Origin of the sequence: Streptomyces sp. NPDC005533 (assembly GCF_042871845.1) — a bacterium.
GTDB lineage: Bacteria > Actinomycetota > Actinomycetes > Streptomycetales > Streptomycetaceae > Streptomyces.
Window position 1 is genome coordinate 223883 of record NZ_JBIAJH010000005.1, and the last position, 57666, is coordinate 281548.

Genomic DNA, 57666 nt, shown 5'->3' on the forward strand with positions numbered 1-57666 from the left:
CGGGGTGCTGGAGCCGCCCGCTTCGGGGAGCTCCCGCAGGACCGGCCGGATCTGCTCGAACATCGGCAGGACGGCGGCCGCCGAGATCAGCGCGCCGGTCAGCTGCGTGACCGACGACAGCAGCATGGTCAGCGCGGTGCTGAAGGTCAGGAACTCGCCGGCGGACATGGCCCCGCGGGCCGGTCCGGCGAGCAGCACGAACATCACCAGCGTGCACAGCGGCAGGTAGACGGCGCCCAGGACCGTGATGACGTTCTGGATCCGGCCGGTGCGCTGGTGCAGGTCGCGGGTACGGGCGAACTCCCGTGCCCAGGCGGCGTACGCGAAGCTCTCGGCCGCGGCGACCCGCAGCTTGGGCAGCCCGCGCAGGGTCTGGAAGGCCTGGTTGTCGAGCCGGTGGCCGAGCTTGATCAGCCGGCGTTCGTAGCGCAGCTGCCACAGTCCCAGGCCGAGGAAGACGCCCGCGATGACGACCAGCATGGCGAGCGCGGCCATGGCCAGCGGCACGCTGTAGACGAGCAGCAGCACGAGGTTGATCGCGCCGACCGCGCCCGCCTGGACGCAGACCGGGCCGATGCCGGACAGCACGCGGCGCATCGCGCTGATGCCCATCGCCGCGCCGGCCAGTCCGCCGGTGGAGCGCCCGGCGAAGAACGTCGTCGGCAGCCGCAGCAGCCGGTCCCACACGGCCGGCTGCACGGTGGCCTCGATGCGGCCCTCCATGCGCAGGAGGGAGGTGTTCTGCAGCAGCATGAACACTGCCGAGACGACGCCGGTCGCCAGCAGTGCCAGCCCGGTCTGCACGATGAGGCCGTTCTCGGCCTGCGGGACGTACCGGCCGAGGACCTGTCCGGTGGCGATGGGCACCAGGGCGCCGAGGACCACCGCGACCAGCCCGCCGAGGAGGAGGCTGCGCAGCTCGGGGAAGGTGCCGCGCACGCTGAAGCGGAGCAGGGCCGGCAGGCCCACCGGCCCGTCGGGCAGGGGGCGGTAGAACATGACGCCGTGCGGTTCGAAGGCCGCCTCGTTGGTCTTCGAGACGCGCTCGCGGGTTCCGGTGGCCGGGTCGACCGCCTCGTAGCGACCGCGCCGCCACAGGAGGGCGACGGGCGCGCCGTCCTTCTCCCGCCGGCCCACCAGCGGACCGCTGTTCTCCCGCCACCAGCGCCCGCTGAGCCGGACCGCGCGGGTGCGGATCCGTGAGGCGAGTGCGATGCGTTCGACGGGATCGAGGTGCCCGGACACGGCGCCGGCCGCGCCCGGCTCGGACAGGGTGATGCGGGCCGCGGCGGCGACCGTGCGGCACACGGCGAAGGTCGCGTCGGCGCTCCTGCTGCGGTGGGGGTGCCGGCCGGAGCGGACGATGGACGCCAGCAGCGTGTGGTCCGCCTGCGTGCGCGCGGCCCGGCCCGCCTCGATGCCGGCGGCCGTGCGGTCCTCGTGCGTGCGCTCGAGCTGTTCGATCCGGCTGTCGAGGGCGTACAGCAGCCGGTGCTGCTGGTCGACCATGCCCTGCCACATCGCCGCGTCGACGAGGAGGGTGCCCACCGCCTCCGCCTCGTACACGGCCCCGTACTGGACGCTGCCCGGGGTGATCTGCATCCACAGGATGTCGTCGTCGGCCCCGCCCTGTCCGGTGGTGGCGCTGCCGTCGAGCGGGGCCTGGTAGAGCACGCGCAGCCCGCGGCCGACGCCACGCGCGAAGGCGTCCTCCAGCGGGCTCAGCCGTCCTCCGTCGGCGGCCCCGTACGGCACCTGGTCGGCGTACCACGCGCCGCCGTCGAACTGACCGGTGTGGAACCGACCCGCCTGGGACTGGTCGCCGTGGAACGGGTCGCCGTACTCCGGGCGGTACAGCTCCCGCAGTTCGATGCGGCGCAGCCAACACCCCTCCAGGGGGCGGCCGACCAACGTGTGGTCGGGCCCCTCCGCCGGGCCCAGCAGCAGCGTGCCCGGCGACAGCCGGCCCAGGAAGTGCCAGTGACCGGCCTGCGCCGCGTCGACGGCGAACAGGTCCAGCTCGCCCTGTACGACGAGCCACAGGACGAGCGGGCCCTCCAGGGCCAGGCTGCGCAGTCCCGTGCAGTCGACGGGCGAGCCCAGTGCGCCGAGCGCGGCGACCACCGGGTCCGGGGGCCCGCCCGAGGGCCCCGCGCCCGCGAAACCCACGGCGGCGTGGTGTGCGTACGTCACCTCAGTGCTCCTTGACCAGTGCGGCGTACGGGCCCCGGGCGGCGAGCAGCCGCTCGTGCCGGCCGCGTTCCACGACCGTGCCGCGGTCGAGTACGAGGATCTCGTCGCTGTCGCGCACGGTGCTCAGCCGGTGCGCGATGACCACGCAGGCGCAGCCACGACGGCGCAGGTTGTCGATGATGACCTGCTCGGTCACCGCGTCCAGGGCGCTGGTCACCTCGTCGAGGACCATGACGCTGGGGCGGCGCACCAGCGCCCGTGCGATCTCCAGCCGTTGGCGCTGACCGCCGGAGAAGTTGCGGCCGTCCTGTTCCACGCGGCTGTGGATGCCGCCGGGGCGGCGGGCGACCACGTCGTGCACGGCGGCGTCCTCGAGGGCGGCGATGACGTCCTCGTCCGCGATGGTGGGGTCCCACAGGGTCACGTTGTCGCGGACGGTGCCCTCGAAGAGGAAGACGTCCTGGTCGACGAAGGAGACGGAGGCGGCCAGCGCGCCGCGCGGGATGTCCGCCAGCCGCATCCCGTCGATGCGGACGGTCCCCTCCCAGGGGGTGTAGAGGCCGGAGATCAGCCGGGAGACGGTGGACTTGCCGCTGCCGGAGCCGCCGACGAGCGCGACCTGCTGACCGGGGCCGACCGAGAGCGAGAAGCCCTTGAGCAGCGGGGCGTCCAGCGGGCTGTAGCCGAAGGTGACGTGGTCCAGTTCCACATGGCCCTTGAGGCGGCGGGTGCCGCCGGCGGGCTCGCGCCGCGCGTGGACGGGCGCGACGGGGAAGTTCTCGACGTCCTTGAGCCGGGCGACGTCGGCCGCGAAGTCCTGGATCCGGCCGGCGACGCCGCCCAGCCGGGCGATCGGCGCGGTGAAGCTGGTCACCAGGGCCTGGAAGGCGACGAGCAGGCCCACGGTGAGGTGTCCCTCGGCCGCCCGCAGGCCGCCGATCATCAGGATCAGCGCGCTGTTGAACGCCGCCAGCGTGGGCGCGACGATCGCCAGCCACGCGCTGGGCACGCCGAGCCGCTGCTGCACGTCGAGGGTGACGGCGTGCTGGCCGGCCCAACGGCGGAAGAAGCCGTTCTCGGTGCCCGTCGCCTTCATCGTCTCGATGAGTTGGAGACCGCTGTAGGAGGTGTTCGTCAGCCGGGCGCTCTCGGCGCGCAGTTTCTGGGTGCCGGTGGCCCTCAGCCCGATCACGACGCGCATCGCCACGACGTTGAGCAGGGCCACGGCCACGCCGACGAGGGTGAGTTGGGGATCGTACGTCCACAGCAGCACCGCGTAGAGGACGACCACGACGGCGTCCACGGCGGCGGCGGCCAGGTCCCGGGCGAGGGTCTCGGCGACCGCGTCGTTGGAGCGCAGGCGCTGGACCAGGTCGGCCGGGTTGCGCTGGGAGTAGAAGGTGACGGGGAGCCGGAGCAGGTGCCGGAAGAAGCGGGCGCTGCCGAGGGTGGAGGAGATGATGCGCCCGCGCAGCAGGTTGGCCTGTTGCAGCGCGGTGAGCGTCGCGGTGAGGACGAGGGCGGCGGCCATCGCGGCGAACAGCACCCCCAGCAGGGAGCTCTGCTCACCGATGAGGAACATGTCGATGTAGGTGCGGCTCAGCGCCGGCACCGACGCCCCGACGGCGACCAGGAGCAGGCTGGAGAGCACGGCGGCGGCCATGGTGCCGGAAGTGCCGCGCAGGCGGGCCGGCATGGCGCCCAGGACGCCCGGTTTGCGGCCGCCGCGACGGAAGCCCTCGCCGGGCTCGAACGTGAGGACGACGCCGGTGAAGCTGGTGTCGAACTCGTCCATGGGGACGAACCGGCGGCCCTTGCCGGGGTCGTTGACGTACACGCCGCGGCGGCCGAGCCGGCGGCCCGTGCCGTCGTAGACGACGTAGTGGTTGAACTCCCAGAAGAGCACGGCCGGGGCGCTGACCTCGGCGAGCGCGGCCAGGTCCATCTGCATGCCCTTGGCCGTCAGCCCGTACCCGCGTGCGGCCTTGAGGAGGTTGCTGGCGCGGGAGCCGTCGCGGGAGACGCCGCAGGCGATGCGCAGCTCTTCGAGGGGGACGAAGCGGCCGTAGTGGCCGAGCACCATGGCCAGGGCGGCGGCGCCGCACTCGACCGCCTCCATCTGCAGCACGGTGGGCGTGCGTACGGGGCGGGGCGTCCTGCCCCTGGGGGCCGTAGGGGCGGTCCTGCGGCGGCTGCCGCCCTTGGGGTCGGGGCGGTGGCGCCGGCGACCGGGGGGAGGGAGCTGCGGCGGTGCTCCGGTGCGCGGCGCGGTCACGGCAGCAGCCAGTCGACGGGGCGGCGGGCGGCGAGGTGGACGGCGCCGGTGAGCGGGGTCCGCGAGTCGAGGGCGTACGGGGGCCCGCCCGGGGAGGACCACCGGTAGCCGGACCGGGTGGAGGGCGAGCGTTCGAGCCGTACGAGCACGGCGACCGGGTTGCCGTGCTCGGCGAACTGTTCGGCGAGCGCGCTGTCGCCGAGGAAGCCGCCGATCTGCGCCTGCGTCTGGGGCGCGCGGCCCACCGCCTGGACGCGGCCGCGCAGGGTGCCGAACTGCTGTCGCGGGACGGACTGGACGCTCAGGTCGACGGCGGCGCCCACGGGGATCGCCGAACCGTTGTCGCCCGGCACGTACAGGACGGCCACCAGGGGGTCCTCCGGATTCTTCACGCGTTCCACGGTGGCCACGTCCGCACCTGTGGCGACGACCGAGCCGACCTTGGCCACCAGCGCCGTCAGCCGGCCGCCGGTCACCACGCGCACGGGGCGGTCGCCCTGTTCCGTACGGACGTTGAGGAGGGGCGCGCCGGCGTCGAGCAGCTGGCCCTCCTCGGCGAGGACTGCGGTCACCTGCCCGGCGACCGGGGTCTGCAGCACGTAACTGCCCTCGGCCCGGGTGAGGATGCCGGGTGCGCTCAGCTTGGAGGAGACGGTGCCGGTGAAGGCCCAGAATCCGGCGGCGGCCATGACGACGACCGTGACGGCCAGGACCAGCCGTCCCTGCGGGCGCGCGAAACGGACGGGCAAATCGAGTTCTTCGGGCGATTGCAGCTTGGAAAGAGCCTTTTGGCGAAACTGCACGGACCATTCCTTCCACTGCATTCGCGTCGTTCGGGTACGTGGGCAGCCGGGAACCCCGGAGCCGTGGGGGGCGCTCCGGGGTTCCTGGGGATATCCGGATCAGAGACCGGCGCGCCCGGCGTTCACCGAAACGCCGGTGAGGCCCGTGACGAGACCGGGGACGTGGGACACGATGCCCGTCGCGGCCTGGACGGTGTGGAGGGAGCCCACGACGCCCACGACGCCACTGACATCGCTGGTCACGGCGCCGGCCAGGCCGCCGGAGACGCTGATGATGCCGCCGGAGACGGCGTCCAGCTCGGTGTCGGCGATCTCACGGGTCTCGATGTCGTTACGCATGACGCGCACCTTTCATTGGGGGGAGGAATTCACAGCTGCGGCGGCTGGGCGAGCGAAACTCGACCGCCTTTCCCGGCTGCCGCAATGCGCAGATGTAAGCACGCGAACCTGTCGGCCAGCCAATCCCGTTGACCCCCCGTCACGGGCGGATGATCACCTCTGGTGACGGACGTGCAGCTTGATTCACCGAATGGTGACGGCTTCTTCACAAGATCGAGTAACAGATATGGGCCGCCCCCTGCCGACACGGAACCAACCGGGACAAGCTCCCACCGAACGCCAGGGGAATTTCCCTCATCTCGTGGAGCCGCGGGGGTCGACGGAAGCGCTCGCGAACACCATGTGGAGGTTTCCGTGAGGCGCGTGACGTGACGGAGCCGTCACACCCGGTGCACCGGGCGCAGCCCTCGGGCAGGGCAAGCTGTGCGGTCCTGTGCGGTGACGCCGTCGACGACCGCGGCCGAGGCGTTCGCCCTCACGCTCGCGGACCGGCGATGGGCTGCTCCGTCCAGATCGTCTTCCCGGTGCCGGTGAACCGGCAGCCCCAGCGGTCGGTGAGCTGGGCGACGAGGAACAGGCCGCGGCCTCCCTCGTCGGTCTCCCGTGCCCGGCGCAGGCGCGGCTGCGTGCTGCTCGGGTCGGACACCTCGCAGACGAGTACCCGGTCGCGGATCAGCCGGAGCCCGACCGGGCCGCCCGCGTAGCGGATCGCGTTGGTGACGAGCTCGCTGACGACGAGCTCGGTCACGAAGCCCAGTTCGTCCAGCTCCCAGCCGGAGAGCCGGCCCACCACCAGTTCACGGGCGTGCCCGACGAGGGACAGGTCGGCTTCGAACTCCCACTCGGCGACCCGGTCCGGCGGCAGGGCGCGGGTGCGGGCGAGCAGCAGGGCCACGTCGTCGGCGGGCTCCTGGGACAGCACCTTGTCGAACACGCCCTGGCTGACCTCGCCCAGGGGCCGGCCCGATCCGGCGCCGACGAGCGAGCTCCGCAGCCTCTCCATCCCTTCCTCGATGTCGCCGCCGCGGCGCGCCACGAGGCCGTCCGTGAAGAACGCGAGTGTGCTGTCGGGCCGTACGCCGAACTCCGTCACCTCGAAGGGCATTCCGCCGACGCCGAGCGGCGGTCCGGGCACCATGTCCAGGAAGTGCGGCTCCTCCCCCGGGGGCAGCACGGCCGGCGGCGGATGACCGGCGGTGGCGGCGACGCACCGGCTCGTCACCGGGTCGTAGACGGCGTACAGGCACGTCGCTCCGAGCACCGCCGGTTCGGTGCGGGATTCGCCGGTCGTCTGCTCGCTGGAGAAGCCGAGCACCAGGTCGTCCAGGTGGGTGAGCAGCTCGCCGGGATCCAGGTCGAGGTCGGCCAGGGTCTGCACCGCGGTCCGCAGTCGGGCCATGGCCGCGGTGGCCTCCAGTCCGTGGCCGACGACGTCCCCGACGACGAACGCCACGCGCAGCGAGGGCAGCGGGATGACGTCGAACCAGTCCCCGCCGACTCCGGCGCCGCCGCCCGCCGGCTGGTAGATCCCCGACGTGTCCGCGGCCGCCGTGTTCAGGACGGACTGCGGCAGCAGGCTTCGCTGCAGGGCCACCACCGCCCGGTGTTCCTTCGTGTAGCGGCGCGCGTTGTCCACGCCGAGTGCGGCCCTGGAGGCGACGTCCTGGAGGAGGGCGGCGTCCTCCTCGCCGAAGGCGGAGGGCAGTTGGCTGCGCCAGACGGTGACGCAGCCGAGGATCAGACCGCGTGCGTACAGGGGCACCGCGACGGTGGAGTGCGCCCCGCTGGGGACGAACAGGCGCAGGGTGTCGGTGTCCACGCCGAGTGCGGAGCGCAGTACGTCGACGTCGGACACGAGCACGGGCCGTCCCGCCATGAGCGGGCGCATCACCTCGGTGTCCGGTACGGGAGGGAGCGCCTCGCCGACCGGGAGGAGGTCCTCCGCGCAGACACCCGGGCTCTGCGCGGCGGCGGTCCGGCGCAGGCGGACCTCACCGCTGGTGTCGAGCCGCAGCGGTTCGTCTCCCACCAGGACCGGCTCGGCGAGGTCCACGGTGGCCAGGTCCGCGAAGTCGGGGACGAGCAGGTTCACGAGGACCTGGGCCATGTCCGTGACGTCCAGGGACGCCCCGATGCTCTCGGCGGCGGTGAGGGACAGTCTCCTGCGGCGTCGTTCCGAGTCGGGCGCGACCGCCTCCACGGCGGTCTCCGCCGGGGTGACCAGGACGAGCCACTGGGCTTCGGCGTCGCGCTCGCCCGGAGTGCGGGCCGCGAGTCGGACGACCGTGCAGACCAGGGGCACCTTCGTGCCCACGTGCTCGCCTGCGGGCAGGGTCACCAGGCGGCGGGCCGGTCCCGCCTCCGCCCCGGCACTGGGCAGCATCCCCAGCAGGGGGGCGCAGGTCTGACCCGGCGGGCAGTCCAGCAGCTTCGCAGCCCACTCGGAACGGGCGACGACCACGCCCGCGTCGTCCAGTACGACCGCTGCCGTCTCGGTCACGGGCACCGAGGCCGACCTCGGGCCACGATGCTCCGGTTCACGCATGTCGCCTCCACGCACCGCAATCTTCAGTATCGACCCCGGGACGGGCACCGGCGACCCGCGGAGAGGGTGTCGCGCCCCCATGTCGGACGCCAGGGACAGGAGACATCCGGAGCGGGAGCCGGGGCCACGCGCGGCCGGGTGGTGGGGGCGGCAGGCCGGTGGGATGCGGGGGCGGCCTGCCGCCGGGTGGTTACGGGACCGGCTGCTGCTGGGTCACGCAGTGGATGCCGCCGCCGCCGGCGCCGAGGCGGTCGATGTCGAGCCGTTCCACGACGCGGCCGGGGAAGAGGCGGGTCAGCGTGGCGCGCGCCGCGGAGTCGGCCTGGGTGTCGCCGAACTGACCGCTGATCACGGCGCCGTTGCACACGTAGTAGTTGGCGTAGGAGGCGAGGAAGTCCGGGTTGGTGGAGCGGATCCTGTCGTAGTCGGGGCCCTGGAGCTTCTCGACGGTCATCCGGGCGCCGCCCGCGGTCGTGGCCGCGGACAGGACCTGGTACTGCCTGCGGGCGTCCCTGGCGTAGACGTCGTCGTCCGAGGCCTGCGGCATCTGGACGAGTGCCTTCCCCGGGGCGAGGAAGCGGGAGGTCGCGTCGACGTGGTCGTCGTACCGACGCCCACGTGGACAGCCTCGTCCGCTTCACCGCGCCGGGTGTGGTCCTGCCGGACCGCGCGCACCCGACCACCCCGCCGGACTCCTGGTCCTGCTCCGCCGACCAGGCCAAGTCCGTCCTGTCGAAGGCGACGGACGCACGCGGCCGGAGCTTCGAGGTCGTCGACCTGCCGCAGCCCGACCCGGACAGGATCACGGGCCGGGGCGACGACTTCGTGTCGACGTACGCGAACTTCTACATCGCCAACGACGCCGTCTTCATGCCCGAGTTCGGGGACCGCAAGGCCGACGACCAGGCGCGGGGCATCCTGCGGGAGCACTTCCCGAAGCGGGACGTCGTACCGGTCGCGATCGACACGATCGCGTCGGGTGGCGGCGGCATCCACTGCTCGACCCACGACCAGCCCGGCAGGCCGGCGGCCTGACCCCCCGGGCCTCGGCCGCGCCACCGCCGGGCTCCGCCCGCGCCTCATCGCCGGCGAGGCCAAACGGTGCGGCTCAAAGCCCGGGACTCCGCCCCGCACCCCGCGCCTCAAACGCCGGCGAGGCTGAATTTGTGCGGCCCAGCCGGAGGGTACGGCGAGGCCGGATGGTGCGGCACAGCTGGAAGGTGCGGCACAGCTGGAAGGTGCGGCACAGCTGGAAGGTGCGGCACAGCTGGAGGGTGCGGCACAAAGATCGGGGCTCCGCCCCCGGCCCCGCGCCTCAAACGCCGGCGAGGCTGAATTGGTGCGGCCCAGCCGGATGGTGGGGCACAGCTGGAGGGTGCGGCTCAAAGATCGGGGCTCCGCCCCGGACCCCGCGCCTCAAACGCCGGCGAGGCTGAATTGGTGCGGCGTAGCTGAATGGGTGCGGTCAGGCTGGACGGGTGTGGCCGGGCTGGATGGGTGTGGCCGGGCTGGGTGGTGTGTCGGTACCGGGTAGCAGGCGGGTCGGTTGGGGTGGGGGTGGGTGTGTGTCGGGGTGATCCCCGCAGGGTGCCAAACGCACTTCCGCCCAGCTCTCCGACACCCCGACACGTTTGGCGCCCGAGGAGACGCCCCGGCGCGCGCCCGCCCCCACCCCAACCGGCCCAAGCGGCGCAGCCAAAGGGCGCCCGCCCCCACCCCAACCGACCCCCACCCCGCCGACCCCGCCCAAGCGGCGCAGCCAACCGGCGGGAACTCGCACGGCATCGCGTACGACTACCTCCCCGGCGGCTCCCGCGCGGACGACCACGGCGGGCGCAGCTCCGTACCCATGCCCGTACCGAGGATCTGGAGCGCCGATGACCGGTAGGCAACCCGAGGCCCGCACCGACGGCGGCCTGCGGCGCGGGGCGCCGCCACCGGCTCTGGCCGGCTTCGTCGTGCTGCTGGCGGCCCTGTTCGCCCTCTCCTACGGGGTGGGTGCGGCCGCCGGGCCGGTCGCCCCCGGCCTGCACCGCACCGGCACCGGCACCGGCACCGGCTCGGGATCCACCGGCGGCTCGCACGGTGGCGGCGGCATGAGCGGCACGCATCCGGGGAGCGGCCGATGACCGCGGACACGGCGGGCGGCACCCTGACGGCGACCGATCTGATCGTCGGCGGAATGACGTGCGCGGCCTGTGTGAACCGGGTGGAGAAGCGGCTGGCCCGGCTCGACGGGGTGAGCGCGACGGTCAACCTCGCCACCGGGAGGGCGCGGGTGAGCCATCCGCCGGCCGTCACCCCCCAGGACCTCATCGCGGCGGTGGAACGCGCCGGCTACACCGCCGAACTGCCCCCGCCGGCGGAGCCACCCGCGGAGCCCCCCGCAGAGCCGCCCGCGGACGGGGAACGCCGGGAGCGCGAACGGCTGTTGGTCACCGCCCTGCTCTGCCTGCCGGTCCTCGTGCTGTCGATGGTGCCCGCCCTGCAGTTCCGCAACTGGCAGTGGCTGTGCCTCACTCTGGCCGCACCTGTCGTCGTGTGGAGCGCCCTGCCGTTCCACCGGCGGGCGGTGCGCGGGCTGCGGCATTCGGTGGCCACCATGGACACCCTGGTCTCCCTCGGGGTCCTCGCCTCGTTCTGCTGGTCCCTGTACGCGCTGTTCCTCGGCGGCGCCGGCGTTCCGGACATGCGGATGCCGTTCACCTTCCTCCCCTCGGCGGGTGGGGAGGTCGCGCACGTCTACCTGGAAGCCGCCGTCGGAGTTCCCCTGTTCGTCCTGGCCGGCCGCCACCTGGAGGGCAGGGCCCGGCGGAGCACCGGCGCGGCCCTGCGCTCACTGGCCGGGCTCACGGTCAAGGACGTGACCGTGCGCGAGGACGGCAGGGAGCGGCTGATCCCCGTGGAACAGCTGCGCGTGGGGCAGGAGTTCCTCGTCCGGCCCGGTGAACGGGTCGCCACCGACGGTGTGGTGGTCTCCGGCAGCTCGGCTCTGGACCTGTCCCTGGTCACCGGCGAGAGCGAGCCCGTGGAGGTGGGGCCGGAGCGCAAGGTGGTGGGCGCCGCCGTCAACGCCGGTGGACTGCTGCTCGTACGGGCCACCGCGGTCGGTGCGGACACCCAGCTCGCCCGCATCACCCGCATGGTCACCGAAGCCCAGGCGGGCAAGGCCCGGGCCCAGCGGCTCGCCGACCGCGTGGCGGGGGTCTTCGTCCCCGTCGTCCTCGCTCTGGCGGTCACCGTGCTCGGTTTCTGGCTCGGCGCCGGGGCGGACCCGCAGGCCGCGGTGACCGCGGCGGTGGCGATCCTCGTCGTCGCCTGTCCGTGCGCGCTGGGGCTGGCGACGCCCACCGCGCTGCTGGCCGCGACCGGCCGGGGGGCACAGCTCGGCGTGCTGGTCAGCGGTCCGCAGGCGCTGGAGGCCCTGCGGCACGTCGACACCGTGGTCCTGGACAAGACCGGCACGCTCACCACCGGACACATGAGCGTCGTCCAGGTCACGGCGGTCAGCGGCGGCATCGGGCGCGAGGCCGTCCTGCGCCTGGCCGGGGCCGTGGAGCAGGGCTCGGAGCATCCGCTGGGCCGCGCCCTCGCCGCGTACGCGCAGCGCGCGCTGCCCGGGGGCACGCTGCCCCCGGTCACCGACTTCCGGGCGACGGCCGGGACAGGGGTCACGGGGCTCGTGGAGGGCCGGCGCATCGACCTGCTCTCGCCCGACGACGGACTGCCGAAGTCCTTGGCGCAGGCGCTGGCCGAGGCGGAGGCGTCCGTGCTGACTCCCGTCCTGGTCCGGGTGGACGGCTTCGACGAGGCCCTGATCACCCTCGGGGACGTGCTGCGGCCCGGGAGCTACCGGGCCGTGGACCGGATGCGCCGGCTGGGAGTGGAACCGGTGCTGGCCACCGGTGACCGCGATGCCACGGCCCTGGCGGTCGCCGCGCAGCTCGGCATCCACGCGGTCCACGCCCGCTGCACTCCGGAGGGGAAGGCCGAGCTGGTGGCGCGTCTGAAGGCGGAGGGCCGCCGGGTGGCGGTGATCGGTGACGGGGTGAACGACGCCGCGGCCCTGGCCCGCGCCGATCTCGGCATCGCGATGGGCAGCGGTACGGACGTGGCGATCGGCGCCGCCGATGTGACGCTGGTGCGCGGTGACATCGAGGCGGTGGCCGACGCGGTCCGGCTGGCCCGTCGCACCCTGGGGACGATCCGCGCCAACCTCGTCTGGGCGTTCGGCTACAACGTGGTCACCGTGCCCCTGGCCGCGGTCGGTTGGCTCAACCCGATGGTCGCCGCCGCCGCGATGTCCGCCAGCTCCCTGCTGGTGGTCGGCAACAGCCTGCGCCTGCGGGCCTGGCATCCCGCGCCGAAGCGCCACGGCGGCATGTCGACCCGTCCCCGCCGAAAGGGTTTTCAGCGATGACCGATCCTCTCTCCCCCACGTCCTCGGCCGCGCAGTCGCCCGCCGGCCGCCGGCTGCGCGAAGGGCTGGTCGCCGTGCTGGCACCGGTGACCGCCTGTCTCACGGCCCTGGTCGGGCTGACCGCGTGGACCACGGCGGGGGCCGCGGGCACTCCGGCCCGGATCGAGGTCGGCATCGGGCGGGTCTTCCTGCCGTACGCCGACCGGGAGCGCACGGCCGCGTTCTTCCGGATCACCAACACCGGTGGCTCCGGGGACCAGTTGGTCTCCGTGACCTCTCCCGTCGTCGAGTCGGTCACGCTGAGCCGGCACGGGAGCGCCGCGGGGGCGGATTCCCTGCGCATGGTCCCCTCGGCGGAGGTCCCCGCAGGCTCGACGCTGGAGATGACTCCGAGCACGCTGGACGTGATGATGACGGTCAGGGGCCGCTGGCAGGTGGGGGACGCCTTGCCCTTCGTCCTGCACTTCCGCAACAGCGGGCCCGTCCAGGCCGTGGCGTTCGTCGTGCGGCCGGGAGGCTGAGCCGCCCCGCGTCGCGGACCTCGCCGATCGCGCCGATTTCGTCCGTCCCGCCGCTTGCGGGAACCCGGAGCCCGCCCCGGCCGACTACTCCCCCGTACGGGGCGGACACCGCGCCGAAGTCATCCTGCTGCAGAGGATCGAGGGACGAGAGATGGGCGGGCTGGACGTCCACATGCGCGCAGTGGCCTGCCGGCACGGCCGGGTGGAGGCCGTCGCCGATGTGGACCTGGAGATCGCGGCCGGTGAGCGGGTGGCCCTGACCGGCACGAACGGTTCGGGCAAGACCACGCTGCTGCGGGCCGTGCTCGGCCTCCACCGGCAGGTGTCGGGCGCGATCACGGTCGGCGGGCGCGGCACCGGTTCGGCCGCGGAGTGGGCCTGGCGGCGCCGGGCCTGCGCGTGGATCCCGCAGAAGCCGGCCGCGGGGCGCTTCCCGCTGCTCGGCGCCGAGCTGCTGGCGAGCAGCGGCGCGGCGACGGACGCGGCCGAGGCCGCGGACCGGCTCGGGGTGGGTCCGCTGACCGGGCGGCCGCTGCACACCCTCTCCGGCGGGCAGTTGCAGCGCATGTACCTGGCCCGGGCGATCGGCTGCGTGGCCGCGGGGGCGCAGGTGCTCCTGGCCGACGAGCCCACCGCCGCCCTCGACTTCGACGGTCAGGAGGAGGCGGCGGACGTGCTCACCTCCTTGCCGGTGACCCTCGTCGTGGTGACGCACGACCGCGCGCTGGCGCGGCGCTGCGACCGGGTACTGGAGATGGCCGCGGGCCGGCTGCGGGAGGTCCGATGACGCTCGCCACCGCCGACCTGGGCACACTCCTGCAGCTCCTGCCCGTGCAGCGGGCGGGCATCGCCCTGCTGCTGGCCGCCGTCGGGCTGCCCGTGATCGGGGTGGTCATCGTCGGGCTCGACATCATGCCGGTCCGGTTCGCGATGATGCACGTCGCCCTGCTCGGCATCGCGGTCGGCCTGCTCACCGGCCTCGACCCCATGCTGTGCGCGCTGGTGGCCTGCGCCCTGGCCGGTGCGGGCGTCGCCCCGCTCGCCCGCACCCCGGACGGGCTGTCCGGGGCGATGGGGCTGCTGATGAGCCTGGCCATCGCGGCGGCGCTGCTGCTGCTCGCCGTGTCGGGCGTCAACGCCTCCGGCGCGTTCGCCCTGCTCTGGGGGTCGATCCTGTCGGTGGGCACCGCCGACCTCGTGGTCCTCGGCGTGCTCGCGGTCGTGGTCCCCGGCCTGTTCTGGTGGCGGCGCCGCGAGATCGGCCTGCTCCTCCACGACCGCGAACTCGCCCAGTGCTCGGGCGTTCCCGTACGGGCGTTGACGGCGGTCCTCCTGGTCCTCGTCGCCGTCGCCGTCGCGGGCGCCATCAAACTCACCGGCGCCCTGCTGGTCGACGCGCTGACGCTGCTGCCGGCGCTCGCGGCCCGCCGCCTCGGCGGCTCGCTGCGGTCGATCACCCTCTGGGCGGTCGGCATCGGCATCGTCGTCAACCTGACGGGGTTCCTGCTGGCCCTGTGGCTGGACTGGCCTCCCGGCCCGGTCCTCGTCCTGACGGCGGGGGCACTCGTCCTCGCCGTGCACTTCATACCCGAACGGAGAATCAGCACATGGCGCGCACCCGCGGCCGTATCCCTTCCCTCCTCGCACTGAGCGCGGCGGTCCTCCTCACGGCCGGCTGCGGAGAAGACGGCGGCGCCGGCACCGGTGCGGCCGGCGACAACCCGGCGCCGGCCGGCGCCCCCGCCGCGAAGGACAAGCCCGTGGTGGTCGTGACCACCAGCTGGGAAGGCGCCTTCGCCCGGGCCGCCGGCGCCCAGGACGTCAAGGTCATCGTCCCGCAGTCCGTGCACCACGCCCCCGACTACGATCCGAAGCCCTCGGACCTCGCCGCCGTCGCCAAGGCCGACTTCGTGCTCTACGCGCCCTTCGAACCGTACGCGGCGAAGATCAAGGAGGCCGCCGGCTCCAAGGCGAAGCTGGTCGAGGTCAACCTGGACAACGACCCCGACAAGGTCAAGGCCGAGGTCGACAAGCTGGGCGCCCTCTTCGGCACGGCGGACGCCGCCGCGCAGTGGAAGACCGGCTTCGACACCGAGTACGCGAAGCTGAACAAGGACGTGCAGGCGGCCTGGCCGGGCGGCAAGAGCCCCTCCGTCGTCTCCCAGGTCTTCACCGCCTGGGCCGCGAAGCTCGCCGGGGCCACGTCCGTGGGCACGTTCGGGCCGGAGGCCGTCACCCCGGCGCAGCTCGCGGACCTGTCCGCGAAGAAGCCGGCGCTCGTCCTGGACAACGCGCACATGTCCACGGGCACGGTCCTGCCCGACTCCGGCGCCAAGCAGGTCAAGATCGTCAACTACCCGGGTGAGGACCTCGACCTCCTGCCGGTCTACCGCAACGCGGCGGCCGAGCTGAGGAAGGCCATGGGCGCCTCCTGACCCGGCGCGGCACGGCGTGAACCGGGCACGGGAGGGCACGCGTGGAGCGCGTGCCCTCCCGTGCTGCGGTGTGCGGGGCCCGGCGGCGGGGCGCCGCCGGGCCCCGCCCTGTCATCCCGCCTGGGCGAGGGGGACGCTTGCGGTCCCCGGCAGCGGGTGTACGTCGACCAGGCACGCGCGCAGGGCGGCCCGGTCGGGCTTGCCCGCCGGGGTCAGCGGGAGTTCGGCGACGATCAGGAGCCGCTCGGGGAACTTCCGCTGTTCGAGCCCGCGCTCCGCGAGGTGGGCGCCGATGTCCTCCAGGGAGGGCGCCTGCGCGGTGCGGGGTACGACGCAGGCCGCCAGCCGCTCCCCCATGACCGGGTCCGGAACGCCGACGCACACCACGTCGCGCACCAGCGGGTGGGCGGCCAGCTGGCGTTCGACCTCGGCGGGGCTGATGTTGGCGCCGCCCCGGATGACGATGTCCTTGAGCCGTCCGACGACGTGCAGGGTGCCGTCCTCGTCGAGGAAGCCGAGGTCTCCGGTGCGGACCCAGCCGTCGGGGGTGCGGTAGCGGGCGTCGAGGTCCGGGGAGGCGACGTAGCACAGCGGGGTCATCGGGCCGCGCGCGATGATCTCCCCGACCCGGCCGTCCGGCAGCGGCTCGTGCGTCTCGGTGTCGGCGATGCGGATGTCGGCGACCCGGGGGTCGGGGCGGCCGGCCACGACTCCCCGGCCGTCCGCGGGCGGGGTGTCGTGGTCCAGGCCGGTGTGGCAGTTGACGCCGTCGGCCGAGCCGTAGAGGTTGACGACCGGGCAGCCGAAGGCGCGGGCGGCCTCGTTGGCCGTGCGCTCGTCGAGCGCGGAGCCGCCGAGGACGAGGGCGGTGGGGGCGGGCAGCGGGTGGTCGTCGCCTTCGAGCCGGTCCCCTTCGAGCCGGTCCAGCATCATCCGCACCATGGTCGGTACGCCGAGGACGTGCGTGGGCGCGTGCTCGCGCATCGCCGCGAGAGCCGCTTCCGGGGTGAAGTGGTCGAGGAGGACGAGCGTGCCGCCGTGCCGGGCCAGGGTGACGGCCGTCCCGTTGGAGCCGAACGCGGAGCCGAGCGGTACCAGGAACAGGCAGCGCGGCGCGGTCCCGTCGGGCATCAGCGAGGCGAGGAAGTTGCCGCGACCGCCGGCGAGGGCGTTGTGCGAGTAGGCGATCATCTTCGGCTCGGACTCGGAACCGGAGGAGACGAGGATGCGGGCCGCGCCGTCCGGGTCGGGCCGGGCCGGTACGAAGGCGCTCGCGTCGGAACGCAGCAGGGCGGAGAAGGCGAGGGTTCCCTCGGGGGCGGGCCCGGTTCCGGCGGCGATCACGTGCCGGAGCGCGGGGAGGGCCGGCGCCAGGCCGTGCAGGTCGGCGGCGTGCCGGCTGCCGCGGTGCTCGGTCGCGGCGATGACGGCGACGGCTTCGGCGCGGCGCAGCAGGCATTCCGCTTCCAGGCTGCCGCGGCCGACGGGGAAGGGCAGGGCCACCGCGCCGAGGGCGGCCAGGGCGAGGTCCGCGATGACGGCGTTGCGGTTGTTCGGGAGCTGGACGCCGACCACGTCGCCGGGTCGTATGCCGAGGTCCCGCAGGCCGCCGGCCAGACATCGCACCTTGCGGTCGAGCGCGGTGTAACAGAGGGGGCCCTTGGCGTCGATGACGGCGGTGGCGTGCAGGTCGGCGATCTGCCGGGCCCGGAACAGGCTGTAGAGGTCGAGGTCGGGGCAGGTGCCGTCGACCACCCAGGAGCGGCGGAGGCCTGCGGGCAGCAGGTCGTGCAGTGCGAGCCTGTTGGCGGTCATGTGAAGCTCCAGGGGTCGGGAACGGCAGGGGCTCCGTGCGCATCTCGGCTGATCGAGCCGGTGAAACGCTGGTCGTGGTGCAGGTCGGCCAGTTCGGTGGTGACGGCGGTGGCCGTCAGGCCGTGCTCCCGCAGCTGCTTGAGGGCGTCCGCGGTGGGCAGTTCGCGCAGGTCGTACGCTCCTGCGGCGGGGGCGGCCGCGTCGGTCGGGGCGATCCAGCCGTCGGCCGTGGGCAGGGGGCGCCGGAATCCGGCCGGCCGCCGGGGGTTCTCTCCGCGTGCCGCGCGTCGCAGGGCGGGGGCGGTGAGGGTGTCGGCGGCGCCGAGCAGGGAGGAGTCCACGCGGACGCCGTGGCCGGTGCGTTCGCGCAGAAGGAGTCCGGCGAGGACCGCCTCGGCGCCGTGCAGTCCGCCGAGGACGTCGAGCAGGGTCATCAGTGAGGGGGCCGGGGGCTCGTCCTGGGGGCGGACGGCCTCGCCGACCGCGGTGCGGGCCTGGACCATGAAGTCGGTGCCCATGGGGGCGTCGTCGAGCCGGTCGGCCCAGCCGCTGGTGTACGCGTAGACCAGCGCGGGGTTCACCGCCGCGAGGTCGTCGTGGTCCAGGCCGAGTGCGGCGGCCTTGCCCGGGGCCCAGTTGTGGAGGAAGACGTCGGCCTCCGCGGCCATCTCGCGCAGGCGGCGCCGGTCGGCGTCGGCCTTGATGTCGATCTCCACGGCCCGCTTGCCGCGGTTGAGGGCGAGCCAGCGCGCGGAGGTCCCGGAGCAGGCGGGCGGCATACCGCGCAGCGGGTCGCCGCCCGGCGGCTCGATCCGGATCACCTCGGCGCCCAGCAGGCCCAACAGGTGGGCGGCGAGCGGGGCCTGGATGCGCCGGCCGGCCTCCAGGACGGTCAGTCCGGCCAGCGGCCGGCCCGCGGCAGGCCGGTCGAGGCGCCGGGCGCCCTGCCCGCTTCCCTGCCCGCTTGCGCGCCTGCTTCCGCGCCCGGCCGCCGTCCCCGGACGGCCGGTTTCCGGCCCGAGCAGCCGGAGCGCCCAAGGGGCGGCGCCGTCGTCCTCCAGCGCCCTTTCCCCGAGCGTGCGCAGGACGCACACCTCGGCGCCGGAGAGGGCCGCGGCCCGCCGGACGCCCGTCATGGGGGTGGCCCGGGTGATCTCGTGGAGGGCTCCGGGGAAGGGGGCGCAGGCGGTGGCGTACCGGAACTGGAAGGGCCGCCAGCCTGCCCGCATCGCGTCGGCGGGCGCCTCCAGCGCACGCCAGAAAGCGGCCCAGACACCCGGGTCGAGGGTCTCCAGTTCGAAGAGGACGCCCTCGGCGGAGCGGAAGGGCGGCCCGCCGGCGGCGAGTTCGGCGGCTTCGCCCTCGTCGGCTCCGGCGGCGGCGAGGTACTGGGACACCGTCAGCAGGCCCGCCCGGTCCGCGCGGGTGGCGACCTGGGCAGCGGGGCCTCCGCGGGCCTGGCCGACGAGGCCGGCGAGCAGCCCCTGCACGGTCAGGACGGCGGTGGCCGTGGCGGCGTAGTCGGCGGCGAGTCCCCGCGGGGCGCCGTCCCGGCGGCCGTGCACGGCCATGATGCCGGTGGCGGCCTGCACGGTCGCCTCGTCGACGAGCCCGCTCGCGGGGCCCGCCCAATCGGCGACCGCGTGGGCCGGTGCGAAGCCGCCGCCGGTGAGCGTGATGCGGTCCGGCGCGGCCTCCGGGCCGCGGCGAGCGCCGCTCGCACCGAGCATGCGCAGGTGGTCGGAGACCACAGCGGTGATCTGCGGGGGCCCCGAGGTGTCGAAGCGCAGTGTGTCGAGCGGCCGGACCGTCTGCGTGGTGGCTGGTGACGCCATGCCTCTCCTCTCCCGGCGCGGCGGTGGCCGTCGCCCGGTTCGTGCGGTACGCGGGGAACCGGGGGGCGTCCGCGCCCGACCAGTTCCACGGACAGACAGTCGGACAACCGTTCCCACGAGTTCCCGGGAATGAGGAGGAGAACAGTGACGGATCCGGACACGGTCACCCAACCCGCGCTCCAGCAGGCCCAGTTGAGGGAGCGGATCGCCGCGTTCGTCCGCGGCCGGGTGATCCCTCGGGAGGGCGTGCTGGACGCCGGCGGCCCGGCGGCGGCCGAGGCCCTCGCCGAATTGGGCCGGCAGGCCCGTGAGGATGGGCTCTGGGCGCTCCCGCTCCCGGCCGAACTGGGCGGCGGCGGCCTGTCCTTCACCGCGTACGCCGCCCTGGCCGAGGACGAGGGCGCCAGTGACCACGGCCCCGTGGCGCTCGGTTCCGCTCCCCTGCTCGACGTCACCATGCTGGCCCGCCACGGCACGCCCCGGGTCCGCGGGGAGTACCTGGCACGGCTGGTCGCCGGGGAGCTGCGCACCTGCTACGCGATGACGGAGCCGGACGTGCCCGGCACCGATCCGTTCTCGACCGCCACCGGCGCCGAGCGCCTGGCGGACGGCGGTTGGCGCGTGAGCGGCCGCAAGTGGTTCACCTCCGGCGCCGCCGGCGCCGACCTGGTGACGGTGTTGGCCCGCACCGGCGGAACCGCCGGCGACCGCGCGGGGCTCTCCCTGCTCCTGGTGCCGACCTCCTCCCCCGGCTTCCGGGTGGTCCGCGAACTCCCCGTGCTGGGTGGGGCGGGCCAGTACGAGATCGCGCTCGACCGGGTCCGGGTGCCCGCCGACCACCTCCTCGGCGAGCCCGGCGACGCCCTGGCCATCGCGGGTGAGCGGCTGTTGCTGGGCCGTACGCTGCGCTGCCTGCGCTGGCTGGGCCAGGCCCGGCGCGCCTTCGACCTCATGTGCGAACGGGCCGCCACGCGCAACGGGTCCCGCGGGCCGCTCGCCGACCAGCAGCTGGTCCAGCAGCACGTCTTCGACGCCCTCCTCGCGCTGCGCACCACCCGGCCCCTCGTCCACGAGGCGGTGCGCCTGATCGCGTCCGGGCAGGACGCGCGGACGGAGGTGGGGCTCGCCAAGGTCGCCGCCGCGCGGATGCTCCAGCAGGTCACGGACTCGGCCATCCAGGTGCACGGCGCCGCCGGGCTCGGTCCGGACACCCCGCTGCCCGCTCTCTTCCGTACGGGCCGCGCCGCCCGCGTCCTCGACGGCCCCGACGAACTCCACATCACCGCCGTGGCCCGCCGCGTCCTGCGCGACTACGGCCCGGGGCCCGCTACGCGCGGGTGATGTCGACGAGGCCGTCCATGGCGGCCAGGCCGAGCGCCAGGAAGAAGTCGCCCCAGATCAGCTCGTGCCGGACCGCCAGCCCCTTCGCCGCGTCGTAGCAGCCGTCCAGGAGCATCCCCGGCGGGCGGCCGGAGCACACGCCGGTGAGGTGGGCCCGCGCCAGGCGGTTCAGGAGGGCGACGGCCCGGTCCGCGCACGCCTGCGCCCGGGGGCCCGGGACCCGTGCGAGCTTCAGCAGGGCGACCGCGGTGATCGCGGCGGCCGACGTGTCCAGGGGGCCGGCGGGCCGGGAGGCGTCGGCCGGCGGGACCAGCCGTCCGGCCGGCACCTCCCCTTGCGCCAGCAGCTGTCCGGCCGCGTCGTCGAGCCGGGCGCGGTCAGCGCCCACGACGTCGGGCCGCACCAGCGCGTCGGCCACGGCCAGGAGCAGCCAGGCCCGGCCGCGGCTCCAGCCCGGCGCGGGCTCGTCGCAGGGCTGCCATCCGGTGCTCTCTTCGAACTGTCGGGCCGGCCACAGCCAGGGGCGCCGCTCGGCGCCCGTGCCGAGGCAGAGGTCGAGGTGCCGGTGGAGGTGGGCGGCCGCGGCGGCCGCACCCCGCGCGCCGGCGCCCGCCAGCAGGGGCACCATCCCCGGCACCCCGTCCACGCGGGCCAGCAGGCGGGGCCCGCCGAGCGCGTCGCCCCAGGGGACCAGGCCGAGTGCGGGGTCGTAGGCGGACAGGCAGGCCTGGGCGGCCCGGTCCCGCAGCCGGGCGGCTTCTCCGTCGGCCCCGGCGAGCGAGGTCCCGTACCAGAAGATCAGTCCCCGGGTGGCGGTGTCGGCGTCGGCCCAGGGAGCGAGCCGGGCCGTGCACGCGGCGGCGGCCCGCCGGTCGGCGTCGGTACCGGAGTGGCGGGCCCGCAGCCACAGCAGCCCCGCCCAGAAGCCTCCGGTCCAGGAACCGCGGCCGGTGGTCGTCCACCGCCCGTCGTCAGGCTGCGCGTAGAGCGGGAAGCGTGCGCCGACCTGGGCCTCGGTCACGCTCACGCGCCCGATGACGGCCGTGAGGGCGTTTTCGGCCCAATCCGTGGGCGCCGCGCCGTTCACGAGGCGGCCTTCCGCCGGTCCCGCGCGGCCCACGCGAAGGCGACGGCTCCCGCCGCCGCGAACTCCGCGGCGACCAGCAGCCAGCCGTGGCCGTACCGGCCGCTCCCGGCCAGCAGCCCGAACAGCGGCGGCCCCAGGGCGAATCCGCCGAAGAACCCGGCCGCGACGAGCGCCGAGTCCTGACCGGCCCGGCCCGGCGCGGCCCGCTGCATGACCAGCACCATGGACACGGCGTTCCCGGACACGGCGAACACGCCGACGGCGACGGCCCCGAGCCACACCAACGGATGTGCGACGAGCGCGGCGGCCAGGAGCAGAGCCGCCCCCAGCGCGCCGCAGGCGAGCCATCCCGGCAGCCACTCGGCCCGGCCCGGCCGGGCCGCCTTCGACCAGCCGATCCGGCCGGCGATCCCGGCCACGCCCAGTACGGCCACCAGGGCGCCGGCCGCGGTCGGACCCATCCCCAGGCGCTGCGCTCCGAAGAGGGCCAGGTAGGTGTTGACCGAGGCGATCCCGGCCCCGAGGAACAGGGAGAAGGCCGCCAGCCAGGCGATCATCCCGCGGGGAACGAGGGAGCCGTGAGGGCCGGTCGGGGGTGGCGCGGGATCCTCGGGCAGCGCCCGCAGCGCCCACCCCCCGGCGAGCAGGGCCGCGCCCGCCGCCGTCCACACCGCGCCCCGCCAGCCGATCCCGCCCGCGAGCAGCACCAGGGGCAGCCCGGCCACGAAGGCGCCCAACTGGACGCCGGACTGCTTCAGTCCGGTCACCGCGCCCCGCCGGGCCGGCGGGACGACGCGCAGGATGGCCTTGTTGGTGGCGGGGTTGGCCAACGCCTGCGGTACACCGCCCAGGGCGACGGCGCCGAGCAGCGCACCGGTTCCGGGGGCGGCGCCGATCAGGGCCAGCGCCGCGGCCGACACCAGCAGCAGGACGACCAGGGAGCGGCGCGGACCGATCCGGTCCACGAGCCGGCCGCCGGCCGGGGACAGCACGGCGGCCGTGCCGAAGCCGAGCGTCGTCGTCAGCCCGAGGACCGCGGGCGAGACCCCCGGTTCGTCCACCAGCCGCGGGCCCAGGGCCCCGAGGAGGAACAGCTGGAGCATCGAGAACGCCATGGCGCACGTGAGCAGCGCCGTCAGCGGTCTTCCCGTGCCCTCGTCGGCACGCGCCGGCACGGTCCCGGGTTCCTCCACCGCCACTGAGGGCTCCTTCCCCACGCCGCCCGCACACCGTTTCGACCGGCCAGTCAGTCGGCCGCCGAAGGCCTCCGGTTCCCCGCGCGTCGTGTGGTCCGGCTCACAAGGGGCGGGCGCTCAAGGCACGGCCGGGTCGCCCACCAGAACTTGTCCAGAAGTGCGCAGCCTTCTTCGAAGTCCCGGACGCCGGTGCGAGGATGAGCTCCGCCATGGACCAGGGCCGATGTTCACGAGTCGTACGGGCTGCGATGTTCGCAGCCCTCTGCGTGCTGCTCGCGGCCACCGGTCACCTCCTCATGTCGGGTACGGCGGTGCCCTGGTGGGCCCTGTCCGCCGCGTTCGCCGGCACGGCGGGAGCGGCCTGGGCCTTCGCCGGCCGTGAGCGCGGGCTGCTCGCCGTCACCGCCGCGGCCGTCACCGTCCAGGCCGGGCTGCACGCCGGGTTCTCCCTGGCCCAGTCCCTGGTCCACCCGTCCCTGCCCACCGGCGCCTCGTTCGCCCGCCAGTGGGCGCAGTACCTGACCGGAGTCGGGGCGGCCTCGGCCGTCTCCCCGGGCGAGGCGTCGAGGGTGGTCGACGAGGCCGGGGTCAGCGGTCTGGTCTTCCGGCCGCCGCCCGGTACCGGGCTTTCCGATGCCACCGCCCACGGCCACCACGCCGCGCACGAGATGGCCGGCGCGGTGTCCGCGGGGACCGCGATGCCGGGCGCGGGCCACGACATGGGCGGCATGTCGCCGACGGCGATGCTCACCGCCCACCTCGTGGCCGCGGTGCTGTGCGGCCTGTGGCTCGCGCACGGTGAGCGAGCCGCCTTCCGGATCCTGCGCGCCGTCGCCGGATGGCTCCGGACCCCGCTGCGCCTGCTCCTTCGCCCGACCGCGACGGCGCACCCGCCGCGCGTCCTCGTACGCCGCGCCCGCCGGCGCCACGCGCTGCGCCGGCTCCTCCTCGTCCACGCCATCACCTCACGGGGTCCCCCGCAGGGAGTCGCTGTCGTCTGACAGCCGGCTCCCCGAGCACGCGTCGGCACCCGCGTTTCGCGCCCGCCCGCCGCGCCTCGGGCCTCGGCCCTGCCCTCCGGCGGGCCGTACCACCCTTCACCGGCCCCGCCCTCGCGCGCGGCGCCGGTCCCCCTTCCCCGAAGGACCTGTGGCGATGACTCCTGCCCTGCCCACCCGGACCCGTCCCGCCGTCGAGCGGCCGGACCGGCACACCGCCGACGCGGCCGTGACCCGACTGGCCCTGGACGCCCGCGATGGCGACCCCGCGAAGGCCGACCGTTTCGTCCGCGCACTGCACCGCGACGTCTGGCGCTACGTCGCCTACCTCAGCGCCGACACCCAGGCCGCCGACGACCTCACCCAGGACGTGTTCCTGCGGGCCCTCGCCGCCCTTCCCCGCTTCGAGGGCCGCTCCTCGGCGCGCACCTGGCTGCTGTCCATCGCCCGCCGCACCGTCGTCGACAGCCTCCGCCACGCCGCGGCCCGGCCCCGGCTCTCGGACCGGCACGACTGGCAGACCGCCGCCGAGCAGACGCAGCCGCACGACGTGCCGGGCTTCGACGAGGGTGTCGCGCTGGCCGAACTCCTCGCCACGATCCCGGCCGAACGCCGGGAGGCCTTCGTCCTCACCCAGCTCCTGGGCCTGCCCTACGCCGACGCGGCCGAGGCCATCGGTTGTCCCATCGGTACCGTCCGCTCCCGCGTCGCCCGCGCCCGCACCTCCCTCGTCGAGCTGCTGACGGGCACCGCCGCGGCCGCGCCCGTACGGGAGCACCCGCTGCCGGGCCGGGAACCGCGGTTCGTCGCACCGGCCGTGCGCAAGGGTGCGCTCACCACGGCGCCCGCCTGATCCGGCCGGGGGCACGGGAGGGCGCGGCCTGAGCGCCGCCCTCCCGTGGCCCCGCGCCGGCCGGGTGCGTCCGGGGACTCCGCAATCGCGGGCCGGCGCGCTACCCTCCGCTCCATGATTGACATGGGCATGTTAAAAGCCTGGGTGCGCGGGCGCCGGCGGGGGCGCACCCGCCGGCAGGCCTTCGTCGGCCTCCTGCTGCTGGCCCTCCTCGGCACGGCGACCGCCACGGCCGCCCCGGCCCCGGCCCGCGCCCCCTCCTCCGTCGCCGCCGCGGCGACCGCGACCGCGGGTGCGGCCGACGCCGCGGCCGCCCGCTGGGGCGACCGGCGCCTGGACGAGGCCGCGTTCCTGACCACCCACAACGCTTTCACCAACTACGAGGACTCCCGCTGGAGTTCGGTGAACCAGGCAGAGTCGGTGCGCGCCCAGCTCGACAACGGCGTCCGCGGCCTGAGCCTGGACACGCACTGGTACGAGCGCAGCACCTGGCTGTGCGTCATCAGCTTCGGCAGCGACTGCTACCCCAGCGACGTCTACCTGTGCCACGGCGACTGCAAGACCTTCGCCGGCGCCACGTACGCGCTCCCCCGGCAGTCCCTCCACGGGACGATGCAGACGGTGGTGGACTTCCTCGCCGCCCATCCGCAGGAGGTCGTCACCGTCTTCCTGGAGGACTACGTCAGCGCGGAGCAGCTGGCGCGGTCCCTCGGCCGGGTCAGGGGACTGCCCGAGATGGTGTTCCGGCCCGACGAGTGGGGCGTGCGCGCGCACGGATGGCCGAAGGTGGCCGACCTCGTCACCGCCGGCAAGCGGCTGCTGATCTTCTCCGACCGCTCCGACCGCGAGCACCTGGGCGTCATGTACGACAAGTCCTGGACGGTGAGCAACTACTGGAGCCTCGGCGACCTGGGCAACGACCTCAGCTGCGTCAGCCGCTGGTCGGACGTGCCCCTGGACCGTCAGGAGCCGGGATTCCGGCGCCTGTTCACCATGAGCCACCACCGCAACGTGCCCACCGTCATGACGGCGGCCCTGGACAACGGCGCCAAACTGAGGGACCGCATCGCGGGGCCGTGCCGGACGGCCACCGGGGGCCGCGATCCGAACTTCGTCTCCGTCGACTTCCACCGGCTGTCGGACGGAAGCGGGCACACCCCCGCCTCGATCGTCGCGGAGCTGGGCGCACGCCGTTGATGCGCGTACGCACGCCGGAGCGGCCCTCCACGAAGTGAAGGGCCGCTCCAGGTCACCGCGCTACGGCACGGACGCGTTGCCGCGTCAACACGTCACCGCGTCACGGCGCCACCTTCAGCAGCTTGTTCGCGGTGCCGGAGGACGGGTTCTTGATGGCACCCTTCGTCGCGGCCCCGGTCAGTGCGGCGGCCGTGTCGGCGGGTGTCGCGGACGGGTGGGCCGCCAGGTAGAGAGCGGCGGCGCCCACCACGTGCGGGGTCGCCATCGACGTCCCGGAGATCGTCTTGACGGCCGTGTCGCTGTCCTTCCAGGCCGACGTGATCTCCGAGCCGGGCGCGTACAGGTCGACGACCGAGCCGAAGTTCGAGAAGTCCGACTGCTGGTCGTCCTCGGTGCTCGACGCCACCGTGAGGGCCTCGGGCACCCGGGAGGGCGAACCCTGGCCGGCGTCCGAGGACTCGTTGCCGGCCGCCACGGCGAAGGTCACACCGGAGGCGATGGCCCGCTTGACGGCCGCGTCCAGCGCCTCGTCGGCGCCGCCGCCGAGGCTCATGTTGGCGACCGACGGCCCGGAGTGGTTCTTGGTCACCCAGTCGATGCCCGCCACGACCTGCTCGGTCGTGCCCGATCCGTTGTCGTCCAGCACCCGCACCGCGACGACCTTGGCCTTCTTGGCGACGCCGTGGGCGGTGCCCGCGATGGTGCCCGCCACGTGCGTGCCGTGGCCGTTCCCGTCGTCGGCGGAGTCGTCGTTGTCGATCGCGTCGAAACCGTGGGCGGCGCGGCCGCCGAAGTCCTTGTGCGAGATCCTGACGCCGGTGTCGATGACGTACGCCGTCACCCCCTCGCCGCCGCCGTCCGGGTACGTGTACTTCTGGTCACCGGCCGTGGCCGCCTGGTCGATCCGGTCCAGGCCCCAGGACGGGGGCTTCTCCTGGGTCTCGCTGATGTGGAAACGCTTGTTCTGCACGACCGTGCCGACGGCGGGGTCCGCGGCGAGCCGCTTCGCCTCCTTCGGCGTCATACCGGACGCGGAGAATCCGTTGACCTGGGAGCCGTAGGAGCGCTCCAGCTTGCCGCCGTACTTCTTCGCCAAGTCCTCCTTGTTCGCGGATGCGTCGAGGATGACGACGAAGCTGCCGTCCACGGCGTCCGGGGCGCCGAGTCCGTGCACCGTGCCTTCGGCCGGTGTGGCCGCCCCGGCAAGGGGGCTCGCAAACAGGGCTGCCACCAACGCAGTTGCTGCGCCCGCGGCTATGCCCGTGGTGCGAAGGGCGTTGGATCGCTTGTGAGTTGCCATGTAGAGGGTTCTCCTCGTGTTGACGTGTGGGGCGTCAAACGTTCTGGAGAACCCTGTTCCGATTGACAGGAGCAAATCAAGGCCGAACCCGGGGTAAAGGCTTTTTCAACAAGGTTTCTTAATACACCCTCCGCACCGCCTCCATCTCGCACACATGTTCTCGTGAAGCCCTTCACGGAATGAGCACATGATCGTTTCGGCACCGGGGCCGGGGGTGCGTGTTTGGCGGGGTCCTGGCGGGTTAGGCGCCGGTTGCGGGGACATCCCGTGAGGAGTGTGAGCCGTCATGGGCGCAGACAAGCACCAGACGCCGGACCCGGGCCGCGGCGGGCGGATCCGCGGGCGGTCGCCGGCACCCGACCAGGTGAAGACGGGCGGTCGGCCGCGCAGCCCCGACGAGATCGCCCACGAGCGCGGCCGCGAGGACGCGACGATGCGTGACGTGATGCACGACCTGCGTGAGGAGGACCTGGACGACATGCGCGACGACCGCTGAAGACCGGCCGCCGCCCACCGCCGCCGCGGGCACCGCGGGACGCGACCCCGGGGCCGCGGACCAGTGCGGCCAAGACGGCTGCGGCCGTGCGGACTTCGAAACCTCCGGGACCTCCGGGCCACGGCGGGCATCGATCCGGGATCCGGCCCGGTGGCCGGGAGCCGGGCGCGCTTCAGCCGCCGATCGCGGCCGCGTAGGAGGCCAGGCCCTCCGCGGTCGTCCCGGCCCAGCCGACGTAGCCGTCGGGGCGGATCAGGAACACCCCGTCCCCGTACGCCTCGTACGAGGGGATCCGGACGGTGCGGACGTCCGCGAGCCCGGGGAGCGCGGACGGGTCCGGCAGACCGGCCGCGTCGGAACCCGCTCCGACCGTCAGCAGCGTCCAGTGCGTTCCACGGAACGCGTCGAAGAGCCGGAGGCCGCCGCGCACCCCGTCCGGTGCGCGGTCGCCCGCCCGCAGAGCCTCCTCGGCCAGGCCGTGGCGGGTCTCGACCGCGAGGGCCGAAGTCCGGTAGCCGATGCCGAGCTGGCGGGTGGCCTCGCCGCGCCGGGCCTCGCCGCGGTGGATGCGGGTGGACAGGCCGAGCATGTGGGCGGCGACCGGCAGCCGCTCCTCCTCGTAGGAGTCGAGCAGGGACGCGCGCGCTCCCCCGGCCAGGACGGCGGCCAGCTTCCAGCCCAGGTTGTAGGCGTCCTGGACGCTGGTGTTGAGGCCCTGTCCGCCGGCGGGCGAGTGCACGTGCGCGCTGTCACCCGCGAGGAACACCCGGCCGTCGCGGAAGCGGTCGGCCATCGCGGCCCTCGGCCGGAAGTCCGAGGCCCAGCGCACCTCCGTCACGTCATCGGGCGCGAGGTGCGAGCGGGCGCCGACGACCTTGCGGATCCCGTCGAGGGAGAGGTCCGGCTCGGTGCCCTCCGGGAACGCCGCCACCAACTGGAACTCCTCGGTCGCGGCCAGCGGCCAGATGGCGAGGTAGCCCCCGCCCTCGGTCGGCGGGAAGACGTGCATGTGGTCGCGGTCGAGGCCCTCGACACGGACGTCGGCGACCAGCATCGGGTTCGGGTCCACGGTCTCGCCGGTCATGCCGATGCCCAGCGCCCGTCGGACGGTGGACCGGCCGCCGTCCGCGGCCACGGCGTACCGCGCGCGGACGGGCGGACCGGAGACGAAGGCGGCCGTCACGCCCTCCGGGTCCTGCTCGATGCCGGCCAGCTCCCGGCCGAAGGCGATCGTCCCGCCCAGTTCCGCGAGCCGCGCGGCGAGGATCTCCTGCGTCCGCCACTGCGGCACCATCCAGGGTTCGGCGTACGGGGCACCCTCGGTCGGCTCGGCCGCGTCGAACATCCGGTGCTCGCCGGTGCGGACGCCGTCCTGCCAGACCACGCCGACCGGGTACGGGGCTCCGGCCGCCCGGATCGCGTCGTGCACGCCGAGGTCGTCGAGGACCTCCAGGGTGCGGGGCTGCAGTCCCTTGCCGCGCGATCCCGGGAAGAGGGCACCGGCCCGCTCGACGACGAGGGCGTCGACTCCGCGCCGGGCGAGGTCGATGGCCAGGGCGAGCCCGGTGGGGCCGGCTCCGACGACGAGCACGTCGGTGTGCCGTGCGGGGGCATGCGTGTTCACGACATTCTCCTTAACGTTGTTAAGTGCTGCGCTCGCCAGCATGCATTTAACGGTGTTAAGGTGTCAAGCGTGGCAACCCGGAAACCCCCCAAGCTGGACAAGAAGCAAGCCGTCGACACCGCGCTGCGGCTGCTGAACGAGGTCGGCCTCGACGGACTGACCCTGCGGGCGATCGCCAAGGAGCTGGACGTCCAGGCGCCCGCCCTCTACTGGCACTTCAAGAACAAGCAGGAACTCCTCGACGAGATGGCCACCGAGATGTACCGCCGGATGGTCGCCGGGCAGCGGATCCCCTCCGGCGCCACCTGGCAGGAACAGCTGATGGTCTTCAACACGGGGCTGCGGGCCGCCCTGCTCGGCTACCGCGACGGCGCCAAGGTCTACAGCGGCTCCCGCTTCACCGGCACCGAGCACGCCGTCCAGCTGGAGGAGAACCTCCGTGCCTTCGTCGAAGCCGGCTTCGAGCCCACCCAGGCCGTACGGGCCCTCACCACGGCCTACTACTTCACGCTGGGCTTCGTCACCGAGGAACAAGGGGTCGAACCCCTGCCGGGTGACCGCCGCGACGGCTTCGACGTCGACGAACGCGCCGCGCGCATGGCGGACTTCCCCCTGGCCGCCGCCGCGGGAGCCGAACTCTTCCAGGACTTCACCACGGGGTTCGAGGAGGGCCTGCGCCTGCTCGTCGCGGGCATCGAGGCGCGCTACGGCATCGCCTGAGCCGTCGTCACGGGCCGCGCCGCCCCGGGCCGACGGGCCTGCGGCCCCACTCCCTCGGACGCCCCGGCCGAGCGCGAGCCCGCGCGCACATCGCCATGGCGCCACGCCCGCACGGGCGCGGGCGTAGGCTTCGCCCATCGGCACGGCGGGGGCGGAGCACATGACGACGGAACCGGCAGACACGTCAGGGACGACAGACACGGCAGGAACGGCAGGGACGGCAGGGATCTGGGGGGCGACCCTCGATTCGGTCGTGGTGTACGCGCAGGGGGCCCTCTGCCGCCGCCTGGCCCGGGGCAGCGTGCCGCCCGACGGCCGCGTACGGGTGCCGGGGCTGCCCCGCTCGCTGGATCCGGGCTCGCTGCGGGCCCGTGTCCTGGGCGCTCCCGGGGTACGCGTCACCGAGGCCCGGGTAGAGGTCGAGGCCGCACCGCTCGGCACGGGCACGCCCGACGCCCTGCGGCGCGAGGTCGAGCGGCTGGGCGACGCGCACGCGGCGGCGCAGGGCCGCCGGAACCGGCAGCTCAGCCTGATCGAGGAGGTCCGCTCCCTCCACCCGGTGCCGCCTCCCCGCAAGCGCGACGACCCGCACCGCCGCACCCCCGTCGACGCGTGGCTGGAGCTGGCCGACTTCGTCGACGAGCGGCTGGCGGGACTGCACGCCCGCCTCGTGGAGCTGGAGGAGGCGCTGCGCACCGCCGAGCACGCGTTCTCCGTCGCCGCCGACCGGCTCGCGCGCGCCTCCACCGACGCGCCCTCCCCGCACGTGGAGACCACGCTGTGCGCGGCCCTGACCCTCGACGGCGCGGGCGAGGACGAGGTGGAAGTAGAGCTGGAGTACGGGGTGCCGGGCGCCGTCTGGGTGCCGGCCTACCGGCTCACCCACCGTCAGGGCGACGACAGCGGGCACCTGGTGCTGCGCGCCTCGGTCGCCCAGCGCACCGGCGAGGACTGGACCGGGGTGCGCATCGCCCTGGCCACCGCCGACCTCCGGCGCCGCACCGACCTGCCGAAGCTCCGCTCGGTCCGGATCGGACGCCGTCAGCCCGCCCCCGCGCCCTCCGGTTGGCGCGAGCCCCCCGCGGGGCTCGCCGGCCTGTTCGCAGGGTACGAGGCGGCCGGCCCGCGCCCCGTCACGCCCGCCGCCTCCGCGACGGCCGGGGCCGGTTCCGATCTCCTGGCGGCCGCGGCCCACCTGACGTCGGGGGCTTCCGCGACTTCGGTGACCTCCGTGGGCGGCTACGGCTACGGTCCCGTTCCGCCGCCTCCGCCGCCGCCCGCACCGCAGGGTTACGGCGGCGCGATGCCCGACTTCGCGCTGCCGGCCCCCGCGCAGTCCGCCGCGTCGCGGCCGGGCGGCCCGGCACGTTCCGCCGGCCGTACCTTCGCCGGGGCCCCCGCCATGGCGCCCGCGGCCATGGCGCCCGCCATGCCACCCGCGGGCATGGCTCCCGCGGCCCCGGGCGGAGCCCCGCCGCCGCCCCGTCCGGAGCCGGTGGCCGGTCCGCCGCAGCCGAGCGGCGCCGAGCTCGACTACGCCGCCCTCGTCCTGTGCGGCCCCGACGAGCCGGGCGCCCGCCGGGGCCGGCTCTTCCCCGGCTCGCCCGTCGACCCGGTGGCGGCCGAGTGCCGGCGCCGCGCCGAGACGGTGGCCTCGCTGCCGCTGCCCGGACAGTCCGTGCGGCCCCGTGAGTCGGCGGGGTCCTTCGACCACCGCTTCGACGCCACCGCACGCGCGGACGTCCCGTCGGACGGCACCTGGCACACCGTCACCGTCGCCGAGGTCCCGGTCGGCCTGCGCACGGAGTATCTCTGCGTGCCGTCCGTGGAGCAGACGGTCTACGCCACGCTGGTCCTCTCCAATGCCACCGACCAGGCGCTGCTGGCCGGCCCGGTGGAGGTCGTCGTCGACGACGAGTTCCTGCTGACCGCCGCGCTGCCCACGCTCGCCCCCGGCGGGGTCCGCCGGGTCGGGCTCGGGGCCGCCGAAGGCATCCGGGTCACCCGCCGTACGAACCTGCGCGAGTCGACCTCGGGCCTGCGCAACAACACCACCGTCCTCGACCACCGCGTGCACGTGGAGCTGGCCAACCGGCTGGCGCGGCCCGTCACGGTCGAAGTCCGCGAGCGGGTCCCCGTCACCTCCGATCCGGACGTCCGCATCGAGGAACGGGCCGACTGGACGGCGCCCGAGGAGGGCACGGGGCCCGAACACCACGCCCCGGGCACCCGCGTCTGGCGGCTGGACCTGCCCGCAGGCGCCACCGCCGCCCTCGACGGCGGCTACGAGATCCGCATCCCGACCGGCAAGGCCCTGGTCGGCGGCAACCGCAGGAGTTGACGCACCCCATGTCCACGGTCCCGAAGCCGATCGCCCTTCCCGTCACCGCCGTCACCTGTCTCGAGGACCGCGCCCATGTCGAGCGGACCGCCGTGCTCGACCTGGAGGCCGGGGTCCAGCGACTGCGGCTCGGCCCGGTCAGTGCGCTGGCCGTCGACCGCACCCTGCATGCCGAGCTGACCGCCGAACACCCGGCGACCGTGCTCGACGTACGGATCGTCCGCGCCTGGACCCCGCGCGGGCCGCTGCCGTCCCCCGACGAGGACTCCGCGCTGCGCCACCGCCTCCACGCCCTCGAAGAGGAGCGACTGGCCGAGGGGCAGCGGCGCGACCGGCTGCGCGCCCGCCTCGACCTGCTCGGCCGCCTCACCGCCGACCTGCTGCGGGACATCGGTGAGGGCGCCGGTTCGGGGGAGGCCGAACGGCCCCGCTGGGCCCGCGAACTGGACCGGCTGGACGCCGAGCGCGACACCTACGGCGAGCGACTGCGCACCGTGGAGGCCCGGCTGGCCGCCCTCGGCACCGAACTGGGGGCCGTCCAGCGGGCCATGGACCTCTCCGAGGAGGAGCCCGCCGAGCTGTTCGGCCATGTCGAGCTGACGGTGGAGGCCACGGCCGCCGGGCCGGTCGGGCTGCGTCTGAGCCACCTCACGCCCTGCGCGCTGTGGCGGCCCGCCTACCGGGCCGTGCTCGACGGGGACGCCCTCACCCTGGAGACGGACGCGGTCGTCTGGCAGCGCACCGGCGAGGACTGGTCGGACGTACGGCTGACCCTGTCGACCGCACGCTCCGCGCTGGCCACCGACCCGCCGCGGCTGGACGAGGACCGGCTGACCCTCAAGGACCGCTCCGCGGCGGAACGCCGCACAGTCGACGTCGAGCTGCGCGAGGAGGAGATCGCAGCCCTCGGTCCGGCCCCGGTGCTCGGCCTGCCCGGGGTGGACGACGGCGGCGAGACGCGCGTACTGCACGCCCCCGCGCCGGTGTCCGTGCCCGGGGACGGCCGCGCCCACCGGGTCCCGCTGTCCGTCTTCACCACGGCCGCGAGCAGCGAGTACGCCTGCTCGCCGGAGGTCTCGCCGCTGGTCACCCAGGTGGTGCGGTTCGACAACGGGGCCGGGCACGCACTGCTCGCCGGGCCGGTGGACCTGGTCCGCGGCAGCGGGTTCAGTGGCCGGGGCACGCTGGACTTCACCGCCCCGGGCACCCCCGTCGAGCTCGCCTTCGGCAGCCGCGACGACCACGGGGTGGTGCGGCAGACGGAGGAGACCCGCGATTCCACCGGGATCACGCAGCGGACCGTGATCACCCGCACCGTCCGGCTGCACGTGTCGCGGTTCTCCGCCCCCGGCGAGCGCGGTGACCGGGTGGTCGTGGTCCGGGAGCGGATCCCGGTGTCGGAGGTCTCGGCGGTGGAGGTGCGGCTGCGGAAGGAGGCCTGTTCCCCGCCGCCCGAGGTGGTCGACGCCGACGGGATCGTCCGCTGGGACGTCGCCCTGCCGCCCGGCGGCCGGCGCACGGTCACCCTCGTCTACGAGCTGTCGGCGAGCTCCAAGGTGGCCGGGCTCTGAGCTCACGCGTGCGGCGGACGTGAAGCGCAGGAGGGGCACAGCCCGCGGTAGACGACCTCGGCCCCGGACACCGTGTAGCCGAAGCGTTCCCCGGCGGGAAGGCCGGCCAGGGGGTCGCCGATCGGGTGGACGTCACGGATGAGGCCGCAGCCGGAGCACACCAGGTGCTGGTGCGGATCGTGGGCGTTGGGGTCGTAGCGTGTGGCGCGGCCGTGCGCGCAGACCTCCACGACCTCACCGAGCGCGACCAGTTCGCCGAGCGTGTTGTAGACGGTGGCGCGGGAGATCTCGGGCAGCCGCTCCGCCGCGCGGGCGTGCACCTCGTCGGCCGTGAGGTGCACGTGCTCGCCGTCGAGGACCTCCGCCACGACGCGCCGCTGGGACGTCATGCGTCGGCCGTGGCCGCGCAGCCGCTCCGTCAGGTCACCCATTCCGGTCCACCTCTCCCTTGTGCGCCGGGCCGGAAAACAATTCCGGTTCCCCGTCCGCTTCCGTCACCCTCTGCGTGTTCTCGTGGCTGCGCGGTCTGCGGTGCGCGACCATACGGACGCCGATACACGCTCGATTATCGGCGCCGTTCGTGAGCAGACGGAAACACCGAGACAGGAAGAAGGACTGACGTGTCCGGCAGCGAAAGCGAGAACCCGGTCATCCCCGCCCCGGCCCCCACGCCGACTCGCCCCCGGGTGAACCAGGACTGGTGGCCGAATCAGCTGGACCTTCAGGTTCTCCACGAGAATTCGCCACTGTCCGATCCGATGGATGAGGACTTCGACTACGCCGCAGAGTTCGCCTCACTGGACCTCGACGCGCTGAAGCAGGACGTCTTCGAGCTGATGACGACCTCGCAGGACTGGTGGCCCGCCGACTACGGCCACTACGGGCCGCTCTTCATCCGGATGAGCTGGCATGCGGCGGGCACCTACCGCATCGAGGACGGCCGCGGCGGCGCGGGCTCCGGCGCCCAGCGCTTCGCCCCGCTCAACAGCTGGCCGGACAACGCGAGCCTCGACAAGGCACGCCGTCTGCTCTGGCCGGTGAAGCAGAAGTACGGCCGTAAGATCTCATGGGCCGATCTTCTGGTTTTCGCCGGTAACTGCGCGATGGAATCGATGGGGTTCAAGACGTTCGGTTTCGGATTCGGACGAGAGGACATCTGGGAGCCCGAGGAGGTTTTCTGGGGGCCCGAGGACACGTGGCTCGGGGACGAGCGCTACAGCGGCGACCGGGAACTCACCGGTCCTTTCGGCGCCGTGCAGATGGGCCTGATCTACGTCAATCCGGAGGGGCCCAACGGCAATCCGGATCCGATCGCCGCCGCCAGGGACATCCGTGAGACGTTCCGGCGCATGGCGATGAACGACGAGGAGACGGTCGCGCTCATCATCGGCGGCCACACCTTCGGCAAGTGCCACGGCGCGGTCGGTGCCGAGTACATCGGCCCGGAGCCGGAGGCCGCCCCGATCGAGCAGCAGGGCCTGGGCTGGAAGAACTCGTACGGCAGCGGCAGCGGCGTCGACGCACTCACCAGCGGGCTCGAGGGCGCATGGACCTCCGAGCCGACCAAGTGGGACAACGGGTACCTGGACAACCTGTACCGCTACGACTGGGAGCTGACGACGAGCCCGGCCGGCGCGCAGCAGTGGACGCCCAAGGACCCCTCGGCCCAGGGCACGGTGCCCGACGCCCACGATCCGTCGAAGCGGCACGCTCCGATGATGCTGACGACGGACCTCTCGCTGAAGCTGGATCCGGTCTACGGCCCGATCTCGAAGGCCTTCCACGAGAACCCGGACCGGCTCGCGGAGGCCTTCGCCAAGGCCTGGTACAAGCTGCTGCACCGCGACATGGGGCCCCTCTCGCGTTACCTCGGCCCGTGGATCCCGGAGCCGCAGCTGTGGCAGGACCCCGTACCGGCGGTCGATCACCCGCTGGTCGGGGACGCGGAGATCGCCGACCTCAAGGCCCGGATCCTCGCCTCCGGTCTGTCCGTCCCCCAGCTGGTCACCACCGCGTGGGCGGCGGCGGCCAGCTTCCGCGGCACGGACAAGCGGGGCGGGGCCAACGGGGCCCGCATCCGGCTCGCTCCGCAGAAGGACTGGGAGTCCAACGCCCTGCCGGAGGTGACCGAGACGCTGCGCGCCCTGGAGCGGATCCAGCAGGACTTCAACGGCTCGCAGGCCGGCGCGACGAGGGTGTCGCTGGCCGACCTGATCGTCCTGGGCGGGTGCGCGGCGGTGGAGCAGGCCGCGAAGAACGCCGGGCACCCCGTCACGGTGCCGTTCGCGCCGGGGCGCACGGACGCCTCGCAGGAGCAGACCGACGTGGACGCGTTCGCCGTGCTCGAACCGAGGGCGGACGGGTTCCGCAACTACCTCCCGGCGGGAGAGAAGCTCGCGCCGGAGACCCTGCTGCTGGACCGCGCCAACCTGCTGAATCTGACCGCGCCCGAGATGACGGTCCTGGTGGGCGGCATGCGGGCCCTGAACACGGGCTTCGGCGGGTCCTCCCACGGCGTGTTCACCGAGCGGCCGGAGACGTTGACCACCGACTTCTTCGTCAACCTGCTCGACATGGGTACGGAGTGGAAGGCGTCGGCCACGGCGGAGAACGTGTTCGAGGGCCGGGACCGCGCCACCGGCAAGACCAAGTGGACCGCCACCGCCGTCGACCTCGTGTTCGGTTCGCACTCCCAGCTCCGGGCCCTCACCGAGGTCTACGCCTCCAAGGACGCGGGGGAGAAGTTCGTACGCGACTTCGTGGCGGCCTGGGACAAGGTGATGAACCTCGACCGGTTCGACCTCGCCTGAGCCCCCGGTCCCGGCCGGCCCGCACCGGCCGGCCGGGACCGCGCGATCCGACATGCGCCGGGGCCCGGTGCGGCCTAGGGTCGGCGCATGGCACTGGAGTGGGAGCAGCTCGTCGTCGACGCCGGGGACCCGGCCGCCCTCGGGCACTGGTGGGCGCAGGCCCTGGGCTGGGTCGTCGTGAACGACGACCCGGACGAGTACGAGATCCGCCCGGCGCCCGAGCGGCTGCCGGGGCTGGTCTTCGTACCGGTACCGGACACCAAGACGGTGAAGAACCGCCTCCACCTCGACTTCCGCCCCGACGACCAGGAGGCGGAGGTACGCCGCCTGCTGGCGCACGGCGCGCGCCCGGCCGATGTCGGGCAGGGTCCCGAGGTGACGTGGGTCGTGCTCGCCGATCCGGAGGGCAACGAGTTCTGCGTCCTGGCCCCGCGCCGCACCTGACCGGCGCCGCGGCCGGCTACTGCCAGTCCTCCCACGGCGGTTCCTCGTCCAGGTCGAAGGGCGGCTCCTCGTCGACCAGGCCGGCGGGGACCGGCCGGGCGGATCCGGCCGGCGGCGCGGCGGCGGCCGCGGGGACCGGGGCGCCGGCGGGGGCGTCGCACTCCGCCAGGGTGTCCAGGACCCCCTGGGCGTACTTGGCGAGCTTCGCCTCGCCGATCCCGCCGATGGTGCCCAACTCCGCTTCGGTGGACGGAAGTCGCGTGGCGATCTCCCGCAGCGTCGCGTCGTGGAAGACGACGTAGGCCGGTACGCCCTGCTCGCGCGCCGTCGCGGCCCGCCAGGCGCGCAGCGCCAGGAAGAACGGCTCGGCCCCGGCCGGCAGGTCGACGGGGACGCGGGCGCCCTTCCCGGAGCGCGACCCCGACTCCTTCTTCGCCGGGCCGGCCGGCGCCTTCTCCTTGCGCAGGGGGACGCTGCGGCGCCCGCCCAGCACCTCGCCGCTGTCGTCCGTCAGCACGAGCGTCCCGTAGTCGCCCTCCACCGCCAGCAGCCGCGACGCCAGCAGCTGGCGCACGACCCCGCGCCATTCCGCGGTGCTCAGGTCGGCTCCGATGCCGAACACGGAGAGCGCGTCGTGGTCGAACTGGATGACCTTGGCCGTCTTCTTGCCCTGCAGGATGTCGATGATCTGGCCGGCGCCGAACTTCTGGCGCCGCTCCCGCGCGAGCCGCCACACCGTGGACAGCAGCTTCTGCGCCGGGACCGTCCCGTCCCAGGACTCGGCCGGCGTCAGGCAGGTGTCGCAGTTGCCGCACGGCTCGCCCGACTGCCCGAAGTACTCCAGCAGCCGCGTCCGGCGGCAGTCGACCGTCTCGCAGAGCGCCAGCATGGCGTCGAGGTGCATGCCGAGGGACCGGCGGTGGGCGTCGTCGCCCTCGGAGCCCTCGATGAGCTTGCGCTGCTGGACCACGTCCTGGAGGCCGTAGGCCAGCCACGCCGTGGCCGGCTCCCCGTCACGGCCGGCGCGGCCGGTCTCCTGGTAGTAGCCCTCGACCGACTTCGGCAGGTCCAGGTGCGCGACGAAGCGCACGTCCGGCTTGTCGATGCCCATGCCGAAGGCGATCGTGGCCACCACCACGACGCCGTCCTCCCGCAGGAAGCGCGCCTGGTTCGCCGCGCGCGTACGGGCGTCCATTCCGGCGTGGTAGGCCACGGCGTCGATGCCCTGCTCCGCCAGGAAGGCCGCGGTCTTCTCGACCGACGCACGCGAGAGGCAGTAGACGACTCCGGCGTCCCCCTCGTGCTCGGTCCGGATCAGGTCCAGCAGCTGCCGCTGCGGGTTGCCCTTCGGGACGATCCGGTACTGGATGTTCGGCCGGTCGAAGCTGGCGACGAAGTGGCGGGCGTCCTCCAGACCAAGCCGGGCGACGATCTCGGCGTGGGTGGCCTCGGTGGCCGTCGCGGTGAGCGCGATCCGCGGGACCTTCGGCCAGCGCTCGTGCAGCATGGAGAGCGCGAGGTAGTCGGGCCGGAAGTCGTGGCCCCACTGGGCGACGCAGTGCGCCTCGTCGATCGCGAAGAGCGACACCTTGCCGCGGTCGAGCAGCCGCTGGGTGCCCTCGGTGCGCAGCCGCTCGGGGGCCAGGTAGAGGAGGTCCAGCTCGTCGGCGAGGAAGGCCTGCTCGACGGCCTGCCGCTCGTAGGGGTCCTGCGTGGAGTTGAGGAACCCGGCCCGCACCCCGAGGGCGGTGAGCGCGTTGACCTGGTCCTGCATCAGTGCGATGAGCGGCGAGATCACGACGCCGGTGCCGTCTCTGACGAGCGCCGGGATCTGGTAGCAGAGCGATTTGCCGCCGCCGGTGGGCATCAGGACGAGGGCGTCACCGCCGCCGACGACCTGGTCGATGATCTCCTGCTGCTCACCGCGGAAGGAGCTGTAACCGAAGACGCGGTGCAGCACCTGCAGAGCATCGGAGATTTCGTGGGAGGTGTCCGGAGCGGCCATTCGAGAAGCCTAGCGGGCCCCGCCGACACCCCTGCTCCGCTCGGCGGAACCTGTGGACGACCGGCCGCTCCGGCGATGGGCGGCCGGCCGTCGCGCCGACGGCCCGGGCCGGCGCCGCCCCCGCCACCGCACGCCTCCCACCAGGGCGCAGGCGCTTTCGTCGGCGTCCGCGTCAGGGAGGCGTCAAGAGATCCAGTGCGTCCGTATGGAGGCCGTCAAGGCGTGTGAACGCCGTGGTGAAGAGGGGGTTGTCTGGTCATCGGCCGGCCGGCCGATTCCCTTCACCCACTTCATCCAGGAGCTCACGATGGCCGATCTGGCCTTCGTCGTCACCACGGTCGCGGTGTTCGCGCTGGTGGCTCTCATCGCCCGGGGGGTGACCAAGCTGTGACCGTCGAGAACATCGTCGGCCTCGCGGTGGCCGTCTCCCTGCTCGGCTACCTCGTCCTCGCCCTCGTGTACCCGGAGAGGTTCTGAGTACAGCCATGAGCCCCGTAACCGCTGGTGTGCTCCAGCTGCTCGCCCTGATCGCCGCACTCGCCCTGGTCTACCGTCCGCTCGGTGACCACATGGCCCGCGTCTACTCCTCCGAGAAGCACTACAGGCCGGAGAAGTGGATCTACAAGGCCATCGGCGCCGACCCGTCGGTCGAGATGCGCTGGCCCGCCTACCTCCGCGCCGTCCTCGCCTTCTCCGCGGTCGGCGTCCTCTTCCTCTACCTCTTGCAGCGGGTGCAGGGCAGCCTGCCCGGCTCGCTCGGCTTCGTCTCGATCGACCCCGACCAGGCCTTCAACACCGCCGCGTCGTTCGTGGCGAACACGAACTGGCAGTCCTACTACGGCGAGCAGGCCATGGGCCACGTCGTGCAGACCGGCGGCCTGGCGGTGCAGAACTTCGTCTCGGCCGCGGTGGGCATGGCCGTCGCCGTGGCCCTCGTACGGGGCTTCGCCCGGTCCCGCACCGGTGAGCTCGGCAACTTCTGGTCCGACCTGGTCCGCGGCACCGTCCGGATCCTGCTGCCGATCTCGGTGATCGGCGCGATCGTCCTGGTCGCCTGCGGCGCCCTCCAGAACTTCGCCGGGATCCACGAGGTCGGGCAGTTCACGGGCGGGACGCAGCAGTGGAACGGCGGCGCGGTGGCCTCGCAGGAGGTCATCAAGGAGCTGGGCACCAACGGCGGCGGTTACTTCAACGCCAACTCCGCCCACCCCTTCGAGAACCCCACCCCCTTCTCGAACCTCTTCGAGGTCTTCCTGATCCTGGTCATCCCGTTCGCGATGACCCGCGCCTTCGGTCGCATGGTCGCGAACCTGCGCCAGGGCTACGCGATCCTCGCCACGATGGCGGCGATCTGGATCGGTTTCACCGCGCTGATGATGTGGACCGAGTTCGCGCACCACGGCCCGGCCCTCGACGTCGCCGGCGGGGCGACCGAAGGGAAGGAGAACCGTTTCGGCATCGGCGCTTCCGCCATCTTCTCGGTCGCGACCACTCTCACCTCCACCGGTGCGGTCAACTCCTTCCACTCCTCCTACACCGGGCTCGGCGGCGGCATCCAGCTGCTCGGCATGCAGCTCGGCGAGATCGCGCCCGGCGGTGTCGGCTCCGGGCTCTACGGCATGCTGGTCATGGCGATCATCGCCGTGTTCGTCGCCGGCCTGATGGTCGGCCGCACCCCCGAGTACCTGGGCAAGAAGATCGGCACCCGCGAGATCAAGTTCGCGGCCTGCTACATCCTCGTCACCCCGGCCCTCGTCCTCGGCTTCACGGCCGTGGCCATGGCCCTGCCCACCCCGGCGAACTCGATGACGAACACCGGCGCGCACGGCTTCTCCGAGATCCTCTACGCCTACACCTCGGGCGCCAACAACAACGGCTCCGCCTTCGCGGGCCTGAACGCCGACACCCAGTGGTTCAACAGCACCATCGGCATCGCCATGCTGCTCGGCCGCTTCCTGCCCATGGTCTTCGTCCTCGCGCTGGCCGGCTCGCTCGCCGAGCAGAAGCCCGTCCCCGAGACCGCGGGCACCCTCCGTACCGACAAGCCGCTCTACACCGGCCTGCTCGTCGGCACGATCCTCATCGTCACCGGTCTGACCTACTTCCCGGCCCTGGCGCTGGGACCGCTCGCCGAAGGGCTCGCCTCATGAGCACCATCACCCCCACCCGCACACCACACGAAGACATCCCGACAGGTCAGAAGCCGGCCGCCGGGCGGGTGGGCGGCGGTCTCTTCGACCCCAAGCAGCTGCTGAAGTCCCTACCCGACGCGGTGAAGAAGCTCGCCCCCCGGATCATGGTCAAATCTCCGGTCATGTTCGTGGTCCTGATCGGCTCGGTCGTCACCACCGTCCTCGCGATCAAGGACCCGACGGACTGGTTCGGCTGGGCCATCACCGCCTGGCTGTGGCTGACCACGATCTTCGCCAACCTCGCCGAGGCCGTCGCCGAGGGCCGTGGCAAGGCCCAGGCCGACACCCTGCGCAAGGCCAAGACCGACTCCGTCGCCCGCCGCCTGACCCCGGACGGCAAGGGCGAGGAAGCGGTTCCGGGCACCGAACTGAAGATCGGTGACCTGGTGGTCTGCGAGGCGGGCGACATCATCCCCGGCGACGGTGACGTCGTCGAGGGCGTGGCCTCCGTCGACGAGTCCGCCATCACCGGCGAGTCCGCGCCCGTCATCCGCGAGTCCGGAGGCGACCGCTCGGCCGTGACGGGTGGTACGAAGGTGCTCTCCGACCGGATCGTCGTCAAGATCACGACGAAGCCCGGTGAGACCTTCATCGACCGCATGATCGCCCTCGTCGAGGGCGCCGCCCGGCAGAAGACGCCCAACGAGATCGCCCTCAACATCCTGCTGGCGTCCCTCACGATCGTCTTCCTGCTCGCGGTCGTCACCCTGCAGCCGTTCGCGATCTACGCGGGCGCCGAACAGTCGATGATCGTGCTGACGGCCCTGCTGGTCTGCCTGATCCCCACCACGATCGGAGCGCTGCTCTCCGCCATCGGCATCGCCGGCATGGACCGGCTGGTCCAGCGCAACGTCCTCGCCATGTCGGGGCGCGCGGTCGAAGCCGCGGGTGACGTCTCCACGCTCCTCCTGGACAAGACGGGCACGATCACCCTCGGCAACCGCCGGGCGTCCGAGTTCGTCCCGGTCCCGGGGACGACGGAAGCCGAACTCGCCGACGCCGCCCAGCTCTCGTCGCTGGCCGACGAGACGCCCGAGGGCCGCTCGGTCGTGGTCCTCGCGAAGGAGAGGTACGGGCTGCGGGAGCGGCACCGGGGCGAGCTGTCGCGGGCCGAGTGGATCGCCTTCACCGCGCAGACCCGCATGTCGGGTGTGGACGTGGACGGCAGGAAGACCCGCAAGGGCGCGGCCGGATCCGTCATCGCCTGGGTCGAGGAACGGGGCGGCCACGTCTGCGACGACGCCGAGCACCTCGCCGGGAGGATCGCCGAAGCCGGCGGCACCCCGCTCCTGGTCGCCGTCCACGACGAGAAGGGCGCCCGCGTCCCGGGCGTCATCCACCTCAAGGACGTCGTCAAGGAAGGCATGCGCGGGCGGTTCGACGAACTGCGCCGCATGGGCATCAAGACCGTCATGATCACCGGTGACAACCCGCTCACCGCCAAGGCCATCGCCGAGGAGGCGGGTGTCGACGACTTCCTCGCCGAGGCCACGCCCGAGGACAAGATGGCCCTCATCAAGCGCGAACAGGCCGGCGGCAAGCTCGTCGCCATGACCGGCGACGGGACCAACGACGCTCCCGCCCTCGCGCAGGCCGATGTGGGCGTGGCGATGAACACCGGGACCTCGGCCGCCAAGGAGGCCGGGAACATGGTGGACCTGGACTCCGACCCCACCAAACTCATCGAGATCGTCGAGATCGGCAAGCAGCTGCTGATCACCCGGGGCGCGCTGACCACGTTCTCCATCGCCAACGACGTCGCCAAGTACTTCGCGATCATCCCGGCCATGTTCGCCGTGGTCTATCCGGGCCTCGACAAGCTCAACGTCATGGGCCTGTCCTCGCCCCAGTCGGCGATCCTCTCCGCCGTCGTCTTCAACGCGCTGATCATCATCGCCCTGGTTCCGCTCGCCCTCAAGGGCGTTCGGTACCGGCCCACCAGCGCCGACCGGATGCTCCGCCGCAACCTCGGCCTGTACGGGGTGGGCGGACTGGTCGCACCCTTCGTCGGCATCAAGATCATCGACATGCTCATCACCCTCATCCCCGGAATCGGCTGACCCACGATGAACACCTCCGTATCGAACGCCGTCCGCCTGCTCGGCGCGGGTCTGCGCGCCCTTCTCGTCCTCACGGTGATCTGCGGGGTCATCTACCCGCTGGCCGTGACCGGCATCGCCCAGGCCCTCTTCAACGACAAGGCCGACGGCTCCGAGATCAAGGACGGGAGCGGCCGGGTCGTCGGCTCGTCCCTCATCGGGCAGACCTACGACCTCCCCCAGCACGACCCCGACGACGCCGAGGAGGCCGCCAGGCCGGACCTCAGGTGGTTCCAGCCGCGCCCCTCCCACGGCCTCGGATCCAACAGCGTCAACACCCGGTACTCCCTCATCCTCTCCGGGGCCACCAACCGCTCCGCCGACAACGGCGCCGTGGGCGGCCGCTGCACCAAGGACGCCGCGGAAGGCACCCTCTGCGCCCAGGTCATCGCCGCCAGGGAAGCCGTCGTCGCGGACAACTCCATCCCCGGCCACCAGGTCGAGCCCGAGGACGTACCGGCGGACGCCGTCACCTCCTCCGGCTCGGGCCTCGACCCGGACATCTCCCCCGCGTACGCCAAGCTCCAGATCCACCGGGTCGCCGAGCGGAACGACCTCGACGTCAAGCGGGTCGAAAAGCTCGTCGCCGACCACACCACCGGCCGCACCCTCGGCTTCCTGGGCGAGCCCCGCGTCAACGTCCTCGCACTCAACATCGCGCTCAAGGCGCTGACCGAGAGCTGATGCGCGACGAGGTCGGCCCGTGAACCACGGCCGCGGCCGTCGGCGCGCTCCGGTGGCCGCCCCGAGGGCGCGGACGTCGACCCGCCCATCCGACCCGACCCTGGGCGGCGTCCCGGAGGGGCCGGGTGGCCCCGGCGAGGCTGAGGACCGGACCTTCGAGCCCTTCCGGCGGCGTGGCGGCACGGCGACGCGGCGCGCGGCGCCGGAGTGGGCCCGGGTCTCGCCGTCGCCCGCGGCCTCACCGAGGGCATCGGCGGCGCCCTGTCCGCCGAGGACACTCCCGGCGGCGGTCTCCTCAGGGTGCTCGCCCTCCCCGTGGCCCCCAGCCGTCCGCCGAGCGCCTCTGACCGCCCGTCCACCCACCCGCACCCCCTTTTGACGGGACATGGTCAAGACGCTGTCGTCGTCGCCTCCGCAGTGCGTCAAGGCGCACGGACCGCGCGGCCGCCCGCCGTAGCGTCGCTCCCATGGACGGACTCGCCGAGGACATCCACTGGGTCGGTGCGCGACGCTTCGCGATCTGCACGGCCGCACTGTTCCTCGCGGCCCTCCTCGTGCTGGACGCGGGTGCCGGCGAAATCTGCCTGCTGCGCTGCGCCCTCTGGGCGGGCCTGGCCGCCCTGCTGTTCGTGATCCTGCTGCCACCCCGGATCTCCGTACGCGCCGGCCGGCTGATCACCCGCGGCGTCCTGGGGACGGGGCACAGCGTCCGCACCGACTCCCTGGCCTCCCTCCAGTGGTGCGACGGCGTGGCCCAGCGCCTCCTGCTCCGGGACACCGACGGAAGCAGCGTCGAGATCGACCCGACCGTGCTGACCCGCAACCCCGCGATGTGGCGCCGGCTGGACGCCGACACCCGTACCTCGGTCGAACGCGGCACCCTGCTGCGGGGCGCCACCGCGCTGCGCGAGCTGGCGGAGCACATCGACCGGGAGACCGCCCACACCGTCTTCAGGGTGTCCGGCCTGCGGTGACGGCCCGCGGTGACGGCCTCCGCCGGGTGCGGGAGCGGCCCCGGCGGCTCCTGTCAAGGTACGAACAGCCGGGGCTACGACCCGGCCCCTCCTCCGGGCACGGTGGAAATCGGCCGTCCTGCGCGAGTGCAGGACCGATACACCACCCGGATCGGAGCCTTCCGTGTCCCGTCGCGCAGGGGTCTTCGTGACCCGTCGCCCCCGACTCGTGCTCTTCACCGCGCTCGTCTTCCTCGTCCTGTCCGCCGTGTTCGGCGCCGGGGCGACCGGCCGGCTGAAGACGCAGGGATACGACGACGCTCGCTCCGAATCCAGCCGCGCCGCCCACCTGACGGCCGAGGGCCTGGGGGCGTCCCCGAACCTGGTCGTCGTCGCGCGGACCCGCGGCGGGTCCGTCGCCGACGCCGCGGCCCGCAGCGAGGGCGAGGCCCTGACCGGCCGCCTCGCCGCCCGGCCGCACGTCAGCGCCGTGACCTCGTACTGGACGGGCGGCGCCGCCGAGCTGCGCGGCCGTGACGGCGACGCCGCCATGCTGGTCGCGCACGTCGACGGCGAGGGGGAGCGGCTCGCAGCCCGGGTCAAGGAGCTGAAGCGGGAACTGACCGCCCCGGGCGCCCCCGAGAAGACCCTGACCCTGCACGTCGGAGGGACGGCGCTCGTCGACGCCGAGCTCCAGGACCTCTCCGCATCCGACCTCAAGCGGGCCGAGTCCGTCGTCCTGCCGGGAACCCTGATCCTGCTGGTCCTGGTCTTCGGCAGCGTCGTGGCCGCCGCGCTGCCGCTGCTGATCGGCGTTCTGGCGATCGCCGGGACGCTGCTGGTCCTGAGCGTCCTCGGCTCCGTCACCGACGTGTCGGTGTTCGCGCTGAACCTCACCACGGCGCTCGGCCTGGGGCTGGGCATCGACTACGGGCTGCTGATCGTCTCGCGGTTCCGCGAGGAGCTCGCGTACGGGTACCGGCCGCGCAACGCCGCCATCCGGACCGTGCGCACCGCGGGCCACACGATCGTCTTCAGTGCCGCCACGGTCTCCGCCGCGCTCGCGACGCTGCTGGTCTTCCCGCCGTACTTCCTGCGCTCCTTCGCCTACGCGGGCATCGCCGTGGTGGTGATCGCGGCGGTGAGCGCCCTGACCGTACTGCCGGCCCTGCTCGCGCTGCTCGGCAAGCGGGTGAACGCCTGGGCCGTGCCGTGGCGCCGCCGGGTCCACGGCGGCTCGCGGTCGCGTCTGTGGGAGGGGCTGGCGCGGATCGTCGTACGCCGCCCGCTGGTCGCGGCCCTGCCGGTGATCGGCCTGCTGCTGGTGCTCGCGGCGCCGTTCGCCCACGCCGGTTTCGCCACTCCCGACGACCGGGCGCTGCCGGTGAGCGCGTCCAGCCGGCAGACCGGGGACCTGGTGCGCGGATCGTTCGACATGAAGGGCTCCAGCGCGCTCACGGTCGTCGTCACGGGTACGGCGTCCCCGTCGGCGCGGGAGGACTACGCCCGACGGCTGTCGGCGCTCCCGCAGGTCGCGCAGGTCGTCGATGGCGAGGGCAGCTTCCGCTCCGGCGAGAAGGCGGCGGTGTCCGGCCCCGCGGCCGGGTCCGCCGGCACCGTCGGCGGCGGCTCGGCGCGGCTCTCCGTGGTGCCGCTGGCCGACCCCCAGTCGCGTGCGGCCCAGCAGCTCGTGCGCGACATCCGCTCCGCTCCCGTCCCGGCGGGCGCCGAGGTGCTCGTCGGCGGACCGAGTGCGGTCCTGGTCGACGCCAAGGCCACCGTCGGCGACCGGATCCCGCTTGCCCTCGCCTTGATGACCCTGACCACCTTCGCGCTGCTGTTCGGCTTCACGCGCAGTCTGCTCCTGCCGTTCAAGGCGATCGCCCTGAACGCCCTGAGCCTGGCCGCCGTCCTCGGGGCCATGGTGTGGATCTTCCAGTCGGGCCATCTGCACCAGCTGCTCGGTTTCACGCCCGGCCCGCTCAGCACGACCATGCCGGTGCTGCTGTTCTGCATCGTCTTCGGCCTGTCGGTGGACTACGAGGTGTTCGTCCTCGCCCGTATCAAGGAGGCGCACGACGCCGGGCAGGACAACGCGACATCGATCGTCTCCGGCATCGCCCGCACGGGCGGGATCGTCACGACCGCCGGCGCCCTGCTCGCCTTCACCCTCCTGAGCTTCGGCACCTCCCAGGTGTCCCTCCTGCAGTTCTTCGGGATCGGCGCGGGCCTCGGCGTTCTGCTCGACGCCACGCTCGTCCGCGGAGTCCTCGTACCGGCGCTCATGCGTCTGGCGGGCGGCCTGAACTGGTGGGCACCGCGGCTGGCGAGGCCCAGGGCGCCGCGCCCGGCGGCCGCTCCGGTCCCGCCCCGGAGGTGCCCGCCCGGGCGGTGTCCGCCATCCGGCCGTGCCGCGGCGCGTACGCCCGTCCGCCCGCACGCCCGCGCACCCGCGGGCCGCTGAGCGACCGGGCCGGACGCCCCGTCCGGCCCGTCCCGTCCCCGTACATCCCTTTCCCGCAGATCCCTTTCCCGCAGACCCCACCCCCGCCCGGGGGATCACGACAAGGAAGACCGTCATGACCGACATCGCCATCACCGGACTCGGCTGCCGCTTCCCCGGCGCCCCCGACATCCGCGCCTACTGGAAGCTCCTGCTGAGCGGGGAACGCCAGTTCACCGCCGTCCCGGCCGAGCGCTGGAACCACGAGACCTACCACCGGCCCGGCGACCGATCGGCCCCCAACGCCGCGTACACCGACCAGGTCGCGTTCCTGGACGACGTGGACCGCTTCGACGCCCTGCACTACGGGGTGCCGCCCGCACGCGCCCGGTCCATGGACCCCCAACACCGCCTGATGCTCGACATCGCCCGCGAGGCCCTCGACGACGCGGGGATGGGCCGCGGCGACTTCGACCGGGAGAACACCGGGGTCTTCTTCGCCGTGTCGGTGTCCGACTACAAGGACCTCATGGCGGCCCCCCTGCGGGCCATCTCCCTGGCCGAGGAGTCGCAGGCGCCGGACCGCCCCGACACCGAGGCCATCCGGCAGCAGGCCGCCGAGCTCGGCAACATCCACTCCTTCTCCCTGCCCGGGAGCCTGCTCAACATGGCGGCCGGCACCGTCAGCCGGCACTTCGGCCTCGGCGGCCCCAGCTTCGCCGTCGACGCCGCCTGCTCCGGCTCACTGGTCGCCCTCGACCAGGCCGTCGCCCAGCTCCGCCAGGGCACCTGCCGGATCGCCGTCGTCGGCGGCGCGTACCTCAACCTCACCCCGGACAGCCTGGTCGGCTTCTCCAGGCTCCGCGCGCTGTCCGCGAGCGGCGTGTGCCGGCCGTTCGACGAGGCCGCCGACGGGTTCGTCCTCGGCGAGGGGGCCGGCGCCGTCGTCGTACGGCCGCTCGCCGACGCCCTCGCCGCGGGCGACCGCGTCTACGCGGTGATCAAGGGCATCGGCTCGGCCAACGACGGAGCGTCCCCCGGCCCGCTGGTCCCCACCGCCGAAGGGCAGCTGCGTGCCATGCACCGCGCCTACGACGACGCCGGGGTCGCCCCGTCCTCCGTGGGCTTCATCGAGGCCCACGGCACCGGCACCACCACCGGCGACCGTGCCGAGGTGGAGGCACTGCGCCGGCTGCGCACCGAGTACCCCGACGACGACCCCTCGCTGTCCTACCTCGGCTCCGGCAAGGCCCTCATCGGGCACTCCCTGGCCGCGGCGGGCATCGCCGGTCTGATCAAGACGGCCCTGGTCGTCCACCACCGCACGATCGTGCCGCAGCCGGTCACCACGCCCCATCCGGAGCTGGGCGTCTCCGCCGCGGGCCTGCGCTTCGCCGACACCGCACGGCCCTGGCCGGGCGCGGCCTCGCCCCGGCGGGCCGCCGTCAGCTCCTTCGGTTTCGGCGGTACGAACGTGCACGTGGTGCTGGAGGAGCAGCCGGCCCCGGCCGGCGGCACCTTTCCGGTGCCCGCCGCAGGCCCCAGGCCCCAGCTGCTGCTCCTCTCGGCCGGCAGCCCCGAGCTGCTGGAGCGGTACATCGACGAGGTGCTCGACATGGTGGAGCAGGCCTCCCCGGTGCCGATCGCGGCGCTGGCCCACACCCTGGGCGCGCGCGAGCCGCTGAAGACGCGGCTCGCGATCGTGGCCGCCGACACGGAGGAGTTCACCCGGCGGCTGCGCCACGCCCGCGGGCAGCTGGCCGAAGGCGCCCGCGGCGACCTCGGCGACGGCGCCTACGCCGCCGACGCCCCGCTGCCGGAGGCCGAGCGCCGCATCGCGTTCGTCTTCCCCGGTCAGGGCAGCCAGCGGCCGGGCATGATGCAGGACCTCCACGAACGGTTCCCGGGCTTCCGCACGGACGTCGGCGTCCTCAGTGCCATCGCCCGCCGCGACACCGGCTTCGACCTCGCGGACCTGCTGTACGGCGAGGGCCCGGCCGCCCACGGCGACCCCGAGGAGCTCGGTCGGCGGCTCGCCGGCACCGACGTGTGCCAGCCGCTGCTCGGCACCGTACAGATCGCCGCGACCCGGCTGCTCGCCCAGTGCGGCATCGCGCCCGGCCTCACCCTCGGCCACAGCGTCGGGGAGTTCGCCGCCGCCGCCGCGGCCGGGGCCCTCACCGACGAGGACACCGTCCGGCTGCTGGTCCAGCGGGGCGCCGCCCTGCGCCGGGCCGAGAGCGGCGTCGGGGACGGGATGCTCGCCGTGCAGACCGACAAGGACACCTGCGACCGGCTCGTGTCCGGCATCGACGACGTGTGGCTCGCCTGCTTCAACCAGCCGCGGCAGGTCGTGGTCAGCGGTACGCCCGAGGGGCTCGCCGCGGTGCGGCGGGCCTGCGCCGCGGCCGGGGTGGTCACGGTGGCGCTCGACGTGTCCAACGCCTTCCACTCGCCGCGGGTGGCCTCCGCCGAGGAGAGCGTGCGCGCGGACCTCGCCGCCCTCCGCATCGCCGGGCCGGTCCTGCCGTTCGTCTCGTCCGTGAACGCCGAGGTCTGCACCGACCCGGAGGGGCTGCGCGACCTGTGGGCCCGGCACGCGTCCGCCCCGGTCCGGTTCGACGACGCCGTCCGGGCCGCCTACGACCAGGGGGCGCGCGTCTTCCTCCAGGTGACCGGCGGCAGCTCGCTCCTCGCCTCGGTCCGCCGCAACCTCACCGGCCACGGCGACGTGCACGTCGTACCGGCCGGCGAGGTGGAGCCGGACGGCGGGCGCGGCTTCGTCCGGGCCCTCGCCCGGCTCGCGGTCCTGGGCGTCCCGGTCGATCCGCGCGCCCTGGTGCCCGAGGAGGAGCGCCGCCTGCTGGACCTGCCGGTGGCGAAGCTCGACACCCGGTCCTACTGGGTGCCGCGCGGACGCGCCGGCAGGAACGGGCGCCCCGCCGAGCAGGGGGAGGCCTGCGCCGCCGCCCTGCCGCCCCGGCCCGTGACCCCCGGGGAGACCTCGACGAATGCCCCGATCGACGCCCCCGTTGCCGGACCCTTGGCCGCCCCCGCGGCCGCCCCGGCGAACGACCCGGCGAACGACCCGATGGGTGAGCTGCTCCAGCTGGTCCGGCAGCAGGTGACGCTGCTCGACCGGCTCACCGGGACGCAGCGCGTACCGGAGCCGGCCGCTGAGGCAGCCGAGCCGGTCGAACCGGCGCCGGTGCCCGTCGCGGCCGCCGCCCCCGCCGACCCGCCCGTTTCCGGCCCGCCCGCCGCGCGGATGTCCGTACCGGCCGGTGACCTCGACGAGTTCGCCGAAGGCGTGCTCGCGCACGTGGCCCGGATCAGTGCCTTCCCGGTGAGCCACCTGCACGTCGACCAGCCGCTCGTCGACGAGCTGGGTTTCGACTCGCTGATGCTGACCGACCTGTTCACCGCCCTCACCCGGCAGTGGCCGCAGTGGACGTTCGACGAGCGGGCCGCCGACCGGCCGACCGTCCGGAGGATCGCGGCGATGATCGCGGACGGCTGCGGCACGGACCCGGCACCGGCGGCCGTACCCGCCACCGCGCCCGCGGGCTTCCCCGTACAGCGGGCCGCCCACGGCGGGGACAGCCCGCCGGCGCCCCTGGCCGACCCGCCCACCGCGCCGCTGCCCGAGGAGCACACGCGGATCGAGTGCTTCCCGGAGGTCACCGCCCACGGCGAGCGCATCTCCGCGCTGGACGGGCTGGGGCTGCCCAACCCCTACTTCCTCGTCCACGAACGCGGGATGACGGACACGACCGTCGTCGACGGCCGGGAACTCCTCTCCTTCTCCAGCTACAACTACCTGGGCCTGGCCACCCACCCCGAGGTGAACGAGGCGGCCCGGGACGCGATCGAGCGCTGCGGCACCTCGGCGTCGGCCAGCCGGCTGCTGTCCGGCAGCCGTCCGCTCCACCTGGAGCTGGAAGCGGAGCTCGCCGGCCGGCTCGGGTGCGAGGCCGCGGTCACCCTGGCCAACGGACACGCCACCAACGTCACCGTGATCGGTCACCTCGTCGGCCCCGGGGACCTCGTCATCCACGACGCGCTCGCCCACGACAGCATCCTCCAGGGATGCAAGCTCTCCGGCGCGACCCGGCGGCCCTTCCCGCACAACGACGCGGCCGCCCTGGACTCGATCCTCACGCAGGTCCGCCACCAGTACCGGCGGGTCCTCGTCGTCGTCGAGGGCGTCTACAGCATGGACGGCGACATCGCCGACCTGCCCGCGCTCATCGAGGTCAAGCGCCGGCACGGCGCGCTGCTGATGATCGACGAGGCGCACAGCATGGGGACGATCGGTGCGACGGGAGGCGGCATCGGCGAGTACTTCGACATCGACCGCTCGGCGGTCGAACTGTGGTCGGGCACGCTGTCCAAGGCGCTGGCGAGCTGCGGCGGCTACGTCGCCGGGAAGCGCGCGGTCGTCGAGTACCTGCGCTACACCGTGCCGGGCTTCGTCTTCAGCGCCGGCATGACCCCGGCCGACACCGCCGCGTCGCTGGCCGCGCTGCGTCTGCTGCGCGGCGAACCGCAGCGCGTGACCCGCCTCGCGGAGAACGCCGCGCTGTTCGTCCGCCTCGCCCGCGATGCGGGGATCGACGTCGGGGACAGCCACGACACGCCGGTCGTCCCGTGCATCGTCGGGGACTCGCTGAAGGCCCTGCGGCTCGCGGAGGCCCTGTTCCGGCAGGGCATCAGCGTCAACCCGATCCTCTATCCGGCCGTACCGGAGGAACTGGCCCGGCTGCGCTTCTTCCTCACCTGCGCGCACACGCCCGACCAGATCCGGCACGCGGTGAGCGCGCTGGAACACGAGCTCCGGCACCTGACCACGGCCCGCGCGGCCTGACCCCGTGGACACCGCCTTCCGGCCGATCGCACCGGGTCACATCCACCGATGGGGCGGCGCCCGCCTCCTCGTGGCCCCGTTCACCGGCCTCCACCCGGCGCCGTTCCTCTCTCCGGCCGAACGGCGGGTGGTGCGGGCCCTGCCGGTCCGGCGGCAGGCCGAGTGGACCGCCGGCCGGCTGCTCGCCAAGCGGCTGGTCGCCGACGCCCTCGCCGCACCGGCCGACGAGGTGGAGGTACTCCCCCGGGACGACGGCAGCCCGTACGTCGTCGTCAGCGGCAGCCCGGCGCCGGCCGTGCACGTCTCCATCAGCCACACCGCCCACCACGTCGCCGCTGCCCTCGCACCCGAAGCGGTCGGAGTGGACCTGTGCGAGACCGCGTCGGCCGCCGCGGTACGCCGTGTCGCGGACCGCGTCTTCTCCCCCGGGGAGCTCGCCCGCATCGGGACGGACCGGCCCGATGCCCTGGCCGGCGCCTGGGCGCTCAAGGAGGCCGCGGTCAAGGCCGACCGGACCGGTGTCTTCGGCGCGGCCCCGCGCCTCGTCGAAATCCTCGGCCTGCGGCCGCCCGTGCTCGGCGGACGGCGCCGCGCGGCGGTGTGGCGGGCGGGAGACGCGGTCCTCGCCCTCGTCCTCGCGCACTCCCCGGGTCCGCCGGGCTGAGCGCCCCCCTTGGCAGCACTGCGTTGGTGCTCCTTGCCGCGCCGGATAATGCTTGTCAGTGGAGCCCCTGGCCGTGCGGGTGCCGTGGAACCGCGGCGAGGGAACTAGCGAGGGCGAGATGAGCGGCGATGGAGCAACTTCCCACCTCTCCTGGTGAGCGGCCGGCGGAGACGAACGACTCCGGCGGCACGACCTACACGGCCACGGCCACCCTCAGCGAGCAGGGCATCGTGACCGAGTGGAGCGAGGACGCCCATCGGCTGCTCGGCTACGCACCCGCCGAGATCGTGGGACTGCCCGCCGCCCGCCTGCTCGCCGACGGCGCCGAGGACGGCGAGGACGTCGACGCGAGCGCGGGACGGATCCCGTCCGGGCAGGACCGGTGGAGCGGCAGCGTGGCACTGCGGCACCGGGACGGCAGGAGGATGGAGCTGAGACTGCTCGCCCACCGCTGGACGTCCACCGGCGGGAACACCAAGTGGTTCGTGGTGTCCGCCGTGCCGGGTGAGCCCCGTACGCCCTGGGACGAAGCGCTGAAGGAGTGGACGTTCACCCAGTCCCCCTGTTTCCTCGCGGTCTTCGACACGGACCTGCGGCTGGTGCGGGCCAACGCCGGCATGGAGCGCGCGCTGTCCCTCACCGAGAGCGAGATGTGCGGGCTGCGGCTGCCCGAGATCGCTCCGGATCCCGTGAGCGACGAGACCGAGCGCAGGATGCGCCTGGTGGTGGAGACGGGCGAGCCGCAGCACGTCGACGCCTTCGTCCGTCCCCCGGGCACGCCGACCGAGCAGGGCCTGGCGGCCTCGCTGGCCCCGTTGCGGGACGCCGACGGGCGGGTGCGCGCCGTGTGCCTGGCCGCGCACGAGAGGGACGGTACGGCGGACGAGCGGCCGCAGCTGCTGCTGTCGGACGTCGACACCGCCGGCATCGGCACCACCATGGACAGCGCGCGCACCGCGGAGGAGCTCGCCGACGCGGCCGTGCCCAGGATCGCCGACTTCGCGGTCGTCGACCTGCTGGAGCCGCCTCCGCGGGCGGACGGTCCCTCCAGGCCGGCGGCGGGTCCGGTCACCGTGTCCCACATCGCCGTGCGCTCGCTCCTGGAGGGAAGCCTGGAGTCCCAGGTCCCGGTCGGCGGGACGGCCGTCTATCCGGCGCTGTCACCACCCGTCGAATGTCTGGCCGCGGGCCGCGGCGCCGTGTACGCGACCTCCGACCCGGCGGTCGCCCGGTGGGTGGCCCAGGACCCCGGGGCCGCCTGGATCGCCCACTCCGGCACGCACTCGCTGATGATGGTGCCGCTGCGCGCCGCTGGCACCACGCTGGGCCTGGCCGTCTTCAGCCGGCACCAGCGGCAGGAACCCTTCCACCCGGAGGACCTGTGGCTGGCCGAGGAGCTCACGTCCAGGGCGGCCGTCGGCATCCACAACGCGCGCCGCCACACCCGCGAGCACACCACCACCATGACGCTGCAGCGCAGCCTGCTGCCGCACTCGCTGCCCGACCACCCGGCCCTGGAGATCGCCTCCCGCTACCTGCCCGCCGGCACCGATGCCGGGGTGGGCGGCGACTGGTTCGACGTGATCCCGCTGTCCGGCGCGCGGGTGGCCCTCGTCGTGGGCGACGTCGTCGGCCACGGCATCCGCGCCTCCGCCACCATGGGCCGGCTGCGCACCGCCGTGCGCACGCTGGCCGACGTCGACCTGCCGCCCGACGAGCTGCTCACGCACCTCGACGACCTGATCATCCACCTGTCGGCCGACGAGGGCGAGCAAGGGGCCGCCGCGGAGGCCGCCGGCGGCATCGGCACCACCTGCCTGTACGTGGTCTACGACCCGGTCACCCGCCGCTGCACGGTCGCCCGGGCCGGCCACCCCCCGCCGGCCGTGGTCTCCCCGGAGGGCTCCGCGTACCTCCTCGACGTCCCGGCCGGACCGCCGCTGGGCCTGGGCGGCCTGCCCTTCGAGACCATCGAGGCCGAGATTCCCGAGGGCAGCCTGCTGGCCCTGTACACCGACGGTCTGCTGCAACCCCGCGAGCGTGACATCGACGAGTCCCTGGACAGCATGTTCGCGGCGCTCGTACGTCCCGCCGCCAGCCTGGACACGGTCTGCGACCGGGTACTCGCGGCCCTGCTCACCCACCGTCCCGACGACGACGTCGCCCTGCTCGTCGCCCGGACCCGGGCCCTGCACGCCGACAAGGTCGTCGTCTGGGAGCTGCCGTCCGATCCGTCCATCGTCGCCCGGGCCCGCCGCTACACCACCGAGCAGCTGACGGCCTGGGGGCTCGACGAGGCCGCGTTCGTCACCGAGCTCGTGGTGAGCGAACTCGTGACCAATGCCATCCGCTACGGGGCGCCCCCGATCGAGCTGCGGCTGATCCACGACGACAGCACCCTGCTCTGCGAGGTGTCCGACGCGAGCAGTACCGCCCCGCACATGCGGCGGGCCCGGACGTTCGACGAGGGAGGGCGGGGCCTGCTGCTGGTCGCCCAGCTCGCGCAACGCTGGGGCACCCGGCACTCCGCCCTCGGCAAGACCATCTGGGCCGAGCAGTCGCTCGTCGGGTTCTGAGGACCGGCGGTCCGAGGACCGCGGTCCCTACGCTCCGCCGGACGGGGCGTGGAAGACCGGCCGGGCCCAGATCGGGGGGTCCGGCGGCGGTTCCGGGGGTTCCACCCGGTGCGAGGGGCCGTCCTCCCGCCCGGTGCCGCCCGCGGCGGCGGCGCGCAGGGCCCCCACGAACTCCAGGCAGGAGTCGTAGCGGTCCTCCGGAACCTTCGCCAGGGCCTTGGCCATGACGTCGTCGGCGGCGGGCGCGATCTCGGGCCGCCGCTCCGTCAGGGGGGTCGGCTGGTCGTACTGGTGGGCCCAGAGCAGCGCCACGTCCTCGTCGCGTACGAAGGGGGGCCCGCCGGCGAGGGTTTCGTAGACGACGCAGGCGAGGCTGTAGAGGTCGCACCTGCCGTCGACCGGCCGGCCGGTGATCTGTTCCGGTGCCATGTAGTCGAGGGTGCCGACGAACTCCCCCGCCGTGGTGAACCCGCTGAGCGACAGGGACTTCTTCGTCAGTCCGAAGTCGGTGAGGTAGATGTGCTCCGGGTGGTCGCTGTCGGTGCCCGCGGCGACCAGGATGTTGCCGGGCTTGACGTCCCGGTGCACCAGGTCGTGCTCGTGGGCCGCGTCGAGGGCGGATGCCACCTGGGAGGCGATGCGCAGGGCCTTGGCGACGGGCAGCGGGCCCTCCCGGTCCAGCAGGGCCCGCAGGTCGAGCCCGGAGACGTACCGCATGGCGATGTAGAGGACGCCGTCGGTCTCGCCGGCTTCGAAGATCGGCACGATGTGCGGGTGGTCGATCTTCGCGGCGACCCGGGACTCGTGCGTGAAGCGGCGCCGGAAGGTGTCGTCGCGGGCGCGCTCGGGGGCGATCAGCTTCAGCGCGACCGTACGGTCCAGGCGCAGGTCCTTGGCGGAGTAGACGACGGCCATGCCGCCGCGGCCGATCAGGCGCTCCACCCGGTAGCCCGCGATCTGCTTGCCGATCAGGCCGGAGGGCCGGCCCCGGTACACGCTCAGGTCGGATGCCGAGGCCATCAGGGGCCCGCCTCAGCCGGCCGGGCGGACGACGGCGCCGCGCCGGCGCGGTGTCCGTGGGCGAAGGTGCCGATCATGCCGACCCCGTCCTCGATGGAACGTCGTCCGAGGGACGACATGGCTGAACGGGTCGCGCTCGACGCGACGGTGTCGGCTCGGGCGCGAACGGGACGCGCCAGGCCGCTCTTCCCTACCTGAAGTCTATCCAGTGATCCATACGAGTGCCCCTTCGCAACGGAACGGGTCCCCGGCACGTGGGATGCCGGGGACCCGTGGCGTGACGCCGCTGGTGGGGGTCAGCCCATGCCGCCGGCGCCGCCGCGGCCGCCGAACCCGCTGGTCTCGCAGCCGATGCCGACGCAGAGGCCGCCGTCGCCGCCCTCGCCGCCGTCGCCGCCGTCGCCGCCGGGCGTCGCCGTCCCGCCGGTACCGCCGTCGCCGCCGTTGACGCTGCCGTGGCAGACGCCGGCGCAGACCCCGCCCTTGCCGCCCGTTCCGCCGGTGCCGCCGCCGGGCCGGCCCGTCACGCCGGTGCCGCCGTTGGCGCTGCCGTTGCAGATGCCGGCGCAGATGCCGCCCTTGCCGCCCTCGGTGCCGTTGACCGAGCCGTTGCACGTGCCCGCGCAGACCTTGTCCCCGACGCGGACGCTGTCCTTGTCGATCTTCACCTTGCCGACGAGCTGGTCACCGTACTTGTTGATCGCCCCGCCGCGGCCGAACCGGTTCCCGCCCGTCTGGGTGTCACCGCCGCCGGGTGCGGGACCGTGCTGCCGGGTGACGGCCGTCTCGACCGGCTGGCTCGGCAGCGCGGGCGCCGCCGTGGCGGCCGTCGTCATCGCACCGGCGCCGAGCAGGGTCGTCGAGACGAGAAGACCGAGACGGAACTTCCAAGATCGCACGCGCATGAGATTCCATACCTTTCTTCGTGGGTTGATTCGGGTCATTCGTAAGATCGGGACACCCAGGGGAGTCGGGTGTGGCTGGCATGGGGTAGCCGCTGTTGT

Annotated in this window: 41 protein-coding genes and 2 pseudogenes (1 of these 43 running past the window's edge); 27 read left to right on the forward strand and 16 right to left on the reverse strand. The window is 73.8% G+C overall.

Annotated elements, in window-relative coordinates:
• The 6 genes and pseudogenes from ACFYP3_RS07465 to ACFYP3_RS07490 all read right to left on the reverse strand — a co-directional run.
• Positions 1-2193, reverse strand: the 5' portion of a protein-coding gene (locus ACFYP3_RS07465; protein ID WP_388828230.1) for an NHLP bacteriocin export ABC transporter permease/ATPase subunit. 735 nt of this gene lie to the left of the window's left edge; the window shows 2193 of its 2928 coding nt (coding positions 1-2193); the start codon lies at positions 2191-2193; the stop codon falls past the left edge of the window.
• Position 2194: 1 nt separating this feature from the next.
• On the reverse strand, positions 2195-4468 hold the full coding sequence (locus ACFYP3_RS07470; protein WP_388828233.1) for an NHLP family bacteriocin export ABC transporter peptidase/permease/ATPase subunit: 2274 nt from the start codon (positions 4466-4468) through the stop codon (positions 2195-2197).
• Positions 4465-5271: an HlyD family efflux transporter periplasmic adaptor subunit gene (locus ACFYP3_RS07475; RefSeq protein ID WP_388828236.1), complete on the reverse strand. Its 807-nt coding sequence runs from the start codon at positions 5269-5271 to the stop codon at positions 4465-4467. The genes ACFYP3_RS07470 and ACFYP3_RS07475 overlap by 4 nt, the downstream gene beginning before the upstream one ends.
• Before the next feature lie 99 nt (positions 5272-5370).
• Positions 5371-5610 (reverse strand): hypothetical protein, encoded by a 240-nt coding sequence (locus tag ACFYP3_RS07480; protein WP_365481342.1) that lies wholly within the window; start codon positions 5608-5610, stop codon positions 5371-5373.
• Positions 5611-6085: 475 nt separating this feature from the next.
• Positions 6086-8110 (reverse strand): SpoIIE family protein phosphatase, encoded by a 2025-nt coding sequence (locus tag ACFYP3_RS07485; protein ID WP_388828239.1) that lies wholly within the window; start codon positions 8108-8110, stop codon positions 6086-6088.
• A 235-nt stretch (positions 8111-8345) separates the two neighbouring features.
• Positions 8346-8714: pseudogene (locus ACFYP3_RS07490) on the reverse strand (agmatine deiminase family protein); the annotation flags it as partial.
• A 47-nt stretch (positions 8715-8761) separates the two neighbouring features.
• Between ACFYP3_RS07490 and ACFYP3_RS07495 the strand changes: the two are divergent.
• From ACFYP3_RS07495 to ACFYP3_RS07525, 7 genes and pseudogenes are all read left to right on the forward strand, one after another.
• A pseudogene (locus ACFYP3_RS07495) lies at positions 8762-9190 on the forward strand (agmatine deiminase family protein); the annotation flags it as partial.
• An 842-nt stretch (positions 9191-10032) separates the two neighbouring features.
• A complete protein-coding gene (locus tag ACFYP3_RS07500) occupies positions 10033-10284 on the forward strand; it encodes a hypothetical protein (protein WP_388828242.1) in 252 nt (83 codons plus the stop codon).
• Positions 10281-12575 (forward strand): heavy metal translocating P-type ATPase, encoded by a 2295-nt coding sequence (locus tag ACFYP3_RS07505; protein WP_388828245.1) that lies wholly within the window; start codon positions 10281-10283, stop codon positions 12573-12575. Before ACFYP3_RS07500 ends, ACFYP3_RS07505 begins: the two co-directional genes overlap by 4 nt.
• The gene (locus ACFYP3_RS07510; RefSeq protein ID WP_388828248.1) at positions 12572-13096 is read left to right on the forward strand and encodes a copper chaperone PCu(A)C; all 525 of its coding nucleotides are present in this window, start codon (positions 12572-12574) and stop codon (positions 13094-13096) included. Before ACFYP3_RS07505 ends, ACFYP3_RS07510 begins: the two co-directional genes overlap by 4 nt.
• 151 nt (positions 13097-13247) lie before the next feature.
• Complete coding sequence (locus ACFYP3_RS07515; protein ID WP_388828251.1) at positions 13248-13883, forward strand: ATP-binding cassette domain-containing protein; 636 nt, start codon at positions 13248-13250, stop codon at positions 13881-13883.
• Positions 13880-14746, forward strand: a complete 867-nt coding sequence (locus ACFYP3_RS07520) for a metal ABC transporter permease (RefSeq protein ID WP_388828254.1) — start codon at positions 13880-13882, stop codon at positions 14744-14746. The genes ACFYP3_RS07515 and ACFYP3_RS07520 overlap by 4 nt, the downstream gene beginning before the upstream one ends.
• On the forward strand, positions 14704-15531 hold the full coding sequence (locus ACFYP3_RS07525; protein WP_388828257.1) for a metal ABC transporter solute-binding protein, Zn/Mn family: 828 nt from the start codon (positions 14704-14706) through the stop codon (positions 15529-15531). The genes ACFYP3_RS07520 and ACFYP3_RS07525 overlap by 43 nt, the downstream gene beginning before the upstream one ends.
• A 111-nt stretch (positions 15532-15642) precedes the next feature.
• Here ACFYP3_RS07525 and ACFYP3_RS07530 read toward each other — a convergent pair whose 3' ends face one another.
• Both ACFYP3_RS07530 and ACFYP3_RS07535 read right to left on the reverse strand, forming a co-directional pair.
• A complete protein-coding gene (locus ACFYP3_RS07530; protein WP_388828260.1) occupies positions 15643-17346 on the reverse strand; it encodes a class I adenylate-forming enzyme family protein in 1704 nt (567 codons plus the stop codon).
• Positions 17343-19181 (reverse strand): CoA transferase, encoded by a 1839-nt coding sequence (locus tag ACFYP3_RS07535; RefSeq protein WP_388828263.1) that lies wholly within the window; start codon positions 19179-19181, stop codon positions 17343-17345. The genes ACFYP3_RS07530 and ACFYP3_RS07535 overlap by 4 nt, the downstream gene beginning before the upstream one ends.
• A 144-nt stretch (positions 19182-19325) precedes the next feature.
• Here ACFYP3_RS07535 and ACFYP3_RS07540 point away from each other — a divergent pair, with 144 nt between their 5' ends.
• Positions 19326-20522: an acyl-CoA dehydrogenase family protein gene (locus ACFYP3_RS07540; RefSeq protein ID WP_388828266.1), complete on the forward strand. Its 1197-nt coding sequence runs from the start codon at positions 19326-19328 to the stop codon at positions 20520-20522.
• Here the strand turns inward: ACFYP3_RS07540 and ACFYP3_RS07545 are convergent.
• Entirely contained in the window at positions 20509-21549 is a 1041-nt protein-coding gene (locus ACFYP3_RS07545) for a sugar ABC transporter permease (RefSeq protein WP_388828269.1), read from the reverse strand. The two genes, ACFYP3_RS07540 and ACFYP3_RS07545, sit on opposite strands and share 14 nt — an antisense overlap.
• Before the next feature lie 56 nt (positions 21550-21605).
• Positions 21606-22724, reverse strand: coding sequence for an MFS transporter (locus ACFYP3_RS07550; RefSeq protein ID WP_388828363.1), 1119 nt, complete (start codon positions 22722-22724; stop codon positions 21606-21608).
• Positions 22725-23002: 278 nt separating this feature from the next.
• Here ACFYP3_RS07550 and ACFYP3_RS07555 point away from each other — a divergent pair, with 278 nt between their 5' ends.
• The 3 genes from ACFYP3_RS07555 to ACFYP3_RS07565 all read left to right on the forward strand — a co-directional run bounded on the left by ACFYP3_RS07555 (position 23003) and on the right by ACFYP3_RS07565 (position 25853).
• The gene (locus tag ACFYP3_RS07555; protein WP_388828272.1) at positions 23003-23806 is read left to right on the forward strand and encodes a hypothetical protein; all 804 of its coding nucleotides are present in this window, start codon (positions 23003-23005) and stop codon (positions 23804-23806) included.
• Positions 23807-23960: 154 nt separating this feature from the next.
• Positions 23961-24656 (forward strand): sigma-70 family RNA polymerase sigma factor, encoded by a 696-nt coding sequence (locus ACFYP3_RS07560; RefSeq protein WP_388828275.1) that lies wholly within the window; start codon positions 23961-23963, stop codon positions 24654-24656.
• Between the two features lie 114 nt (positions 24657-24770).
• A complete protein-coding gene (locus ACFYP3_RS07565) occupies positions 24771-25853 on the forward strand; it encodes a PI-PLC domain-containing protein (protein WP_388828278.1) in 1083 nt (360 codons plus the stop codon).
• Positions 25854-25953: 100 nt separating this feature from the next.
• Here the strand turns inward: ACFYP3_RS07565 and ACFYP3_RS07570 are convergent, their stop codons facing one another.
• A complete protein-coding gene (locus ACFYP3_RS07570; protein ID WP_388828280.1) occupies positions 25954-27153 on the reverse strand; it encodes a S8 family serine peptidase in 1200 nt (399 codons plus the stop codon).
• Between the two features lie 286 nt (positions 27154-27439).
• Here ACFYP3_RS07570 and ACFYP3_RS07575 point away from each other — a divergent pair, with 286 nt between their 5' ends.
• Positions 27440-27649 (forward strand): hypothetical protein, encoded by a 210-nt coding sequence (locus ACFYP3_RS07575; RefSeq protein WP_388828283.1) that lies wholly within the window; start codon positions 27440-27442, stop codon positions 27647-27649.
• Positions 27650-27821: 172 nt separating this feature from the next.
• Here ACFYP3_RS07575 and ACFYP3_RS07580 read toward each other — a convergent pair whose 3' ends face one another.
• A complete protein-coding gene (locus ACFYP3_RS07580; RefSeq protein WP_388828286.1) occupies positions 27822-29315 on the reverse strand; it encodes an FAD-dependent oxidoreductase in 1494 nt (497 codons plus the stop codon).
• A gap of 27 nt (positions 29316-29342) precedes the next feature.
• Between ACFYP3_RS07580 and ACFYP3_RS07585 the strand changes: the two genes are divergently transcribed.
• The 3 genes from ACFYP3_RS07585 to ACFYP3_RS07595 all read left to right on the forward strand — a co-directional run bounded on the left by ACFYP3_RS07585 (position 29343) and on the right by ACFYP3_RS07595 (position 33905).
• The gene (locus ACFYP3_RS07585) at positions 29343-29993 is read left to right on the forward strand and encodes a TetR/AcrR family transcriptional regulator C-terminal domain-containing protein (protein ID WP_388828289.1); all 651 of its coding nucleotides are present in this window, start codon (positions 29343-29345) and stop codon (positions 29991-29993) included.
• 253 nt (positions 29994-30246) lie between these two features.
• Positions 30247-32334: a DUF4139 domain-containing protein gene (locus ACFYP3_RS07590; protein WP_388828292.1), complete on the forward strand. Its 2088-nt coding sequence runs from the start codon at positions 30247-30249 to the stop codon at positions 32332-32334.
• A gap of 8 nt (positions 32335-32342) precedes the next feature.
• Complete coding sequence (locus tag ACFYP3_RS07595; RefSeq protein WP_388828294.1) at positions 32343-33905, forward strand: mucoidy inhibitor MuiA family protein; 1563 nt, start codon at positions 32343-32345, stop codon at positions 33903-33905.
• 2 nt (positions 33906-33907) lie between these two features.
• On the opposite strand, the gene ACFYP3_RS07600 is transcribed toward ACFYP3_RS07595, so the two are convergent.
• Complete coding sequence (locus ACFYP3_RS07600) at positions 33908-34336, reverse strand: Fur family transcriptional regulator (RefSeq protein WP_388828297.1); 429 nt, start codon at positions 34334-34336, stop codon at positions 33908-33910.
• Positions 34337-34525: 189 nt separating this feature from the next.
• On the opposite strand from ACFYP3_RS07600, the gene katG reads away from it, so the two are divergent.
• Positions 34526-36715 (forward strand): catalase/peroxidase HPI, encoded by a 2190-nt coding sequence (gene katG / locus ACFYP3_RS07605; protein WP_388828300.1) that lies wholly within the window; start codon positions 34526-34528, stop codon positions 36713-36715.
• A gap of 87 nt (positions 36716-36802) precedes the next feature.
• Positions 36803-37159: a VOC family protein gene (locus ACFYP3_RS07610; RefSeq protein ID WP_351298702.1), complete on the forward strand. Its 357-nt coding sequence runs from the start codon at positions 36803-36805 to the stop codon at positions 37157-37159.
• 16 nt (positions 37160-37175) lie between these two features.
• Here ACFYP3_RS07610 and recQ read toward each other — a convergent pair whose 3' ends face one another.
• A complete protein-coding gene (gene recQ / locus ACFYP3_RS07615; protein WP_388828303.1) occupies positions 37176-39164 on the reverse strand; it encodes a DNA helicase RecQ in 1989 nt (662 codons plus the stop codon).
• A gap of 205 nt (positions 39165-39369) precedes the next feature.
• On the opposite strand from recQ, the gene ACFYP3_RS07620 reads away from it, so the two are divergent.
• The 10 genes from ACFYP3_RS07620 to ACFYP3_RS07665 all read left to right on the forward strand — a co-directional run bounded on the left by ACFYP3_RS07620 (position 39370) and on the right by ACFYP3_RS07665 (position 55642).
• A complete protein-coding gene (locus tag ACFYP3_RS07620; RefSeq protein WP_388828306.1) occupies positions 39370-39555 on the forward strand; it encodes a hypothetical protein in 186 nt (61 codons plus the stop codon).
• Positions 39552-39641: a K(+)-transporting ATPase subunit F gene (kdpF, locus tag ACFYP3_RS07625; RefSeq protein ID WP_037807443.1), complete on the forward strand. Its 90-nt coding sequence runs from the start codon at positions 39552-39554 to the stop codon at positions 39639-39641. Before ACFYP3_RS07620 ends, kdpF begins: the two co-directional genes overlap by 4 nt.
• 8 nt (positions 39642-39649) lie before the next feature.
• Positions 39650-41314 (forward strand): potassium-transporting ATPase subunit KdpA, encoded by a 1665-nt coding sequence (kdpA, locus tag ACFYP3_RS07630; protein WP_388828310.1) that lies wholly within the window; start codon positions 39650-39652, stop codon positions 41312-41314.
• Positions 41311-43416 (forward strand): potassium-transporting ATPase subunit KdpB, encoded by a 2106-nt coding sequence (gene kdpB / locus ACFYP3_RS07635; RefSeq protein ID WP_388828313.1) that lies wholly within the window; start codon positions 41311-41313, stop codon positions 43414-43416. Before kdpA ends, kdpB begins: the two co-directional genes overlap by 4 nt.
• A 6-nt stretch (positions 43417-43422) precedes the next feature.
• Positions 43423-44139, forward strand: coding sequence for a potassium-transporting ATPase subunit C (locus ACFYP3_RS07640; protein ID WP_388828316.1), 717 nt, complete (start codon positions 43423-43425; stop codon positions 44137-44139).
• Positions 44140-44606: 467 nt separating this feature from the next.
• Positions 44607-45113 (forward strand): hypothetical protein, encoded by a 507-nt coding sequence (locus ACFYP3_RS07645; RefSeq protein WP_388828319.1) that lies wholly within the window; start codon positions 44607-44609, stop codon positions 45111-45113.
• 163 nt (positions 45114-45276) lie between these two features.
• Positions 45277-47556 (forward strand): MMPL family transporter, encoded by a 2280-nt coding sequence (locus ACFYP3_RS07650; protein ID WP_388828322.1) that lies wholly within the window; start codon positions 45277-45279, stop codon positions 47554-47556.
• 115 nt (positions 47557-47671) lie between these two features.
• Entirely contained in the window at positions 47672-52402 is a 4731-nt protein-coding gene (locus ACFYP3_RS07655) for an aminotransferase class I/II-fold pyridoxal phosphate-dependent enzyme (RefSeq protein WP_388828324.1), read from the forward strand.
• A 4-nt stretch (positions 52403-52406) separates the two neighbouring features.
• The gene (locus ACFYP3_RS07660) at positions 52407-53066 is read left to right on the forward strand and encodes a 4'-phosphopantetheinyl transferase family protein (protein ID WP_388828327.1); all 660 of its coding nucleotides are present in this window, start codon (positions 52407-52409) and stop codon (positions 53064-53066) included.
• Between the two features lie 128 nt (positions 53067-53194).
• Positions 53195-55642, forward strand: a complete 2448-nt coding sequence (locus ACFYP3_RS07665) for a SpoIIE family protein phosphatase (RefSeq protein ID WP_388828329.1) — start codon at positions 53195-53197, stop codon at positions 55640-55642.
• A gap of 27 nt (positions 55643-55669) precedes the next feature.
• Here ACFYP3_RS07665 and ACFYP3_RS07670 read toward each other — a convergent pair whose 3' ends face one another.
• The gene (locus ACFYP3_RS07670; RefSeq protein ID WP_388828332.1) at positions 55670-56662 is read right to left on the reverse strand and encodes a serine/threonine-protein kinase; all 993 of its coding nucleotides are present in this window, start codon (positions 56660-56662) and stop codon (positions 55670-55672) included.
• A 296-nt stretch (positions 56663-56958) separates the two neighbouring features.
• Entirely contained in the window at positions 56959-57567 is a 609-nt protein-coding gene (locus ACFYP3_RS07675; protein WP_388828335.1) for a hypothetical protein, read from the reverse strand.
• Between the last annotated feature and the right edge of the window lie 99 nt (positions 57568-57666).

Excerpts from the sequence above, each read along its gene's own strand:
- ACFYP3_RS07505 (WP_388828245.1), top strand. The coding sequence starts at position 10,281 with ATGACCGCGGACACGGCGGGCGGCACCCTGACGGCGACCGATCTGATC.
- ACFYP3_RS07645 (WP_388828319.1), top strand. The coding sequence starts at position 44,607 with ATGGACGGACTCGCCGAGGACATCCACTGGGTCGGTGCGCGACGCTTC.
- ACFYP3_RS07500 (WP_388828242.1), top strand. The coding sequence starts at position 10,033 with ATGACCGGTAGGCAACCCGAGGCCCGCACCGACGGCGGCCTGCGGCGC.
- ACFYP3_RS07480 (WP_365481342.1), bottom strand. The coding sequence starts at position 5,610 with ATGCGTAACGACATCGAGACCCGTGAGATCGCCGACACCGAGCTGGAC.
- ACFYP3_RS07565 (WP_388828278.1), top strand. The coding sequence starts at position 24,771 with ATGATTGACATGGGCATGTTAAAAGCCTGGGTGCGCGGGCGCCGGCGG.
- ACFYP3_RS07515 (WP_388828251.1), top strand. The coding sequence starts at position 13,248 with ATGGGCGGGCTGGACGTCCACATGCGCGCAGTGGCCTGCCGGCACGGC.
- ACFYP3_RS07575 (WP_388828283.1), top strand. The coding sequence starts at position 27,440 with ATGGGCGCAGACAAGCACCAGACGCCGGACCCGGGCCGCGGCGGGCGG.
- ACFYP3_RS07610 (WP_351298702.1), top strand. The coding sequence starts at position 36,803 with ATGGCACTGGAGTGGGAGCAGCTCGTCGTCGACGCCGGGGACCCGGCC.
- ACFYP3_RS07600 (WP_388828297.1), bottom strand. The coding sequence starts at position 34,336 with ATGGGTGACCTGACGGAGCGGCTGCGCGGCCACGGCCGACGCATGACG.
- ACFYP3_RS07525 (WP_388828257.1), top strand. The coding sequence starts at position 14,704 with ATGGCGCGCACCCGCGGCCGTATCCCTTCCCTCCTCGCACTGAGCGCG.
- ACFYP3_RS07675 (WP_388828335.1), bottom strand. The coding sequence starts at position 57,567 with ATGCGCGTGCGATCTTGGAAGTTCCGTCTCGGTCTTCTCGTCTCGACG.
- kdpB (WP_388828313.1), top strand. The coding sequence starts at position 41,311 with ATGAGCACCATCACCCCCACCCGCACACCACACGAAGACATCCCGACA.
- ACFYP3_RS07670 (WP_388828332.1), bottom strand. The coding sequence starts at position 56,662 with ATGGCCTCGGCATCCGACCTGAGCGTGTACCGGGGCCGGCCCTCCGGC.
- kdpA (WP_388828310.1), top strand. The coding sequence starts at position 39,650 with ATGAGCCCCGTAACCGCTGGTGTGCTCCAGCTGCTCGCCCTGATCGCC.
- ACFYP3_RS07535 (WP_388828263.1), bottom strand. The coding sequence starts at position 19,181 with ATGGCGTCACCAGCCACCACGCAGACGGTCCGGCCGCTCGACACACTG.
- ACFYP3_RS07550 (WP_388828363.1), bottom strand. The coding sequence starts at position 22,724 with ATGGCGTTCTCGATGCTCCAGCTGTTCCTCCTCGGGGCCCTGGGCCCG.
- ACFYP3_RS07665 (WP_388828329.1), top strand. The coding sequence starts at position 53,195 with ATGGAGCAACTTCCCACCTCTCCTGGTGAGCGGCCGGCGGAGACGAAC.
- ACFYP3_RS07520 (WP_388828254.1), top strand. The coding sequence starts at position 13,880 with ATGACGCTCGCCACCGCCGACCTGGGCACACTCCTGCAGCTCCTGCCC.
- ACFYP3_RS07620 (WP_388828306.1), top strand. The coding sequence starts at position 39,370 with ATGGAGGCCGTCAAGGCGTGTGAACGCCGTGGTGAAGAGGGGGTTGTC.
- ACFYP3_RS07560 (WP_388828275.1), top strand. The coding sequence starts at position 23,961 with ATGACTCCTGCCCTGCCCACCCGGACCCGTCCCGCCGTCGAGCGGCCG.
- ACFYP3_RS07570 (WP_388828280.1), bottom strand. The coding sequence starts at position 27,153 with ATGGCAACTCACAAGCGATCCAACGCCCTTCGCACCACGGGCATAGCC.
- ACFYP3_RS07530 (WP_388828260.1), bottom strand. The coding sequence starts at position 17,346 with ATGACCGCCAACAGGCTCGCACTGCACGACCTGCTGCCCGCAGGCCTC.
- ACFYP3_RS07580 (WP_388828286.1), bottom strand. The coding sequence starts at position 29,315 with ATGCTGGCGAGCGCAGCACTTAACAACGTTAAGGAGAATGTCGTGAAC.
- ACFYP3_RS07555 (WP_388828272.1), top strand. The coding sequence starts at position 23,003 with ATGAGCTCCGCCATGGACCAGGGCCGATGTTCACGAGTCGTACGGGCT.
- ACFYP3_RS07640 (WP_388828316.1), top strand. The coding sequence starts at position 43,423 with ATGAACACCTCCGTATCGAACGCCGTCCGCCTGCTCGGCGCGGGTCTG.
- ACFYP3_RS07595 (WP_388828294.1), top strand. The coding sequence starts at position 32,343 with ATGTCCACGGTCCCGAAGCCGATCGCCCTTCCCGTCACCGCCGTCACC.
- recQ (WP_388828303.1), bottom strand. The coding sequence starts at position 39,164 with ATGGCCGCTCCGGACACCTCCCACGAAATCTCCGATGCTCTGCAGGTG.
- ACFYP3_RS07510 (WP_388828248.1), top strand. The coding sequence starts at position 12,572 with ATGACCGATCCTCTCTCCCCCACGTCCTCGGCCGCGCAGTCGCCCGCC.
- ACFYP3_RS07655 (WP_388828324.1), top strand. The coding sequence starts at position 47,672 with ATGACCGACATCGCCATCACCGGACTCGGCTGCCGCTTCCCCGGCGCC.